The organism is Dokdonella aquatica (genome assembly GCF_051987395.1).
GTDB lineage: Bacteria > Pseudomonadota > Gammaproteobacteria > Xanthomonadales > Rhodanobacteraceae > Dokdonella.
On sequence record NZ_CP197094.1, the window covers coordinates 3,531,055 to 3,587,514 of the forward strand.

The 56,460-nt window shown below is 69.6% G+C and carries 49 protein-coding genes (1 of these 49 only partly in view); 29 read left to right on the forward strand and 20 right to left on the reverse strand.

All coding sequences use genetic code 11. From position 1 onward, the window contains the following. The 3 genes from aat to trxB all read right to left on the reverse strand — a co-directional run. Window positions 1-241, reverse strand: the beginning of a protein-coding gene (gene aat, locus ACQQ2N_RS15675) for a leucyl/phenylalanyl-tRNA--protein transferase (protein ID WP_440222510.1). Its footprint begins 506 nt before the window's first position; 241 of the gene's 747 nt are visible here — the first part of the coding sequence; the start codon lies at window positions 239-241; its stop codon lies off the left edge, out of view. After that, window positions 238-1,386 (reverse strand): GNAT family N-acetyltransferase, encoded by a 1,149-nt coding sequence (locus ACQQ2N_RS15680; protein ID WP_440222511.1) that lies wholly within the window; start codon window positions 1,384-1,386, stop codon window positions 238-240. The genes aat and ACQQ2N_RS15680 overlap by 4 nt, the downstream gene beginning before the upstream one ends. A gap of 93 nt (window positions 1,387-1,479) precedes the next feature. Beyond that, window positions 1,480-2,442 (reverse strand): thioredoxin-disulfide reductase, encoded by a 963-nt coding sequence (gene trxB / locus ACQQ2N_RS15685; protein ID WP_440222512.1) that lies wholly within the window; start codon window positions 2,440-2,442, stop codon window positions 1,480-1,482. Window positions 2,443-2,700: 258 nt separating this feature from the next. Here trxB and ald point away from each other — a divergent pair, with 258 nt between their 5' ends. From ald to ACQQ2N_RS15720, 7 genes are all read left to right on the forward strand, one after another. After that, on the forward strand, window positions 2,701-3,768 hold the full coding sequence (ald, locus tag ACQQ2N_RS15690) for an alanine dehydrogenase (protein WP_440222513.1): 1,068 nt from the start codon (window positions 2,701-2,703) through the stop codon (window positions 3,766-3,768). Between the two features lie 137 nt (window positions 3,769-3,905). Continuing rightward, the gene (locus tag ACQQ2N_RS15695; RefSeq protein ID WP_440222514.1) at window positions 3,906-6,227 is read left to right on the forward strand and encodes a DNA translocase FtsK; all 2,322 of its coding nucleotides are present in this window, start codon (window positions 3,906-3,908) and stop codon (window positions 6,225-6,227) included. 10 nt (window positions 6,228-6,237) lie between these two features. Continuing rightward, complete coding sequence (locus tag ACQQ2N_RS15700) at window positions 6,238-7,317, forward strand: hypothetical protein (RefSeq protein WP_440222515.1); 1,080 nt, start codon at window positions 6,238-6,240, stop codon at window positions 7,315-7,317. Window positions 7,318-7,396: 79 nt separating this feature from the next. Further along, complete coding sequence (gene lolA / locus ACQQ2N_RS15705) at window positions 7,397-8,047, forward strand: outer membrane lipoprotein chaperone LolA (protein ID WP_440222516.1); 651 nt, start codon at window positions 7,397-7,399, stop codon at window positions 8,045-8,047. Window positions 8,048-8,067: 20 nt separating this feature from the next. Beyond that, entirely contained in the window at window positions 8,068-8,469 is a 402-nt protein-coding gene (locus ACQQ2N_RS15710; protein ID WP_440222517.1) for a CopL family metal-binding regulatory protein, read from the forward strand. A 221-nt stretch (window positions 8,470-8,690) separates the two neighbouring features. Next, window positions 8,691-10,313 carry a TolC family protein gene (locus ACQQ2N_RS15715; protein ID WP_440222518.1) on the forward strand — a complete coding sequence of 541 codons (1,623 nt, stop codon included), beginning with the start codon at window positions 8,691-8,693 and terminating at the stop codon, window positions 10,311-10,313. After that, the gene (locus tag ACQQ2N_RS15720) at window positions 10,310-11,620 is read left to right on the forward strand and encodes a multicopper oxidase family protein (RefSeq protein ID WP_440222519.1); all 1,311 of its coding nucleotides are present in this window, start codon (window positions 10,310-10,312) and stop codon (window positions 11,618-11,620) included. Before ACQQ2N_RS15715 ends, ACQQ2N_RS15720 begins: the two co-directional genes overlap by 4 nt. 190 nt (window positions 11,621-11,810) lie before the next feature. Here ACQQ2N_RS15720 and ACQQ2N_RS15725 read toward each other — a convergent pair whose 3' ends face one another. The 4 genes from ACQQ2N_RS15725 to ACQQ2N_RS15740 all read right to left on the reverse strand — a co-directional run bounded on the left by ACQQ2N_RS15725 (window position 11,811) and on the right by ACQQ2N_RS15740 (window position 14,887). Then, window positions 11,811-12,392, reverse strand: coding sequence for an N-acetyltransferase family protein (locus tag ACQQ2N_RS15725; RefSeq protein WP_440222520.1), 582 nt, complete (start codon window positions 12,390-12,392; stop codon window positions 11,811-11,813). Window positions 12,393-12,933: 541 nt separating this feature from the next. After that, a complete protein-coding gene (locus ACQQ2N_RS15730) occupies window positions 12,934-13,287 on the reverse strand; it encodes a DUF1428 domain-containing protein (RefSeq protein ID WP_440222521.1) in 354 nt (117 codons plus the stop codon). 81 nt (window positions 13,288-13,368) lie between these two features. Next, entirely contained in the window at window positions 13,369-14,022 is a 654-nt protein-coding gene (locus tag ACQQ2N_RS15735) for a dihydrofolate reductase family protein (RefSeq protein WP_440222522.1), read from the reverse strand. 244 nt (window positions 14,023-14,266) lie between these two features. After that, window positions 14,267-14,887: a glutathione S-transferase family protein gene (locus tag ACQQ2N_RS15740; RefSeq protein WP_440222523.1), complete on the reverse strand. Its 621-nt coding sequence runs from the start codon at window positions 14,885-14,887 to the stop codon at window positions 14,267-14,269. Between the two features lie 144 nt (window positions 14,888-15,031). Here ACQQ2N_RS15740 and ACQQ2N_RS15745 point away from each other — a divergent pair, with 144 nt between their 5' ends. The 7 genes from ACQQ2N_RS15745 to ACQQ2N_RS15775 all read left to right on the forward strand — a co-directional run bounded on the left by ACQQ2N_RS15745 (window position 15,032) and on the right by ACQQ2N_RS15775 (window position 21,779). After that, on the forward strand, window positions 15,032-15,508 hold the full coding sequence (locus ACQQ2N_RS15745) for an Lrp/AsnC family transcriptional regulator (protein WP_440222524.1): 477 nt from the start codon (window positions 15,032-15,034) through the stop codon (window positions 15,506-15,508). Between the two features lie 72 nt (window positions 15,509-15,580). Next, the gene (locus ACQQ2N_RS15750; protein ID WP_440222525.1) at window positions 15,581-16,609 is read left to right on the forward strand and encodes a pyridoxal-phosphate dependent enzyme; all 1,029 of its coding nucleotides are present in this window, start codon (window positions 15,581-15,583) and stop codon (window positions 16,607-16,609) included. A 212-nt stretch (window positions 16,610-16,821) separates the two neighbouring features. Beyond that, window positions 16,822-18,078, forward strand: coding sequence for a cation:proton antiporter (locus ACQQ2N_RS15755; protein WP_440222526.1), 1,257 nt, complete (start codon window positions 16,822-16,824; stop codon window positions 18,076-18,078). Window positions 18,079-18,379: 301 nt separating this feature from the next. Continuing rightward, a complete protein-coding gene (locus ACQQ2N_RS15760) occupies window positions 18,380-18,736 on the forward strand; it encodes a hypothetical protein (protein WP_440222527.1) in 357 nt (118 codons plus the stop codon). 77 nt (window positions 18,737-18,813) lie between these two features. Continuing rightward, window positions 18,814-19,200 carry a hypothetical protein gene (locus tag ACQQ2N_RS15765; RefSeq protein ID WP_440222528.1) on the forward strand — a complete coding sequence of 129 codons (387 nt, stop codon included), beginning with the start codon at window positions 18,814-18,816 and terminating at the stop codon, window positions 19,198-19,200. A gap of 130 nt (window positions 19,201-19,330) precedes the next feature. Further along, entirely contained in the window at window positions 19,331-20,905 is a 1,575-nt protein-coding gene (locus ACQQ2N_RS15770; protein ID WP_440222529.1) for an SDR family oxidoreductase, read from the forward strand. An 85-nt stretch (window positions 20,906-20,990) separates the two neighbouring features. Beyond that, window positions 20,991-21,779 (forward strand): DUF4349 domain-containing protein, encoded by a 789-nt coding sequence (locus tag ACQQ2N_RS15775; protein ID WP_440222530.1) that lies wholly within the window; start codon window positions 20,991-20,993, stop codon window positions 21,777-21,779. 43 nt (window positions 21,780-21,822) lie between these two features. On the opposite strand, the gene ACQQ2N_RS15780 is transcribed toward ACQQ2N_RS15775, so the two are convergent. Continuing rightward, window positions 21,823-22,623 carry a cytochrome C assembly family protein gene (locus ACQQ2N_RS15780; RefSeq protein ID WP_440222531.1) on the reverse strand — a complete coding sequence of 267 codons (801 nt, stop codon included), beginning with the start codon at window positions 22,621-22,623 and terminating at the stop codon, window positions 21,823-21,825. A 230-nt stretch (window positions 22,624-22,853) separates the two neighbouring features. On the opposite strand from ACQQ2N_RS15780, the gene ffh reads away from it, so the two are divergent. The 6 genes from ffh to htpG all read left to right on the forward strand — a co-directional run bounded on the left by ffh (window position 22,854) and on the right by htpG (window position 28,406). Then, on the forward strand, window positions 22,854-24,239 hold the full coding sequence (ffh, locus tag ACQQ2N_RS15785) for a signal recognition particle protein (RefSeq protein WP_440222532.1): 1,386 nt from the start codon (window positions 22,854-22,856) through the stop codon (window positions 24,237-24,239). Window positions 24,240-24,402: 163 nt separating this feature from the next. Further along, window positions 24,403-24,663 (forward strand): 30S ribosomal protein S16, encoded by a 261-nt coding sequence (gene rpsP, locus ACQQ2N_RS15790; protein WP_440222533.1) that lies wholly within the window; start codon window positions 24,403-24,405, stop codon window positions 24,661-24,663. Between the two features lie 5 nt (window positions 24,664-24,668). Further along, a complete protein-coding gene (gene rimM / locus ACQQ2N_RS15795) occupies window positions 24,669-25,184 on the forward strand; it encodes a ribosome maturation factor RimM (protein WP_440222534.1) in 516 nt (171 codons plus the stop codon). A 19-nt stretch (window positions 25,185-25,203) separates the two neighbouring features. Beyond that, window positions 25,204-25,950 (forward strand): tRNA (guanosine(37)-N1)-methyltransferase TrmD, encoded by a 747-nt coding sequence (gene trmD / locus ACQQ2N_RS15800; RefSeq protein ID WP_440222535.1) that lies wholly within the window; start codon window positions 25,204-25,206, stop codon window positions 25,948-25,950. Between the two features lie 54 nt (window positions 25,951-26,004). Beyond that, the gene (rplS, locus tag ACQQ2N_RS15805; protein WP_440222536.1) at window positions 26,005-26,370 is read left to right on the forward strand and encodes a 50S ribosomal protein L19; all 366 of its coding nucleotides are present in this window, start codon (window positions 26,005-26,007) and stop codon (window positions 26,368-26,370) included. A 176-nt stretch (window positions 26,371-26,546) separates the two neighbouring features. After that, window positions 26,547-28,406, forward strand: coding sequence for a molecular chaperone HtpG (htpG, locus tag ACQQ2N_RS15810; RefSeq protein WP_440222537.1), 1,860 nt, complete (start codon window positions 26,547-26,549; stop codon window positions 28,404-28,406). A gap of 48 nt (window positions 28,407-28,454) precedes the next feature. On the opposite strand, the gene ACQQ2N_RS15815 is transcribed toward htpG, so the two are convergent. Genes ACQQ2N_RS15815 through ACQQ2N_RS15830 form a run of 4 tightly spaced genes read right to left on the reverse strand, consistent with a single transcriptional unit; the run spans window position 28,455 to window position 34,614 of the window. Next, complete coding sequence (locus ACQQ2N_RS15815; protein WP_440222538.1) at window positions 28,455-31,622, reverse strand: efflux RND transporter permease subunit; 3,168 nt, start codon at window positions 31,620-31,622, stop codon at window positions 28,455-28,457. Window positions 31,623-31,632: 10 nt separating this feature from the next. Then, complete coding sequence (locus ACQQ2N_RS15820) at window positions 31,633-32,898, reverse strand: efflux RND transporter periplasmic adaptor subunit (protein ID WP_440222539.1); 1,266 nt, start codon at window positions 32,896-32,898, stop codon at window positions 31,633-31,635. Continuing rightward, window positions 32,895-34,169: a TolC family protein gene (locus ACQQ2N_RS15825; RefSeq protein WP_440222540.1), complete on the reverse strand. Its 1,275-nt coding sequence runs from the start codon at window positions 34,167-34,169 to the stop codon at window positions 32,895-32,897. The genes ACQQ2N_RS15820 and ACQQ2N_RS15825 overlap by 4 nt, the downstream gene beginning before the upstream one ends. Window positions 34,170-34,227: 58 nt before the next feature. Next, window positions 34,228-34,614: a hypothetical protein gene (locus ACQQ2N_RS15830; protein WP_440222541.1), complete on the reverse strand. Its 387-nt coding sequence runs from the start codon at window positions 34,612-34,614 to the stop codon at window positions 34,228-34,230. A 117-nt stretch (window positions 34,615-34,731) separates the two neighbouring features. On the opposite strand from ACQQ2N_RS15830, the gene ACQQ2N_RS15835 reads away from it, so the two are divergent. Further along, entirely contained in the window at window positions 34,732-35,880 is a 1,149-nt protein-coding gene (locus ACQQ2N_RS15835; protein ID WP_440222542.1) for a pyridoxal phosphate-dependent aminotransferase, read from the forward strand. A 10-nt stretch (window positions 35,881-35,890) separates the two neighbouring features. Beyond that, window positions 35,891-36,703 (forward strand): nitrilase family protein, encoded by an 813-nt coding sequence (locus tag ACQQ2N_RS15840; RefSeq protein WP_440222543.1) that lies wholly within the window; start codon window positions 35,891-35,893, stop codon window positions 36,701-36,703. Here the strand turns inward: ACQQ2N_RS15840 and ACQQ2N_RS15845 are convergent. From ACQQ2N_RS15845 to ACQQ2N_RS15855, 3 genes are all read right to left on the reverse strand, one after another. Beyond that, complete coding sequence (locus ACQQ2N_RS15845) at window positions 36,687-37,646, reverse strand: LysR family transcriptional regulator (RefSeq protein ID WP_440222544.1); 960 nt, start codon at window positions 37,644-37,646, stop codon at window positions 36,687-36,689. The two genes, ACQQ2N_RS15840 and ACQQ2N_RS15845, sit on opposite strands and share 17 nt — an antisense overlap. Beyond that, window positions 37,646-37,996, reverse strand: a complete 351-nt coding sequence (gene arsC, locus ACQQ2N_RS15850) for an arsenate reductase (glutaredoxin) (protein ID WP_440222545.1) — start codon at window positions 37,994-37,996, stop codon at window positions 37,646-37,648. Before arsC ends, ACQQ2N_RS15845 begins: the two co-directional genes overlap by 1 nt. A 70-nt stretch (window positions 37,997-38,066) precedes the next feature. Continuing rightward, window positions 38,067-38,270 carry a hypothetical protein gene (locus ACQQ2N_RS15855; RefSeq protein WP_440222546.1) on the reverse strand — a complete coding sequence of 68 codons (204 nt, stop codon included), beginning with the start codon at window positions 38,268-38,270 and terminating at the stop codon, window positions 38,067-38,069. A 380-nt stretch (window positions 38,271-38,650) separates the two neighbouring features. On the opposite strand from ACQQ2N_RS15855, the gene ACQQ2N_RS15860 reads away from it, so the two are divergent. Further along, the gene (locus ACQQ2N_RS15860) at window positions 38,651-39,367 is read left to right on the forward strand and encodes a CsgG/HfaB family protein (RefSeq protein ID WP_440222547.1); all 717 of its coding nucleotides are present in this window, start codon (window positions 38,651-38,653) and stop codon (window positions 39,365-39,367) included. A 290-nt stretch (window positions 39,368-39,657) separates the two neighbouring features. On the opposite strand, the gene ACQQ2N_RS15865 is transcribed toward ACQQ2N_RS15860, so the two are convergent. Genes ACQQ2N_RS15865 through ACQQ2N_RS15875 form a run of 3 tightly spaced genes read right to left on the reverse strand, consistent with a single transcriptional unit; the run spans window position 39,658 to window position 43,261 of the window. After that, entirely contained in the window at window positions 39,658-41,412 is a 1,755-nt protein-coding gene (locus tag ACQQ2N_RS15865) for a pseudouridine synthase (protein WP_440222548.1), read from the reverse strand. After that, window positions 41,409-42,389 carry an SMC-Scp complex subunit ScpB gene (gene scpB, locus ACQQ2N_RS15870; RefSeq protein WP_440222549.1) on the reverse strand — a complete coding sequence of 327 codons (981 nt, stop codon included), beginning with the start codon at window positions 42,387-42,389 and terminating at the stop codon, window positions 41,409-41,411. The genes ACQQ2N_RS15865 and scpB overlap by 4 nt, the downstream gene beginning before the upstream one ends. After that, window positions 42,386-43,261 (reverse strand): segregation and condensation protein A, encoded by an 876-nt coding sequence (locus ACQQ2N_RS15875; protein ID WP_440222550.1) that lies wholly within the window; start codon window positions 43,259-43,261, stop codon window positions 42,386-42,388. Before ACQQ2N_RS15875 ends, scpB begins: the two co-directional genes overlap by 4 nt. 528 nt (window positions 43,262-43,789) lie before the next feature. Here ACQQ2N_RS15875 and ACQQ2N_RS15880 point away from each other — a divergent pair. From ACQQ2N_RS15880 to ACQQ2N_RS15905, 6 genes are all read left to right on the forward strand, one after another. Continuing rightward, a complete protein-coding gene (locus ACQQ2N_RS15880) occupies window positions 43,790-44,089 on the forward strand; it encodes a YciI family protein (RefSeq protein ID WP_440222551.1) in 300 nt (99 codons plus the stop codon). After that, window positions 44,089-44,358, forward strand: coding sequence for a BolA family protein (locus ACQQ2N_RS15885; RefSeq protein WP_440225782.1), 270 nt, complete (start codon window positions 44,089-44,091; stop codon window positions 44,356-44,358). The genes ACQQ2N_RS15880 and ACQQ2N_RS15885 overlap by 1 nt, the downstream gene beginning before the upstream one ends. Further along, window positions 44,355-45,206, forward strand: coding sequence for a peptidylprolyl isomerase (locus ACQQ2N_RS15890; protein ID WP_440222552.1), 852 nt, complete (start codon window positions 44,355-44,357; stop codon window positions 45,204-45,206). Before ACQQ2N_RS15885 ends, ACQQ2N_RS15890 begins: the two co-directional genes overlap by 4 nt. A 30-nt stretch (window positions 45,207-45,236) precedes the next feature. Beyond that, a complete protein-coding gene (gene smc / locus ACQQ2N_RS15895) occupies window positions 45,237-48,737 on the forward strand; it encodes a chromosome segregation protein SMC (protein WP_440222553.1) in 3,501 nt (1,166 codons plus the stop codon). Between the two features lie 22 nt (window positions 48,738-48,759). Next, window positions 48,760-49,521 (forward strand): cell division protein ZipA, encoded by a 762-nt coding sequence (zipA, locus tag ACQQ2N_RS15900; RefSeq protein WP_440222554.1) that lies wholly within the window; start codon window positions 48,760-48,762, stop codon window positions 49,519-49,521. Between the two features lie 166 nt (window positions 49,522-49,687). Continuing rightward, window positions 49,688-50,080: a phasin family protein gene (locus ACQQ2N_RS15905; protein WP_440222555.1), complete on the forward strand. Its 393-nt coding sequence runs from the start codon at window positions 49,688-49,690 to the stop codon at window positions 50,078-50,080. Window positions 50,081-50,200: 120 nt separating this feature from the next. Here ACQQ2N_RS15905 and ACQQ2N_RS15910 read toward each other — a convergent pair whose 3' ends face one another. Both ACQQ2N_RS15910 and ACQQ2N_RS15915 read right to left on the reverse strand, forming a co-directional pair. Next, a complete protein-coding gene (locus ACQQ2N_RS15910) occupies window positions 50,201-55,786 on the reverse strand; it encodes an alpha-2-macroglobulin family protein (RefSeq protein WP_440222556.1) in 5,586 nt (1,861 codons plus the stop codon). Window positions 55,787-55,816: 30 nt separating this feature from the next. Continuing rightward, window positions 55,817-56,449 carry a TetR/AcrR family transcriptional regulator gene (locus tag ACQQ2N_RS15915; protein ID WP_440222557.1) on the reverse strand — a complete coding sequence of 211 codons (633 nt, stop codon included), beginning with the start codon at window positions 56,447-56,449 and terminating at the stop codon, window positions 55,817-55,819. Window positions 56,450-56,460: the final 11 nt, after the last annotated feature.

Genomic DNA, 56,460 nt, shown 5'->3' on the forward strand with positions numbered 1-56,460 from the left:
GACGCAGGCGCCGCGGCACGTGCATTGCCGCGGTGTGGAACACGAGGCGTGGGTCGGGCGACCACCACAGGATCGGCTGTCCCGGCGAGAACCACGGGAAGATGCCGCGCGCGTAGGCGGCGAGCAGACGTTCGCGCGAAAGGTCGCCGCCGAACGCCAGCAGGCCGTCGGGTTCGCGCAGCGCGCTTTCGACGTCCGGGAATGCGAGCGGATCGACGCCGAGGCGTGGCAGCGTGATCACGCCGGTGTGTCGGTATAAGGCGAATGCGCGAGCAGCTCGTCGCGGTAGCGTTCGAGCGCATGCGACTCGCGCTGCAGCGCATCGGCGATCGCCTCGCGGAAGCGCGCGTCGGCGATCAGGTGGAACGAGCGCGTGCGGGTCGGCAGGAATCCGCGTGCGAGCTTGTGCTCGCCCTGCGCACCGGGTTCGAAGCGTGCGAGGCCGTGGCGGATGCAGTAGTCGATGCCTTGGTAGTAGCAGGCCTCGAAGTGCAGGCCCGGCACCTCCTCGCGGCTGCCCCAGTAGCGGCCGTACAGCGTGTCCGCGCTGCGCAGGCACAGCGCGGCGGCGACGATCGTGTCGCCACGCCGGCACAGCACCACGACGACCTGGCGCGGCATCGTCGTGCCGAGGTGGCGGAAGAAGGGCTCCGTCAGCGCGGCGTGGTTGCCGTGCGCATCGAAGGTGGCCTCGTAAAGCGCATGAACAGTGTGCCATTCGGCGTCGTCGAGTTCGTCGCCGTGGCGGATCTCGCAGGTGATGCCGGCACGGGCGACCTGCGCGCGCTCCTGGCGGATGTTCTTGCGCTTCTTCGACGACAGCGCACCGAGGAACGTATCGAAATCGGCCCAGCCGCGGTTGCGCCAGTGGAACTGCCAGTCGAAGCGCGTGAGCCAGTCGCTGCGCTCGAGGGCCTCCACGGCCTGCGCATCGGCAAAATTGAGGTGCGCCGACGACAGCCGCATCGCGAGCCGCTGCGCCTCGATCGCGGCAACCAGCGTACGCCGGCGCTCGCCCGCGCCGGGCGCATCGCCGACGAGCAGGCGCGGGCCCGTGACGGGCGAGTAGGGCACCGCGCACAGCAGCTTGGGGTAATAGTCCAGACCGTGGCGTTCGTAGGCGCCGGCCCACGACCAGTCGAACACGAACTCACCGTGCGAATTGCCCTTGAGGTAGAGCGGCGCGGCCGCGACGAGGCGCTCGCCGTCGTAGAGGCCGATCGGGCAGGACTGCCAGCCGTAGTCGGGCCGGATGCAGCCGTGCGCCTCGAGGCCGGAGAGGAACGCGTGCGACGTAAACGGGTGCTCGCTCGCGGCGAGCGCATCCCATGTCGCCGCGGGGATCGCGGCGACACCGTCGTGCAGGCGGACGTCGAGCGTGGTCATGCGGCCGTGGTCAGGCGCGGCCGGCGTGCCGTGGCGGGCGTGGTCGCGTCGCGCGGCATGCCGGCCACGCGACGCCCGCCGCCACGGCGCGGGTCAGCCGGCGAGGCCGATGAGGTCGAGGTACTTCTCGGCATCGAGCGCGGCCATGCAGCCGAAGCCGGCCGAAGTGACCGCCTGGCGATAGACCTGGTCGGCGACGTCGCCCGCGGCGAACACGCCCGGGATGCTCGTCGCGGTCGCGCCGCCCTCGAGGCCCGTGCGGATCGAGATGTAGCCGTTGCGCATCTCGAGCTGGCCTTCGAAGATGCCGGTATTCGGCGTGTGGCCGATCGCCACGAACATGCCGGTCACGGCGATCTCGCGCGTGGCGTCGTCGCGGGTGCCACGCAGGCGCAGGCCGGTCACGCCGCTGTCGTCGCCGAGCACCTCGTCGACCGTGTGGTCCCAGATCACCTCGATCTTGCCGGCGCGCTGCTTCTCGAACAGCTTGTCCTGCATGATCTTCTCGGCGCGCAGCTTGTCGCGGCGGTGCACGAGCGTGACCTTCTTGGCGATGTTGGACAGGTACAGCGCTTCCTCGACCGCGGTGTTGCCGCCGCCGATCACGGCGACCTCCTGATCGCGGAAGAAGAAGCCGTCGCAGGTGGCGCAGGCCGACACGCCCTGACCCTTGAACGTCTCCTCGGACGGCAGGCCGAGGTACATCGCGGTCGCGCCCGTGCTGATGATGAGCGCATCGCAGGTGTACTCGCCGCTGTCGCCCTTGAGGCGGAACGGGCGCGATTTCAGGTCGGCGGTGTGGATGTGGTCGAACACGACCTCGGTGTCGAAACGTTCCGCGTGCTTCTGCATGCGCTCCATCAGCGCAGGGCCCTGCAGGCCTTCCACGTCGCCGGGCCAGTTGTCGACGTCGGTCGTCGTCATGAGCTGGCCGCCCTGCGCGAGGCCGGTGATCAGCAGCGGCTTGAGGTTGGCGCGCGCGGCGTAGACCGCGGCGGTCCAGCCCGCGGGACCGGATCCGAGGATGAGCAGGCGGGTGTGCTTGGGGGTGGTCATGTATAATCCCGGCCGCTTTTTTCCGGCCTCGTTCGTGGACGAATCGGTCCATGCCGGCAAGGAGTGCGAGCCGACACGCCATGGTGTTCCGAGTGCCCCGCGCGCTGCGCCCCGATGGATGGGCGCCGGCTGGACAGACCCGGGAGGATGGGGCGAAGGCCAGGATGAATCAAGGTGCCCGCCGGCATGCCGCAGGCACCTACGCGTCACGCGCGCCGGCATCCGCAGGGCGCGTCCACCCTCATATCGGAGAGTCAGATGCGCATCGGTATTCCGTCCGAGACCAAGACGCTGGAAGGTCGTGTCGCCCTCGTTCCCGCAGCGTGCGCGGATCTCGTCCGCCGCGGCCACGAAGTCTTCATCCAGTCCGGCGCCGGCACCAAGAGCGGCTTCTCGGACGACGACTTCGCGAAGATCGGCGTCACCGTGGTGCCCGATGCCGACAAGCTCTACGAGGTCGGCCAGCTCATCGTGAAGGTCAAGGAGCCGATCGCGGGCGACCTCGCGCGCCTGCGCAAGGACCATCTGCTGTTCTGCTACCTGCACCTCGCCGCCGAGCCCGCGCTGACCCAGCGCCTGCTCGAGATCGGCCTGACCGGCGTCGCGTTCGAGTCGGTCGAGGAAGCCGACGGCTCGCTGCCGCTGCTCGCGCCGATGTCGATCATCGCCGGCCGCATCGCCGTGCAGATCGGCACGCACCTGCTGCACCAGCCGGCCGGCGGCAAGGGCAAGCTGCTCGGCGGCCTGCCGTCGACCGAGCGTGGCAAGGTCGTCGTGCTCGGCGCCGGTGCGGCCGGCGGCAACTCGGCCGCGCTCGCCGCGGCCGGTGGCGCCAACGTCGTCGTGTTCGACAAGCGCCCGGACCGCCTCGCCCAGATGATGGCGCTCGGCACCAACGTGACCGCGCTGTACCCGTACGAGGAGTACGTCGCGCGCGAAGTGCGCGATGCCGACCTCGTCATCGGCGCGGTGCTGATCCCGAGCGCGAAGGCGCCGCACGTCGTCACGGCCGAGATGGTCAAGTCGATGGAGGCGGGCAGCGTGCTGGCCGACATCTCGATCGACCAGGGCGGCTGCTTCGAGACCTCGCGTCCGACCACGTGGAAGGAGCCGACCTACGTCGTCGACGGCGTCACCCATTTCGCCGTCACGAACATGCCCGGCGCGGTGCCGCAGACCTCGTCGCAGGCGATCTCGGCGGCGATCCTGCCGTATGTGCAGCGCCTCGCGAAGGGCCCGGCGTGGCGCGACCATGCCGGCCTCAAGGCCGGCATCAACGTCGACGCCGGCAAGGTCGTGCACCCGGCGCTGCAGGGCGCGGTCTGACCGCAGCGCTCTTCCCGCGACACCTCGCGACGCCCGGCCGGACACGGCCGGTGCGTCGCGTGACCGGTACGCTGCGAAGCGTCATACTCCGTTTCCCGACAATCGCTTGCGTCGCTGATCCAAGGTAACGTCTTAACGTGGCGCGCGAATCCCGAGCGAAACCTTCGACCTCCCTCAACGACAAGCTGCAACGCCGCTTGCGCGAGGTCGGCTTCCTGCTGCTGCTGCCGGTCGCGATCTACCTGTTCGCCTGCCTGTGGACCTACCACCCGTCGGATCCGGGCTGGTCCCACGCCGGGCAGCCTGACGAGGTCGCCAACTTCGGCGGCACGATCGGCGCCTACCTCGCCGACCTGCTGTTCTACTTCTGCGGTGTGCTCGCCTACGCGTTCCCGCTGCTGCTCGTGCTGATCGGCACGACCATCCTGCGCGGGGCCGACGGTGCCGAGCGCACGCCGCTCGAGCCGGCGCTGCGCCTGGTCGGCGGCATCACGTTCTTCATTGCCGGCGCTGCACTCGCGCACCTGCGCCTGACCGGGCCGACCGACCTGCCGGCGCTCGCGGGCGGCGTGCTCGGTGCGCTGGTCGGCGGCGCGCTCATGAAGGGTTTCGGCCTGCTCGGCGCGACGCTGTTCCTGCTCACGCTGCTGCTCGTCTCGGTCACGCTCGCGACGGGCCTGTCGTGGCTGAAACTCATGGACACGATCGGCCGCGCGCTGCTCGCCGGCATCGCGTGGATCGGCGCGAAGTCGCGCCGCGCCGACGACTGGACCGCGGCGCGTCAGGCGCGGGTCGAGCGCGAGGTCGTGCGCAAGGTCGAGACGGTCAAGCAGTCCAAGCGCGAGCCGATCAAGATCGAGCCGGTCATCGCGCCGATCGAGAAGAGCGAGCGTGCCCAGCGCGAGACGCAGATCCCGCTGTTCACGGGCGCGACCTCGAACGGCGAGCTGCCGCCGCTGGCCTTGCTCGACGAGCCCAAGCAGCAGGCCAAGGGCTACTCCGAGGAGACCCTCGAGGCGCTGTCGCGCCAGGTCGAGCTCAAGCTCAAGGACTTCCGCATCGAGGCGCAGGTGGTCGGGGTGTTCCCGGGGCCGGTCGTCACGCGCTTCGAGATGCAGCCCGCGCCGGGCATCAAGGGCAGCCAGATCTCGAGCCTCGACAAGGACATCGCGCGCGGCCTGTCGGTGATCAGCGTGCGCGTGGTCGACGTGATCCCGGGCAAGTCGGTGATCGGCCTCGAGATCCCCAACGTCAATCGGGAGATCGTCTACCTGTCCGAGATCCTGCGCTCGGACAAGTACGACGCGATCAAGTCGCCGCTCGCGCTCGCGCTGGGCAAGGACATCGGCGGCCGCCCGCATGTGGTCGACCTCGCCAAGATGCCGCATCTGCTCGTCGCCGGTACGACCGGCTCGGGCAAGTCGGTCGCGCTCAACGCGATGGTGCTGAGCCTGCTCTACAAGGCCAGTGCCGCCGACGTGCGCATGATCATGATCGACCCGAAGATGCTCGAGCTGTCGGTGTACCAGGGCATCCCGCACCTGCTCGCGCCGGTCGTCACCGACATGAAGGAGGCGGCCAACGCGCTGCGCTGGTGCGTCGCCGAGATGGAGCGCCGCTACAAGCTCATGGCCGCGGTCGGCGTGCGCAACCTCGCCGGCTTCAACAAGAAGGTCAAGGACGAGGAAGCCAAGGGCCAGCCGCTGCTCGATCCGCTGTTCCGTCCGGACGGCACGAACCCGCTCATGAAGGCCGAGCCGCTCAAGCCGCTGCCGTACATCGTCGTGATCATCGACGAGTTCGCCGACATGATGATGATCGTCGGCAAGAAGGTCGAGGAGCTCATCGCGCGCCTCGCGCAGAAGGCGCGAGCCGCGGGCGTGCACCTGATCCTCGCCACGCAGCGCCCATCCGTCGACGTCATCACCGGCCTCATCAAGGCCAACATCCCGACCCGCATCGCGTTCCAGGTGTCGTCGAAGATCGACTCGCGCACGATCCTCGACCAGTCCGGCGCCGAGACGCTGCTCGGCCACGGCGACATGCTCTACCTGCCGCCCGGCACGGCGATGCCCGAGCGCGTGCACGGCGCGTTCGTCGACGACCACGAGGTGCACAAGGTGGTCGAGTGGCTGCGTTCGCAGGGCGAACCCGACTACATCGACGGCGTGCTCGAGGAAGTGCAGACGATGGCCGACGGCAAGGTCATCGGCGAGACCGGCCTGCCGCAGGAGGCTTCGGAAGGCGAGGGCGGCGAGGATGCCGCGCTCTACGACAAGGCCGTGCGCATCGTCACCGAGACGCGCCGCGCGTCGATCTCGGGCGTGCAGCGCCACCTGCGCATCGGCTACAACCGCGCCGCGCGCCTGATCGAGCAGATGGAGCGCGACGGCGTCGTGAGCGGCCCCGAGCACAATGGCAACCGCACGGTCATCGCACCGCCGCCGCCGCGCGACTGAGGATCACGTCATGACGCAGGATTCCGCTTCGATCGCCTCGCCGTCGCGCGGCAAGTACGTCTTCCTGGCCCTCGCGACACTCGTGATGCTCGCCAACGCGGTGATCATGCGCTGGCCGCCGGTCGCGTTCACCGATGCCGCCGGCCTCGCGCCCGAGTGGCCCGTTCTCGTCGATGCCCTCGTCACGCTGCCGCTGCTGTACCTGCTGCTGGTGGGATGGCGTGGCTGGCGCGCGTGGCGTGCGGCGGCCGCGATCGGCATGACGGCCCTCGCGCTCTCGGCGTGGATCGTGCCGGAGCCGAGCCGCCACGTGCTCGACATGCTCAAGCCGCTGCGCCACCTCGCCATCGCGATCGTGATCGCGGTGGAGTGCGTGGCCGTGGTGGCCGTCGTGCGGTTCATCGTGCGCATGCGGCGCGAAGGCCTCAACGCCGAGACCGCGATCGAGCGCGCGATGGTCGACCGCTTCGGCGAGGGCACCTTCACGCGCCTGCTCGTGCTCGATGCGCGCATCTGGTTCTACGCCTTGTTCGCGCGTGCGGCCAAGCCGCTGGCGTTCCCGGGCGACGCGCATTTCACCGTGCATGCGAAGGACGGCAACGCCTCCAACCAGCTCGTGTTCATCTTCCTGATCCTGTTCGAGCTTCCGATCCTGCACGGCCTGCTCATGGTGATGGCGAGCGCTCAGGTGGCGTGGATTGTCACGGTGCTCACGCTGTGGGGCCTCGCGTTCCTCGTCGCGGATTACCGCGCATCGCTGTTGCGACCGATCTCGCTCGACGATGACGCCTTGGTGATCCGTTACGGCGTGCTCGTCGACGTGCGTGTGCCGCTCGCGGCGATCGCATCGGTGCAGCGCTGGAACGAAGAGGTTCCCGGTCGCCAGCCCGGTACGCTGCGGTATTGCGAGTCGGGCGTGCCGAACGTGCGCATCGATCTCGCCGAGCCGCTCGACGTGCCGAACCTGTTCGGCGGCATGCGCCGCATCGAGCGCGTGTTCCTCGGCGTCGACACGCCGGCACCGTTCATCGCAGCGCTCGAACAGCGTCGCGTGTCCCGAGCATCCGATCACGAGGCGAGTGCCGTTTGAACTTCGCGTGTCGCGGCGAGTCCTTGCACCGCGTGTTCCATCCCCGTTCCGCACCGTCCCTCCGACCCCGGCCATCGCCATGATCCGCAGCCTGCTCATCGTCTCGCTCCTGATGCCTTCCTTCGCTGTTGCCGCCGACGGCGCGCGTGCGCGCATGGAAGCGTTCTCGAAGGACCTGAACGCCGTGAGCGCGACGTTCGAACAGACCGTCACGGGCGCGAAGGGCACGACCGGCGACGCGGCGAAAGGCACGCTCGCGCTGCAGGCGCCGCGCCAGTTCCGCTGGGAGACGACCTCGCCGTACCAGCAGCTCATCGTCGCCGACGGCGCGCGCGTGTGGGTGTACGACCCGGACCTCGAGCAGGTCACCGTGCGCAACCAGAGCTTCGAGGAGGCGCACAGCCCGCTGACCGTGCTCACCGACCTCTCGCAACTCGATCGCGAGTTCACCGCCAGCGAGGGCGGCGAGCGCGACGGCTTCACGTGGCTGCGCCTCGTCTCGAAGGCCGAGGAGCCCGATTTCGCGTTCGCCGAGCTCGGTTTCGCACGCGAAGGCCTCGCGCGCATGCGCTTCGAGGACCAGCTCGGCAACGTCACCGAGATCCGTTTCTCGGAATGGAAGCGCAACCCGAAGCTCGCCGCCGATGCGTTCCGCTTCGCGGCGCCTCCCGGCGTCGACGTGATCGGTGACGTCGGCGACGATGCCGAAGTGTTTCCCGTCAAGGACTGAGCGCGGCTAGACTGCACACCATGAACCGCCTCGTCGCCCTGCTGCTGCGTTGCCTCGTCGCCCTCGCGCTCGTCGCGAACGGCGTCGTCGCGACCGCGCATGCGCACGCGGGCATGCATGGCGGCATGAAGGAAGCCGCCCTTGATGCCGATGTCGCGGTGGCCGAGGCCTCGCCCTGTCACGGCCACGACGCCATGGACGTCACCGACGGCATGTCGGACGACGCGCCCGCGGCCGACCCGGGCGGCCCGCACGGCTGCTGCGGCAATGCCTGCGTCTGCGACTGCGTGCTCGCTCCGATGGCGGCCGTGCTGCCGCGTGTCGGCGCACAGGGCACGGCGCCCGCCAGTCTTCCCGCCACGCACGTTCCGGCGCCGCGCGCCGGTGTCGCGCAGCGCCTGCTGCGTCCCCCGATCGCCTGATCCCGCCGTCGATGGCCGTGGTGCCGTCACGCCTCGTGCGTGAGCAGTGCCGCATGGCCGGTCGCGTGCGCGCCCGTCGCGTCGTGTCCCGGTCCGGCCATCCTGCCCATGCGCCGGCGTCGCCGTGCATGGGCGTGGCGTGGTGCGCGGTTCGCGCGCCGCAGGTTATTCGCCTTCGTGGCCGCGTGCTCCTGCACGTCGCCGCGTGAAGGAGTGGATCGATGATCGGATGTCCACGTGGCGTCGCCGGGCTCGTGCTCGTGCTGACGCTCACCGCGTGCGCGAGTTATCCCGCGCGCCGCGGCGTCGAGGAAAGCCACGCGCTCGCGAGCGCGCGTGGTGTCGAGGTTCCCGTCGCGCAGCAGAACGACTGCATGCGTCTCCCGCAGACGGATTCGCGGCTGTCGGAAGACGACGCCGTGCGCCTCGCCCTGCAATGCAACGCGGCGATCGCCGCGGCCTACGCGCGCCTCGGCATCGCGCGCGCCGAGGCGTTCGAGGCTGGCCGCCTGGCCAACCCGTCGCTGAGTCTGGGCGTCGCCGACAGCAATGCGCCCGAGGGCGGCACGAAGATCAGCCTCGGCCTCGCGCAGAACTTCACGAACCTGATCCTGCGCGGTCCACGCACGCGTCTGGCCGAGGGCGAGTTCGAGCGTGCGCAGCAACTGCTCGCCGGCGACGTGCTCGTGCTCGCGGCCGATACGGCCGCGGCATACCACCGTGCCGTCGGCGCGGTGCTGGTCGTCGAGGGACGCGAGGCGATCGCCGAAGCGCGCGAGGCTTCGGCCGAGCTCGCCGCGCGCTTCCATGCCGCGGGCAACATGCCGGCACGCGAACGTGCGGTGATCGAGACCGAGGCCGTGCTCGCGCGCATCGCCGCGCGTGAGGCGCGTGATGCCGCGCTCGCGGCGCGGCTCGACCTGCAGCGCCAGCTCGGTATCGCCGAACTCGACGCCACCGTCTTGCCCGACGCGCTCGAGGCACCGGCAGGTGACGTGCCGCCGCTGGCCGCGTTGCGCGAACTCGCCGATGCCCAGCGCCTCGACCTCGCCGCGTCGCGCCGCCTCGTCGATCTGCTCGCCGACAGCACCGCGACCACGCGCAGGCTGCGCTGGCTCGGCGAGTTCGAGGTCGGTGTCGAGATCGAGCGCGAGCCCGATCGTTCACGCCTCGCGGGTCCGACCCTGTCGATCCAGCTGCCGCTGTTCCACCAGGGGCAGGGCGCGCTCGCGCGTGCGGAGGCTACGCAGGCCTGGAGCGATGCCGAGCGCAGGCGCCTCGCGCTCGAGGTGCGCACCGCGGTCGATCTCGCGCAGCGCGAGGTCGAGAGCGCGCGTGCGCGCATCGCCGACCACCGCGACGCGCTGCTGCCGCGTCGTGCCGCGGTCGTCGCGCGCACGCAGGAGGAGGTCAACTTCATGCTGCGCGGCGTGTTCGAGCTCGTCGATGCACGCGTCGACGAATACGAGGCCGCGATCGGCTACTTCGAGGCGCTGCGCGATTACCGCATCGCCCGCGCGTCGCTCGAAGCGGCCGTCGGCGCGCGCATCGCCTCCGATCGTGGCGAGCCCGTGCGTGCAGCCGTCGTGCTCGGTCTCGCCCGCGACGCTGATGCACCGTCCCACGACCACGGTGCACACGACCACGGCAGCATGGACCACAGCGGCATGGACCACAGCGGCATGGACCACAGCGGCATGGACCACAGCGGCATGGACCACAGCGGCATGGACCACAGCGTTGCGCCTCCCGCTGCCCCACCGAAACCCGCGGCCCAACCGGCCGCCACGACACCGAAGACGCGTCGTCCGACGCACGATCCCCAGCACGGAGACCAGCCATGAGCATGAGCCGACGCGAGCTCCTCAGGAACGTCGGCGCCGCGGCGCTGATCCCGGCCGCGGCGACCGCGGCCGCGCAGCCGCCGACGGATGCGTCGGTACGTCCGTCGACTGGCATGCGCCGTAGCGGCTACACGCCCGTGCGCACGCTCAACGGCCGCACGCTCGCCCATCGCATGGTCGACGGCGTCAAGGAATTCCACCTCGTCGCCGAGGAGATCGAACACACGTTCGCACCGGGTTGCGTGGCGAAGTGCTGGGGCTACAACGGGTCGACGCCGGGACCGACGATCGAGGCCGTCGAGGGCGATCGCGTGCGCATCCTCGTGACGAACCGGTTGCCCGAACCGACCACGATCCACTGGCACGGCATCCTGCTGCCGTGCGGCATGGACGGCATCGCCGGACTCACGCAGCCGCCGATCCTTCCGGGCGAGACCTGGGCCTACGAGTTCACGCTGCGCCAGCACGGCACGCACATGTACCACCCGCACGCCGACGAGATGACGCAGATGGCGTTCGGCATGATGGGCATGTTCATCATCCACCCGAAGGACGGCGAGGCCGTACCCGTCGATCGCGACTACGCGATCCTGCTGCACAACTGGGCGCTGCATCCGGGCACGTACCGGCCCGATCCGTCGATCATGACCGACTTCGACCTGTGGACCTTCAACAGCAAGGTCTATCCGGCGATCGATCCGCTGGTCGCGCGCAGCGGCGAGCGCGTGCGCATCCGCGTCGGCAACCTGTCGATGTGGAACCATCCGATGCACGTGCACGGCGTGCAGTTCGAGGTGACCGGCGGCGACGGCGGACGCTGGCCCGAGCGTCTGTGGCGTCCCGAGGTCACCGAGATCGTCGGTGTCGGCCAGACCCGCGACCTCGAGTTCGTCGCGGTGCCCGGTGACTGGGCCATGCACTGCCACATGGCGCATCACACGATGAACACGATGGGCCACGACGTGCCGAATCCGGTCGGCGTCGATCAGACCGGCGTCGAGGCGCGCCTGCAGAAGTTCCTGCCCGGTTACATGGCGATGGGCCGCGACGGCATGGCCGGCCACCAGGCGCATGCCGCGGCGATGCCGGGCCCGCCGAACACGTTGCCGATGATGATGGGCAAGGGACCGTTCGGCGACATCGAGATGGGCGGCATGTTCACGGTGATCAAGGTGCGCGACGACCTCGCCCCCGGCGACTACCGTGATCCGGGCTGGTACCGCCATCCTGAAGGCACGATCGCGCGCCGCGTGTCGGTCGCGGCGGCGCCGTCGAAGGACGACGACCACGCGCACCACGGGCATTGAGGGGCGCGGGCGATGCAAACACATCGCCCGCATCGCGACGATCGAGTGGTCGAGGTTCTCGAGGTCGGACGTGGCGAGTTTCCATGCAACGCCGGCGTTTCGGCGCGGCGGTTCTCGCACGGTCTGCAACGCATGACGCGATGCGTGTGCCGTTCCCCGTGATGGGTCCCTTGTCGCGTCGTCTTGTCGCTCAGGCCGCCGCGAGGATCGCCGCGACCTCGGCGGCGTCGAGCCGCGCGAAAGGAATCGGATCGGCCGGCTCGGTGGGCGGCGCGACCAGCGCGAGCTGGTACCAGCCCACATCGAGCCAGCGGCCGTTCTTGTAGCCCGCGTGCGCGAACACGGCTGCCTTCTTGAAACCGAGTGCTTCGTGGACGCCCGTGCTCGCCGCGTTGGGCAGCGTGATGATGCCGTAGGCGTTGACGAAGCCCTGCCGGCGCATCAGCGCGAACAGCGCGCCGTACAAGCGCCGGCCGAGGCCACGGCCTTGCGCCTCTCGGTCGAGGTAGATCGTGACCTCCGCGCCCCAGCGGTAGGCGAGCCGCGTGCGGTTCTCGCAGGCGTAGGCGTAGCCGATCACGCGGCCGTCCTGCTCGGCGACGATCCACGGATGCGTCGGCGCGATGCGCGCGAGCCGTGCGGCCATCTCGGTGGCGTCGGGTGGATCGAGTTCGAACGAGACGACCGAGTCGACGATGTACGGCGCGTAGATCTCGGCGAAGCGCGGCGCATCGGCCGGTGTCGCGGTACGCAGGAGGATGGTGGAGGTCATCGGAGGCGGGGCGGGTGCAAGAGGATGCGAGTGTCCCACGAGCGCCCGAATGTGCGCAGCAGAAGCTGCAGGAATGTCGCGTTTTGAAGCTTGCAGACTGACCGCGCATTCGGGTGTCGTGCCCTCGTTGCCCGAGCGGGTTCGCCGACGTGCGGCAGCACTGCGGCAGGACCGTCTCGCGTCGACGGAGGTCCTGGTCGGAAGGCCTGCATCGGCGTCCACGTGGTGATGTCGCGGAAGAAGAGAAAGCGTGCGCGTGAAGCTCGTCATCCTTCCGCCCCCTCTCCCCCGGCCCCTCTCCCGCGAGGGGAGAGGGGAGGCAAGCGCTCCAATCTCCTGGGGGCGAGGGAGGAGGCGAGGCGCGTCATCGACCAGGTCCTTTCCCTCGCAGAGACAGAGGACGGGCGTGTTGGAATCCGCAGGATTCGCTGCGGCGAGGTGAGAGAAGAAGCGAGTGTAGTGCCGCCCTCCAACCCCTCTCCCCTTGCGGGAGAGGGGCAGGGGAGAGGGGTATCTCCTGCATCCGCCCTGATGCGTCGACTCAGAGCACCACGACCGGCGTGAAGCCGCCGAAGATCATGCGCATGCCGTCGAACGGCATCGGATTGGCGTTCATGTCCATGCGCTCGTCTTCCATCATCTTCTTCATGCCGGCGTCGCGCGTGGCCTTGTCGGGCCACTCGACCCACGAGAACACGACGGTTTCGTCGTCCTTGGCCTTCACGGCGCCCTGGAAATCGGTGACCTTGCCCTTCGGCACATCGTCACCCCAGCACTCGAAGACGCGCGTCGCGCCGAACTCGACGAACATCGGGTCGAACTTCTTCGCGTGCTCGATGAACTTCTGCTTGTTCGCGGTCGGGACCGCGAGGACGAATCCGTCGACATACGACATGGTGGTTCTCCTTTCGTGGAAGGCGCCCGCGCGGCGCGCGGGCACGAGCGTGGAGCAGGGCGGTCGTGCCCTGCGCGGGAATCAGGCCAGCGTGCGGCGGCGCTCGAGTTCGGCCGGCGAGGGCTCCTCGTGCGCGAAGGAGCCGGTGCGGATGTCGCCGTCGCGGCGCACGTAGCGCGCGAGGATCACGCCGTTCGGCGCGACCAGCGAGCTTTCGAGCGTGAGTTCGGCGGGCTGTGCGTCGCCGCCGAACAGGCGCTTGCCGCGTCCGAGCAGGAGCGGGTACAGCAGCACCTGCAGGCGGTCGACGAGGCCCGCAGCGAACAGCTGGTGCAGCAGTTCGGTGCTGCCCTGCACGAGCAGGCGCGGACCGTCGGTGTTCCTGATTTCCTTGAGGCGCGCGATCACGTCGTCGCCGAGGCTTTCGCTGTTGGCCCAGGTCAGCGTCGAGGCATCGTGCGTGGCGACGTACTTGCGTGCCGCGTTGAACGCGGTGCCGATGTCGTCGTCGGACTGCGGCCAGTGCGCCGCGAAGATGTCGTAGGTGCGGCGTCCGAGCAGCAGGTCGAACGGTTCGGCGAAGGTCTCGCCCATTACGTGGCCGAGGCTGTCGTGCCAGTACGGCACGGTCCAGCCGCCGAAACGGAAGCCGCCGGTCGGGTCCTCGTCCGGACCTCCGGGGGCCTGCATGACGCCATCGAGGCTGGCGAAGACGGCGGCGTGGATCGGTCGCATGGGGATCTCCTGTCGTGGTCCTGATACGGGTACGACGAACGGGGGAACGCGGAATCGACAACGTGATCGACGACGGCATGCCGGCTCGTCACGGGGTCGGCCCTGGAACCTCGCCGATCATCGACCCGCGAGGCCGAACGCGAGCCGACCCGCGGGCCTGTTCAGGTCGGTCAGCGTAGCCCGCCCATCTTGCCGCCGTGCGACGTCGCGGGTCATGGCGTGGAGGTCACGCTGGTCGGGCTTGTCAGTCGACCGTGTCGCCGTGCAGCGTCGTCGCGCGCATCGACGCGCGTCCGCGGAACGCGTCGAACCAGTCGGTGAGGCGAACATGCCGGCGAAACGATGGCAGGTCGCGGAACGCGAGCCAGTCCAGCGTCGTCGCGAGGGCGATGTGGCCGATGTCCGGCGTGTCGCCGTCGCCCGGATCGAGCGTGTGCTCCAGCCACGCGTACGTCGCCTCGAGTTTGCGCGTGTAACCTTCCGCCAGCCCCGCATGGCGCAGCGCCTCGGGGCGTCGCACGGTCTCCCAGCGCAGGGCGATGCCTGCCTCGGCGAGGCCTTGCGCGACGGCCTGCAGGCGCAGTGCCCGCCAGCGCGCCTCGCCGTCGCGCGGGATGCGCGGTGGTCCGCCATGCCGCGTATCGAGCCAGGCGCAGATGACGTCCGAGTCGAACAGCGGGTCGGCGCCGTCGCGCAGCAGCACGGGTACCTTGCCGAGCGGGTTGGCGTCGAACACGTCCACGTTCGCGCGCGTCGGGCTCGTCTCGTGGTGTTCGACGAGGATCTGGCCGGCGAGGCCGACCTCGTGCGCGAACACGAGCACCTTGCGGGCGAACGGGGAATGGGTCTGGTACAGCAGCTTCATCGGCGGTGTCCTCGGGCATGGGCAACATCGCGCGCGGCACGGGATGCCGCGCCGGGCAGGGTATGGCGCCGCCCGAGTCGTGCCGCCGCGAAACGAAGCGTCGATGCGCCTCGAAACCGCGCGACGCCGTCCTATCATGCGGGCATGGATCTCGACGCCTTCGATCGCCAGTTGCTCAACCTCGTCCAGCAGGACGCGTCGCGCACCGCGGAGCAACTCGCCACGCATGTCGCGTTGTCGGTCTCGGCGATCCAGCGCCGGTTGAAGCGGCTGCGCGAGGAGGGCGTCGTCGAGCGGCACGTCGCGGTGCTCGATCCGCGGCAGGTCGGTCGGCCGACGCTGTTCGTCGTCGCGCTCGAGGTCGAACGCGAGCGCCCGGAACTGCTCGCGCAGCTGCGGCGCTGGCTCGATGCGGAGCCGCACGTGCAGCAGGCCTATTACGTGACCGGCGGCGCGGACTTCACACTCGTGGTCACCGCACCCGATACCGAGACCTACGATGCGCTGATGTCGCGCATGGTCGCGGACAATCCGAACGTGCGCCGCTTCACGACGAACGTCGTGCTCGGCATCGTCAAGCGTGGCCTCGCGATGCCGTTGCCCGAGCGCGGCATCTCCTGACGCGCGGCCCGGCTGCGGACCCGGCCTTCACTTCGCGGCGATGCCGCATGTCGTGCACGTAACGTTACGGGCATGACGACGACCGATCCGTTCCGGCACTTCGACGACGCGACCACGCAGACACCGTTGCTCGACATCGCGGCAATCGCCTCGCGTGCAGGCGTCGCACGCGTGCGCGTCAAGCTCGAGTGCATGCGTGCTTCCGGGCACTTCAAGATCCTCGGCGGACGTGTCGCAGGCCTGCGTGCACTCGCACGTGCGACCGGCCTCGAGGAGCGTGCACTGCTCGATCGGACGCATGGCGTGTCCGTGCTGCCTGCGTTGCTGTGCGCGAGCGAGGGCAACCACGGTCTCGCCGTGGCCACGGTTGCCGCGCGCGTCGGCACCACGGCGACCATATTCCTGCCGCACGACGTCGACGCGCGTCGCGTCGCGCGCATCCGTGCTCTCGGGGCGCGCATCGTCGGCGTCGACGGAGGCTACGACGATGCGGTCGCATGCGCAGCCGAGGCGGAACGGCGTGGCGAGGGGCTGCTCGTCGCCGACACGTCGCGCGATCCCGGCGACGTCGTGGTCCATGACGTCATGCTGGGCTACGCGCGCATCGCCGACGAGCTCGAGCGGCAGTTCGCGCAGGACCCGTGGCCGACGCACGTGTTCGTGCAGGCCGGCGTCGGCGGCCTCGCCGCGGCGATGGCGCAAGGTCTCGTGCCGCGCATGCGTGCGCCGGCGCGCTGCGTGGTTGTCGAGCCCGAGCGGGCCGCGTGTGTCGGGCTGGCCCTGGCGCTGGGATCCGCTTCGCGTCTCGCGCACGATCCCGTCGGCGTGGCGTCGATGCTCGCCTGCGGCGAGGCCTCGGCACCGGCCATCCGCATCCTGCTTCGCCACGCGGCGCAGGCGGTCGCCGTCGACGACGCCACGCTGCGCGAAGCCGAGAAGCTCATGGCGGATGCCGGCATCGCCACGACGACCTCCGGCGCGGCAGGCTTCGCGGGCCTGCTGCACGTGGCGCGGGGTCCCGTGCGGCGCGAGGCGCATGCGCTCGACGCGCGTGCCGACGTGATCCTGCTCGTGACCGAAGGGCCGCTGCCGGCGGCGTGACCGCGGTTGTCCACAGCCGGCGTGGAAGGCCTGTGGACAACCGCTGTATGAACGCCGTTGCATGGCGACCTGGCGCGGTCGCGGCTCGTTCTGGTCACGACGTGGCCAACATGCGACGCACGTCGCGTCGATCCGCGGTGATCCCGATGGTCCGGCGTCGCGAGGACGCCTATGATCGGCCCTCCTTCAGGCCCTCGAGTCCGGAACCGTCGATGCCCACACCCCAGTTGTCGGTGTACTTCTTCCTGCAGGCCGCCGTGATCCTGCTGGTCTGCCGGCTCGTCGGCAAACTCGCGCAGAGCGTCGGCCAGCCGCAGGTGGTCGGCGAGATGATCGCCGGCGTCACGCTCGGGCCTTCGCTGTTCGGCATGCTGCTGCCCGACATGCAGGCGGCGCTGTTCCCGAAGCAGACGCTCGACACGCTCTACGTGTTCGCCCAGCTCGGCGTCGGCCTGTACATGTTCATCGTCGGATCGGAGTTCCGCAGCGACCACTTCCGCGCGCGCTACCGCAGCGCGATGCTCGTGTCGGTCGCCGGCATCGCGGTGCCGTTCGCGCTGGCGTTCCTGCTCGCACCGTGGCTGGTCACGGTGCCGAACCTGTTCTCCGAGAAGGTCAAGCTGTTCGATGCCTCGCTGTTCCTCGGTGCGGCGATCGCGATCACGGCGTTCCCGATGCTCGCGCGCATCATCCACGAGCGCGGCCTCACGGGCAGTCCGCTCGGCACGCTCGCGCTGACCGCCGGTGCGGTCGATGATGTCGCCGCGTGGTGCATCCTCGCCGTCGTGCTCGCGAGCTTCGGCGGCAGCTGGGACAGCGCCTGGCTCGCGATCGGCGGCGGCATCGCCTACGCGGTGTTCATGCTCGTCGTCGGCCGGCGTCTGCTCAGGCACCTCGCCGACCACGTGAAGCCCGACGCACCGCTCGGCATGACCCTGCTCGCGATCGTCATCGCGCTGTTCTGCCTCAGCGCCTGGCTCATGGACGCGATCGGCATCCACGCCGTGTTCGGCGGCTTCCTGCTCGGCGTGTGCCTGCCGCGCGGCGCGCTGACCGAGAAGCTGCGCGACACGCTGCAGCCGTTCGTGGTCGTGTTCCTGCTGCCGATGTTCTTCACGTTCTCGGGACTCAAGACGCATCTGGGCATGGTGTTCGATCCGCAGCTCATGCTCGCCGCCGTGGCGATCCTCGTCGCCTCGTTCGCCGGCAAGGCACTCGCGTGCTGGGCCGCCGCGCGGGCATCGGGCGAGAGTCCGCAGGACGCGATGGCGATCGGTGCGCTCATGAACGCGCGCGGCCTCATGGAACTGATCCTGATCAACATCGGCCTGCAGGCCGGCGTGATCAAGGAAGGCCTGTTCTCGATCCTCGTGCTCATGGCGATCCTGACCACGCTCATGGCGACGCCGCTGTTCAACTGGATCATGCGCCGGCGTGCTCGCGGCGAAGCGCTCGCGACGGTGCCTTGACGATTCCGTCGGTGTCTGCCCGATCGCCGGGCCGCCATCGCGAGTTATCCACGCCGGACGTGGAAAGGCCTGTGGACAACCTCGTGATGAACACCGGCGGATGGCGTCGTGGCGCGGTGCACGCCCGGATTGATCGCGGCGTGACCAGCGGCGGCATCGCGCCAGCAACGGATGTGGTGTGACACCGCACTTCGCCTCGCAAGGCTTGCACTCGATGAAGCGTCGTGATCTCGCGTCGCGTGATCCGCATCGTGTGCTCGTTCGATACCTGCTCCAACCCGTCTGCCATCGGAGGCATCGCATGTCCTTGTCGCGCATCGGCCCGTTCGTCCTGCTCCTGCTTCTCGTGCTGGGTACCGCCCATGCCCATGCGGCTTCACCCGCGGCCGTGCGCTACGACGCCGACATGCTCGTGGTCGACGGCGTCGAGTATCCGCGCGAGCCGCCGCTGACCGAAGGTTTCGCGCCGGGGCGCGTGGTCGTGCAGCCGAAGACGGGCAGGGAGGCCGCGGTCGATTCGCTGTTGAAGCGGCTCGGACTGAAGGTCGTGGAGCGCGAAGGTGCCGGTCTCGTCGTCGAGGTGCCTGCCGGTTTCGAATGGCAGTGGAACAACGCGCTCGCCGACGTCCCGGACGTCGACCGGACCGCGCTGCAGTAAGCCGCTGCCGCGCGGCGTTTGACCTCGCGCGCGGCGGGTCGTACAAAGCGGGCGCGCATGTGAAGGGGAAGACGAACGTGGCGATCGAAGGCGCCGGCGGCACGCCGGGTGGCATCGGGCAGTTCCTGTGCGGGTTCGTCATGGCCGTGGCGGGCGGCTGGCTGCTGCTCAATCAGGTCATGGTGACCGGTGGCGCGTGGACGCTGTGGGGTTACGACGCGTTCGGCCTGTCGCTGGTGCCGTTCATCGCGGGCATCGCGATGCTGTTCTTCAACGGTCGCTCGATCGTGGGCTGGCTGCTGCTGACGGCCGGGCTCGTCATCATCGTCGCGGCCGTGATCATGAACCTGCGCATCCACTTCCGCCCGACCAGCCTGTTCAACACGCTCATGATCCTCGTGCTGCTGTTCGGCGGCATCGGGCTGCTGGCGCGCTCGCTGCGGTCGCAGTCGCCGAAAGCCTGAGGCACGCAGCACCCTCTTGGCGGGCCGCGATTCGCGTTGCGGCGCCGGCGTCCGTATCATGCGCGCCCGATTCCGCCCAAGGGCCGATGTCGCCTGCCGTCCCGGCATGCGGCGGGCGCCGCCGTGACCGATGAACGCAACGCCTTCCGATTCCATGCCCGTGCCCGACACCGACGTCTTCGGTGAGGATCCACACGCGAGCCTCGCGCTGCTCGAGGCGATCGCCGCCGACCGCACGCTGCTCGACCGCCTCGACGAGGCCGGCCGCGCGCGCTTCTACCAGGCCGTCGCGTCGATCTACGAGCCGGATCCCAAGCAGCGCCGCAAGCGCCTCAAGGCCGCCGAGCGCAAGCGCGTCGCCGACCGCGTCGCACGCGAGGAAGCCGTGCTGCATGCGACCGGCATCCGCGAGCTGCGCCGCAAGCCCGTGTTCACGACGCCGAACGTGTTCCCGCCCGAAGGTTTCGTCGCCGACGACCGCGAGGAGGACAGGCCCGAACTGCGCGAGTCGATCGAGCCGCAGCACTGCTACGTCTGCAAGCGCAAGTACGCGCTGATCCACCACTTCTACGACCAGCTCTGCCCGAAGTGCGCGGCGTTCAACTTCACCAAGCGCACCGAGACGGCGGACCTGCGCGGACGCGTCGCGCTGCTGACCGGCGGACGCGTCAAGATCGGCTACCAGGCCGGCCTCAAGCTGCTGCGCGCGGGCGCGAGCCTGATCGTCACGACGCGCTTCCCGCGCGATTCGGCCGAGCGCTACGCCGCGGAGCCCGATTTCGCCGAGTGGGCCGATCGCCTCGAGATCTTCGGCCTGGACCTGCGCCACACGCCGAGCGTCGAGGCGTTCTGCCGCGAACTGCTGGCGACGCGCGACCGCCTCGACTTCATCGTCAACAACGCCTGCCAGACGGTGCGTCGTCCGCCGGATTTCTACGCGCACATGATGGCCGGCGAGACCGCGGCCGCGCACGAGGTGCCCGAACACCTGCGCAAGCTGCTCGGCCGCTACGAGGGCCTGCGCCGCTACGACATGCTGCCCGACGCAGCCTCGACCGCGGCGGTCGCGACACCGCTGCTGCACGGCGAGGCGCCGGGCATCGCACGTGCGGCCGAACTGTCGCAGCTGCCGTTGCTCGCCGAGGAGTTCGCGAACCAGAAGCACCTGTTCCCCGAAGGCCGTCTCGACCAGGACCTGCAGCAGATCGACCTGCGCGACCGCAACTCGTGGCGCATGCTCATGGCCGAGGTGCCGACCGTCGAACTGCTCGAGGTGCAGCTGGTCAACGCGGTCGCGCCGTTCCTGATCAACGCGCGCCTCAAGCCGCTGATGCTGCGCACGCCCGAGCGCGACAAGCACATCGTCAACGTGTCGGCCGTCGAAGGGCAGTTCTACCGCAACTTCAAGACCACGCGGCACCCGCACACGAACATGGCCAAGGCATCGCTCAACATGATGACGCGCACCTCGGCGACCGACTACGTCAACGACGGCATCCACATGAACGCCGTCGACACGGGCTGGGTCACCGACGAGGATCCGGCCGCGATCGCCGCGCGCAAGGTCATCGAGGAGCGCTTCCATCCGCCGCTCGACATCGTCGACGGCGCGGCCCGCATCGTCGATCCGATCATCGACGGCATCAACACCGGCACGCACGTCTGGGGCAAGTTCCTCAAGGATTACCGTCCGACCGACTGGTGAGACCGTCGCGCGCCTCATGCGTGCGCTCTCGACGGCGTTTCGCCGACACGGCAGACTCGTCGCACGCGGACAGGGAGCAGGGCGCATGCGCGGGATCGTCGTGACGGGGCTGGCGTGCGCACTTCTCGTGCTGCTGCCGGGATGCAAGAAGAGCGCGACAGCGGTGGGCGGCGAGTCCGCCACGGTGGCCGGCGAGACGTCGCGAGAAGGCGGTTTCCTCGCCTACGCGCACGCGATCGACATCGACCTGCCCGGTACCGCGATCGACGCGCGCGCCGAGGCGACGCGCCAGGCTTGCGAGCAGCAGCATGACGGTGCGTGCAGCGTGCTCGAGCTCGTCACGCGTGGCGCGGACGGCGGCAGCAAGCTCGTCGTGCGCCTCGCGCCGGCGGGCGTCGAGGCCCTCGTCGCGGAAGCGGCCAGGGGCGGCTCGGTCACCTCGCGCACGACTCGTGCGGAAGATCTCGCCGAGGCCGTCGCCGACACCACGCGCCAGCAGGCCATGCTCGAGGCGCAGCATGCCAAGCTCATGGAGATCGGCGCGCGACGCGACCTCGGCGTATCGGACCTCATGACGTTGTCGGCCGAACTCGCTTCGGTCGAATCGAAGCTCGCCGACACCGGGCGCGAGGCCGCCACGCAGCGCAGGCGCATCGAGACGAACCTGCTCACGTTCGAATGGCGCGCGCCCTACCAGTCGCCGTCGCGGCTTTCGCGTCTCGGCGGCGCCTTCGGGGATTTCGGCGACACCTTCGTCGACGGTATCGAAGCGGCACTCGAATGGCTCGGCTTCGCGCTGCCGTCGCTGCTGCTCGCGTTCCCGCTCGCGCTGCTGTGGCGCTGGGGATGGCGACGCGCGACGCGGCGCGCCTGAGGTCGTCGAGGCCGGCGGCCGGTCGGCCGCGTCGAGCGGAGGCTCAGCCGACGCGCTTGAGCACGAGTTCGAGCACGAACTTGCTGCCGAAGAACGCGAGCAGCAGCACGATCATGCCGACCAGCGTGAGGCGCACGGCGCGGCGGCCGCGCCAGCCCCAGCGCCAGCGGCCGAACAGCAGCACGCCGAACACGAGCCACGAGGCGATCGACAGCACGGTCTTGTGCACGAGATGCTGGGCGAACAGGTTGTCGACGAACAGCACGCCGCTGACCAGCGTCAGCGTGAGGAACACGAAGCCCGCGGCGATGAGGCGGAACATCAGCGCCTCGGTCAGCGTCAGCGGCGGCAGCGCGCGGATCAGCCCCGAGTCGACGCGGCGCAGGCGCAGCGCGCGTTCCTGCAGCGACAGCAGGATCGCGAGCAGCGCGGCGATGCTGAGCAGGCTGTAGGCGAGCAGGGCGAACGCGACGTGCAGCTTGATCTGCCATTCCATCGGCTGAGGCAGCGTGGGCGGCGCGACGAACACGTCGATCGCGAGCAGCAGCGCGGCGAGCGGGAACACGATGACGCCGAGTCCCGCGACCGGTCGGAACAGGTTGACCAGCAGCGTCAGCGCGGCGATGCCGAACGCGCCGACCGACAAGGCCGCGAAGAAGTGCAGGTCGAGCCCGCCGCGGTGCATGCCGAAGATGAGGGTGCCGTGGACGATCGCGGCGAGCGTGGCGAGGCCGAGCCCGATGCCGCGCGCGGGCGCCGGCAGGCGCGCGATCGGCAGCGCGAGCAGCACGGCGGCGACGAGGTAATCGAGGATCGCGAACGCGCTGAGCACGGAGGTCGGCATGCGCGCGAGTGTCGCATACGTGCGTGGATGCGTGAATGCGAAGGGTTCGTATCCGCCAGCCGGTGTACGCGTTTCGCACGCGCCGTCGACGCCGCATCCTGTCCGGGGCACTCGCGGAGGTGCCCTTGTCGTCCGGACCTGGGGACGCCGCCACGCAGCGCTCCCGCCACGGCATCACCCGTCGCGCTGGTATACTCGGCGACCGTTTTCGTGCCCGTCGCCGAGCCGCCATGTTCGAGTCCCTGAGCCAACGCCTGTCCGCCACCGTCGAGCGCCTGCGCGGCCGCGGTCGCCTGACCGAATCCAACATCCGCGAGTCGATGCGCGAAGTGCGCATCGCGCTGCTCGAGGCCGATGTGGCCTTGCCGGTCGTGCAGGCGCTGATCCAGCGCGTGCAGGTGCGTGCGGTCGGCCAGGAGGTCATGAAGAGCCTGACCCCGGGCCAGGCCCTCATCAAGGTCGTGCGCGACGAGCTGACCGCGGTCATGGGCACCGTCAACACGGACCTCAACCTCGCTGCCGCGCCGCCTGCGATCGTGCTCATGGCCGGCCTGCAGGGTGCGGGCAAGACCACGACCGTGGCCAAGCTCGCGCGCTTCCTGCGCGAGCGAAAGAAGAAGAAGGTCATGGTCGTCAGCTGCGACGTCTACCGTCCGGCCGCGATCGAGCAGCTGCGCACGCTGGCCGACCAGGTCGAGGTGCTGTTCCATCCGTCGGAAGGCCACCAGGATCCGATCGCGATCGCGAAGTCGGCGCTCGACGCCGCGAAGAAGAACTTCGCCGAGGTCCTCATCGTCGACACCGCGGGCCGCCTGCACGTCGACGCCGCGATGATGGACGAGATCAAGGCGCTGCACGCCGCGCTCAATCCGGTCGAAACGCTGTTCGTCGTCGACGCGATGACCGGCCAGGACGCGGCCAACACGGCCAAGGCGTTCTCCGAGGCGCTGCCGCTGACCGGCGTCGTGCTGACCAAGACCGACGGCGACGCTCGCGGTGGCGCGGCACTGTCCGTGCGCTACGTGACCGGTCGCCCGATCAAGTTCATCGGCGCCGGCGAGAAGCCCGACGCGCTCGAGCCGTTCCATCCGGACCGCATCGCGCAGCGCATCCTCGGCATGGGCGACGTGCTGTCGCTGGTCGAGGAAGTCGAGCGCAAGGTCGACCAGGAGAAGGTCCAGAAGCTCGCCGAGAAGGTCATCAAGGGCAAGCGCTTCGACCTCAACGACATGAAGACCCAGCTCGAGCAGATGATCAACATGGGCGGCATGTCGTCGCTGCTCGACAAGCTGCCCGGCATGGGCGCGATGTCCGAGCAGGTCAAGGCCAAGGTGAACGACAAGGACGTGAACCGCATGATCGCGATCATCAACTCGATGACGAAGAAGGAACGCCGTCATCCCGACCTGCTGAACGGCTCGCGTCGTGCACGGGTCGCGCGCGGTGCCGGCCAGCAGCCGGCCGACGTCAACCGCCTGCTCAAGCAGTACCAGCAGATGGAGAAGATGATGTCCAAGCTCGGCAGCGGCGGCATGAAGGGCCTCATGCGCCAGATGAAGGGCGCGATGCGCGGCATGGGAGGCATGGGCGGTGGCGGCGGGATGATGCCGCACTGACGTTCCGGGGGGCGTTTCGCGCTCCTCGTGCCGGTCGTTTCCGCTAAGCGCTTGCGGGGCTTCCTTTTTTTTCGAAAAGCGCTAGAATGCGCGGCTCCCTCGGCCCGGCTTGGCATATGCCCTTCGTCCGCGCCGGAATGTCCAGGAATATCAGAGAGATAACATGGTCAAGATTCGCCTGTCCCGTGGTGGCGCCAAGAAGCGTCCGTTCTACCACATCGTCGTTGCCGACCAGCGCGACGCGCGTGACGGCCGCAACATCGAGCGCGTGGGCTTCTACAACCCGATCGCCTCGGGCAAGGACGTCCCGCTGCAGCTCGACACCGAGCGCGTCAAGCACTGGATCGAGAACGGCGCGCAGCTGACCGAGAAGGTGAAGTCGCTGTACAAGGCTGCGTCGAAGCAGGCGCAGGCCGCCGCCTGAGCGACGTGGACGCCACCGACGACCGGCTGATCGTGATCGGCCGCATCGTCGGGCTTCACGGTGTGGCGGGCGAGGTCAAGCTCGAGTCGTACACCGAGCCGCGCACGCAGATCTTCCGCTACGAGCCCTGGCTGCTGACATCGGCAGCGGGGCAGAGCGAGGTCCGCGGATGCCGCGGCAGGGCGCAAGGCAAGGGCATCGTCGCGACGCTGCCCGACGTGACCGACCGCGATCGCGCCGCGACGCTGGTCGGTTGCGAGATCCAGGTGAAACGCTCGGCGTTGCCCAGGCCGAAGCGTGGCGAGTTCTACTGGGCCGATCTCGAAGGACTCGAGGTCGTCACCACCGAGGGCGTGGCGCTCGGCCGGATCTCGCATCTCCTCGCGACCGGTTCGAACGATGTCATGGTGGTCAGGGATGGCGGGCGTGAGCGGCTCCTGCCGTTCATCCTCGACGATTACGTGAAGGCTGTGGATCTCGAGGCGCGCCGCGTGACGGTCGACTGGGATCCGGAGTTCTAGGACAACGGAAAGCCGCGCGATGCGCATCGACGTCATCACGCTGTTTCCCGACTTCATCGAAGGCTGCGCCGGGATCGGCGTGGTCGGCAGGGCCCGGGAACGGGGATTGCTGCAGGTTCGCACCTGGAACCCGCGCGACTTCGCCACCGACGTCCACCGCACGGTCGACAGCCGGCCTTTCGGCGGCGGTCCCGGCATGCTGATGGCGATCGAGCCGTTGCGCAGCACGCTCCACGCGGTGCGCGACGACGCGGGGCCGGCAAGGGTGGTGTACCTGAGTCCACAGGGTGCACGGCTCACGCAGGACAAGGTGGTGCAGTACGCACGCACGGATCGGCTGATCCTGCTGTGCGGGCGCTACGAAGGCGTGGATGAGCGGTTGCTCGCGAACATGGTCGACGAAGAGCTTTCTGTCGGCGACTACGTGCTCTCGGGCGGTGAACTGGCGGCGGCGATCGTGATCGATGCGGTCGGGCGGTTGCAGGATGGCGCGCTGAACGACGCGCAGTCCGCGGAGCAGGACTCCTTCACGGACGGCCTGCTCGATTGCCCGCACTACACGCGACCGGTAGCCGACGCATTCGGCGAAGTGCCTGCGGTGCTGCTCTCGGGCGACCACAAGGCGATCCGCCGTTGGCGACGCAAGCAGGCGCTCGGACGCACCTGGCTGCGCCGGCCGGATCTGCTGGCGCGCGTCGAACTCGATGCCGAGTCGCGCACGCTGCTCGAAGAATTCCGCCGCGAACACCGGGCGGAGATGACCTAAGCCGTCGGGCTCGACCCCGCACGGAACACACAACAACACGTATTGGTGAATGCCATGAGCAACCTCCTCCAGCAGTTCGAAGCCGCACAGATGACCCGCACGCTCCCGGCGTTCAGCCCGGGCGACACGGTCGTCGTCAACGTCAAGGTCAAGGAAGGCAACCGCGAACGCGTGCAGGCCTACGAAGGCGTGGTGATCGCCAAGAAGAACGCTGGCCTCAACTCGGCGTTCACGGTCCGCAAGATCTCGCACGGCACGGGCGTGGAGCGCGTGTTCCAGTCGCACAGCCCGGTGATCGACTCGGTCGTCGTCAAGCGCCGCGGCGCGGTGCGCGGCGCGAAGCTGTACTACCTGCGCGGCCTGCAGGGCAAGAAGGCGCGCATCAAGGAAGATCTCGGCACGCCGATCTCGCAGGACTGACATCCGGTTTCATCTTGGAGCATCGAGTCGCGTCTGTGCTCCTCGTCGGCAATACGGCCGCCGCAAGGCGGCCGTATTGCTTTTGCACGTCCGCGCCACGCGCACGCACGTGTTGAATTCGCCGTGCGCGATCCCCACTCGGCGGACAGCACCAGGACACCACGAGGCTTGACGCCATGAGCACCGCCACCGAAACCCGCCGATTCGAAGCCGAAGTCGCCCAGGTGCTGCACCTGGTCACGCACTCGCTGTACTCGCACAAGGAAATCTTCCTGCGCGAGCTCGTCTCCAACGCCTCCGACGCCTGCGACAAGCTGCGCTTCGAGTCGATCGCGCATCCCGAGTGGATCGCCGACGACGGCGAGCTGCGCATCGAGATCAGCGTCGACCGCGAGGCGCGCACGCTGAGCGTCAGCGACACCGGCATCGGCATGAGCCGTGACGAGATCGTCGCCAACCTCGGCACGATCGCGAGCTCGGGCACGCGCCGCTACCTCGAGGCGCTGTCGGCCGAGAAGAAGGCCGATGCCAACCTGATCGGCCAGTTCGGCGTCGGCTTCTACTCGACGTTCGTCGTCGCCGACCGCGTCAGCGTGACCAGCCGTCGCGCCGGCGAAACCACCGGCGTGCGCTGGGAGAGCGACGGGCAGGGCGAGTACACGCTCGCCGACGTCGAGGTCGCGCGCCGCGGCACGACCGTGACGCTGCACCTCAAGCCCGACGAGAACGAGTTCCTGCAGGCGTGGACGCTGCGCAGCCTCGTCGCGCGCTACTCCGACCACATCGCGTTCCCGATCCGCATGCCGAAGGAAGCCGACAGCGCGCCGACCGACGAATGGGAGACGGTCAACTCGGCCTCGGCGCTGTGGACGCGCCCGAAGGCGGATCTGTCCGACGAGGACTACCAGGGCTTCTACAAGACCCTGAGCCACGACTTCGGCGATGCGCTCGCGTGGACGCACAACCGCGTCGAGGGCAACCAGAACTTCACCTCGCTGCTCTACGTGCCGGCCAAGGCGCCGTTCGATTTCGGCAACGGCCGCGACGAGCGCAAGGGCCTCAAGCTCTACATCCGCCGCGTGTTCATCATGGACGCGAGCGAGCAGCTGCTGCCGGCCTACCTGCGCTTCGTGCGCGGCGTGGTCGATTCCGACGACCTGCCGCTCAACGTGAGCCGCGAGATCCTGCAGCAGAACCGTCAGGTCGAGCGCATCCGCGGCGCCTGCGTCAAGCGCGTGCTCGACCTGCTCGATCGCGTCGCGCGCGACGAGACCGACAAGTACGCGACGTTCTGGGGCGCGTTCGGCAACGTGCTCAAGGAAGGCATCGCCGAGGATGCCGGCAACCGCGAGCGCATCGCCAAGCTGCTGCGCTTCGCCTCGACCGCCTCGGAAGGCACTACGCCGAGCGTCTCGCTCGACGACTACGTCGGCCGCATGCAGGCCGGCCAGGACGTGATCTGGTACATCACCGCCGATTCGCATGCGGCCGCGAAGGGCAGCCCGCAGCTCGAGGCCCTGCGTTCGCGCGGCGTCGAGGTGCTGCTCATGTCGGACCGCATCGACGAATGGATGGCCGGCTACCTGACCGAGTACGCGGGCAAGAAGCTGCGCCACGTCGCCAAGGGCGACATCGAGCTCGACGCGGCCGATGCCGAGCGCCACAAGGCCAGCGAGGAAGCCGCCTCGGGCCTCGTCGAGCGTCTCAAGGACACGCTCGGCGAGCGCGTGCGCGACGTCAAGGTCAGCAAGCGCCTGACCGACTCGCCGTCGTGCCTCGTGCTCGACGAGTACGACATGGCGCTGCACCTGCGCCGCGTGCTCAAGCAGACCGGCCACGACATGCCGGACTCGGCACCGGTGCTCGAGATCAATCCCGCGCACGCCCTGCTCAAGCGCTTCGAGGGCGAGCACGATGCGGCGCGTGCCGAAGACCTCGCACTGCTGCTGCTCGAGCAGGCGCAGGTCGCCGAAGGTGCCCAGCTCGACGACCCCGCCGCGTTCGTGCAGCGCCTCAACCGCGTGCTGCTCGGCTGATCGACGCAGCATCCCCGGCGGCCCGTGCAGGGCCGCCGGGGCAGTCCGTCACCGTGCCGCGCGTCTCGCGTGCATGAGCCGGTACAGCGCCGGCAACACCAGCAGCGTGAGCAGCGTCGAGGAGACGATGCCGCCGATCACGACGGTCGCGAGCGGCCGCTGCACTTCCGATCCCGCGCCGACGTTGAACGCCATCGGCACGAAGCCGAGGCCTGCGACGAGTGCGGTCATGAGCACCGCGCGCAGGCGTCCCGTTGCACCCTCGACCACGGCTTCGGCCAGCGCGATGCCGCGCGTGCGCAGCTCGCGTATCGCGGCGAGCATGACCACGCCGTTGAGCACGGCGATGCCCGAAAGCGCGATGAAGCCGACGCCGGCCGATATCGACAGCGGGATGTCGCGCAGCCACAACGCGAGGATGCCGCCGGTCAGTGCCAGCGGCACGCCGCTGAACACCGCGAACGCGTCGCGCCACGAACCGAACGCCATGTAGAGCAGGCCGAGGATGCCGAGCAGCGTCGCGGGCACGACGACGCCGAGACGCTGGCTCGCCGCGATGAGCTGTTCGAACGTGCCGCCGTAGCGCACCCAGTAGCCGCTCGGCAGCGTCACGTCGGAGGCCACCTTTTCACGCAGCTCGGCGACGAAGCCGCCGAGGTCGCGGCCACGCACGTTGGCGGTCACGACCACACGACGTTTGCCATCCTCGCGGTTGATCTGGTTCGGGCCTTCCTCGTAGGCGATCGTCGCGACTTCGCGCAATGGCACCGTGGTCGGATTGCCGCTGGCCCAGTTCGCCGCGCGGCTCGACTCGTCGTGACCGGCATCGTTGGCGCCGAGCGGCACGGGCAGGTCGGCGAGGCGCGCGGGATCGGTGCGCACCGACTCGGGCAGCCGCACGACGAGGTCGAAGCGGCGATCGCCCTCGAACAGCTGGCCGGCGACGCTGCCGCCGACCGCGGTGCCGACCAGCGTCTGCACCGCGACCTGGTTGAGGCCGTAGCGGGCGAGGCCGGCGGGATCGGGCGTCACCGTGAGCATCGGCAGGCCGGTACCCTGTTCGAGACGCACGTCGGCCGCGCCTGGGATCGTGCGCGCGACCGCCTCGATGCGCCGGCCGACCTCGTCGAGCGTGTCGAGATCGTCGCCGTAGAGCTTGATCGCGACGTCGGCGCGCACGCCCGAGATGAGCTCGTTCATGCGCATCTGGATCGGCTGCGTGAACTCGTAGTTGTTGCCCGGCAGCGCGGTCGCGGCGGCCTCGATCTCGGCGACCAGCGTGGCCTTGGGCTTGCGCGGATCGGGCCACTGCGCGCGCGGCTTGAGGATCACGAACGTGTCGGCCACCGACGGCGGCATGGGATCGGTCGCGACCTCGGCCGTGCCGAGCTTGCCGAACACGCGCTCGACTTCGGGGAACGCGCGGATGCGCGTCTCGAGCATCGACTGCATCGTCACGGCCTGGGCGAGGCTCGTGCCCGGGATGCGCAGCGCGTGCAGCGCGATGTCGCCCTCGTCGAGGCCCGGGATGAACTCCGAACCGAGCCGCGTCGCGAGCACGCCCGCGCCGACCACGACCAGCGCGGCCGTCGCGACGACGACCACGCGTGCGCGTAGCGCGAACGCGAGCATCGGTGCGTAGACGCGTTGCAGCGCGTGCACGGCGCGGCCCTCGCCCTCGCGGACGCGCCCGCCGAGGAACAGCGCGATCGCTGCCGGCATCCACGTCAGCGACAGCAGCATCGCCGCGGTCAGCGCGAACACGACCGTGAACGCCATCGGGTGGAACATCTTTCCCTCGATGCCGCCGAGCGCGAAGATCGGCAGGTACACGGCGGTGATGATCGCGATGCCGAACAGGCTCGGCCGGATCACCTGCGCGGTCGCGCTCGCGGCGACGTCGAAGCGTTCCTCGCGCGTGAGCACGCGGCCGAGCGCCTGCTGGCGCAGGCCGAGCTGGCGCAGGCTGTTCTCGATGATGATCACGGCGCCGTCGACGATGAGGCCGAAGTCGAGCGCGCCGAGGCTCATGAGGTTGCCCGACACGCCCGCGCGCGCCATGCCCGTGAAGGTCATGAGCATCGCGAACGGGATCACCGCGGCGGTGATGAGCGCCGCACGCAGGTTGCCGAGCAGCAGGAACAGCACCGCGACGACGAGCAGCGCGCCTTCGAGCAGGTTGGTGCGCACGGTCGCGATCGTGCGGTCGACGAGTGCGGTACGGTCGTAGACGGCGTTGACCTCGAGGCCTGCCGGCAGGCTCGCGCCGATCTCGCGCAGGCGTGCCGCGGCCGCATGGGCGACCGTGCGGCTGTTCTCGCCGATCAGCATGAACACGGTGCCGAGCACGACTTCCTCGCCGTCCTGGGTCGCCGCGCCCGTACGCAGTTCGGGGCCTTCACCGACCTCGGCGACGTCGCGCACACGGATCGGCACGCCTTCGCGGCGGTCGAGCACGAGGTTGCGCAGTCCTTCGAGGTCGGCGATGCGCCCCGGCACGCGCACGAGGTACTGCTGGCCGTTGCGCTCGATGTAGCCGGCGCCGACGTTCTCGTTGTTCGCGGCGAGCGTCTCGACGACGTCCTGCAGCGTGAAGCCGAACGCGACGAGCCGCGCCGGGTCCGGCGTCACGTGGATCTGGCGCGCGTAGCCGCCGATCGTGTTGACCTCGGTGACACCGGGCGTGTTGCGCAGCTGCGGGCGCACGATCCAGTCCTGCACAGTGCGCAGGTCGGTCGGTGTCCACGCACTGCCGTCGGGCTTGCGTGCGCCTTCGCGCGCATCGACCGTGTACATGAAGATCTCGCCGAGGCCGGTCGCGACCGGGCCGAGTTCGGGTTCGATCCCCACGGGCAGGCTCGCGCGTGCCTGCTGCAGGCGTTCGGCGACCTGCTGGCGCGCGAAGTAGATGTCGGTGCCGTCCTCGAACACGACGGTGACCTGCGACAGGCCGTAGCGCGACAGCGAGCGCGTGTAGTCCAGGCGCGGCAGGCCGGCGAGCATGGTCTCCAGCGGGAACGTCACGCGCTGCTCGGTCTCGAGCGGCGAGTAGCCCGGCGCGATCGTGTTGACCTGCACCTGCACGTTGGTGATGTCGGGCGTCGCGTCGATCGGCAGGCGCTGGTAGCTCCAGATGCCGAGCACGGCACTGGCCAGGGTGAGGAGCAGCATGAGCCATCGCTGCGCGATGGCGAAGCGGATGATCTTCTCGAGCATGGTCGTCGCCTCAGTGGTCGTGGGAGGCGCCGGACTTCTCGATGTCCGCCTTGATGATGTAGCTCTGCTCGACGACGATCTCGTCGCCCTCGCGCAGGCCCGAGAGCACTTCGACCCAGCTGCCGTCGCGGCGTCCGAGTTCGAGCGGACGGATCTCGTACGCGTCGCCGACGCGCACGAACGCGACGTCCCAGTCGCGGAAGCGCTGCAGCGCCGCGAGCGGCACGCGCATCGCCACCTGCTCGACCGAGACCGTCACATGCGCGCGCACGGCCGCGCCGGTGCGCCAGCGGCGATCGGCGTTGTCGATCGTCGCGCGCGCGACCGTGCTCTGGCTCGCCGTCGCGGTGCCCGGCAGGACGCGGTCGAGTTTCGTCTCCGCGACCGCGCCGTCGCTGAGGCGCGTCACCACGACCGGCAGGCCCGGCGTGATGTGCTGGGCGTCGGCGCCGAACAGGTGCACGTCGACCCACACGGTCGACAGGTCGGCGATCTCGAACAGCGGCGTCTCGCCGGCAAGGTCGCCGACGCTGGCCGTGCGCGCGACCACGGTGCCCGCGAACGGCGCGGTCACGGTGTAGTCGGACAGGCTCACGTTGCTCTCGATCACGGCGAGTACCTGGCCCTTGCGCACGTCGTCGCCGATGCCGGCGCGCACGTCGCGCACGGGACCCGGGAAGCGTGCGGTGATGCGCGCGTGGCGGCCTTCGACCGGCGTCACGAGGCCTTGCATCTCGTGTTCGTCGCGGATCGTGCCCGCGGCGACACGTGCGGTGCGCACGCCGGCCTGGGTCGCGATCTCGAGCGGGATCGTCGTGCGGCCCTCGTAGCTGTCGTACGTCCAGCGCAGGGCTCGCCCCTCGACGGTCGCCTCGACGGTCACGTCGAACGAATGCGGCTCGTCGACGACGCCGCTGCCGACGAGGCGTTCGCCTTCGGCGGTGAACGTGTGCGTGTCGACCTGGCCGCCGAGGCGCGCGAGCGTGACGCGCAGCGTGCCGGCCGACGCCGGCAGCGGCGTGCTGCCGCGATAGAACCACGCGTTGTACTGCGGCGGCTGGCCGTCCTCGACGATGCGCAGCTCGACGGCGAGGCCGTCCTGTTCGAGCAGGCGCCCGCCGTGCGGACCGGTCTCGGCCTCGTCGTCGGCATGCTCGCCGCCGCCGTGGGCGTGGCCACCGCTGTCGTGGCCGTGGTCGGAGTTGCCGTCGCGATGGCCGCAGCCGGCGAGGGTGGCCGCGAGCAGCGCGGCGAGAAGGATGCGGAACGGGATCATGGCTGGTTCTCCGTGGCGCGCGCGTCGGCGGCGTCGAAGCCGCTCGCGGTCAGGCGCTGGATTTCGATGAGGGCACGCTGGGCGTCGACGGTCGCGACCAGCTGCTGGCGGCGTGCGAGCACGACCTGTGCCTGCAGCTGCGACCATTCGAGGTAGTCGAGCGCGCCAGCGCGGTAGGCGTTCGCGGCCGAGGCTTCGGCCTTGGCGAGGCGCGGCAGCACGTCGTCGCGCCACTGCCGTGCATCTTCGGCCTGCGCGGCGAGGCGGCCGTGCGCTTCCGAAAGCGTCGACACCAGCGCCATCTCGCCCGACGCGCGTTCGAGATCGAGCATCGCGAGCTCGGCCTCGGCCGCGCGGATGCCGCCGGCGGCACGCGAGGCGTTGCCGAGCGGAATCGAGACGCTGCCGGTCAGCGCCCAGTCCGCGCCTTCCTGCAGGCGGCGCACGCCGACCTGCCAGTCGACATCCGCGATGCGTGCACTGCGGGCGAGCTGCAGGCGTGCTTCGCGCAGCCGCGCCGTGTCGGCGAAGCGGCGCAGCTCGGGACTGCGCTCGAGATGCGCGGCGATCGCGTCGAACGTCGGCACGGCGGGGATCGCGAGCGCCTGCGCGGCGACCGTGCCGGCGCCGGCGTCGCGTGCATTCCACAGGATGGCGAGGTGCCGGAACGCCGCGTCGCGTTCGCGCGAGGCGCGATCGCGTTCGAGGCGCGCGCGGGCGTGCTCGGCGTCGGCGGCGAGGCGCACCGATTCGGGCGAGGCGCCGGCCTGCACGCGACGCGTGGCCGCGGCGACGGCGCGTTCGCGCTGGGCCACGTCAGCGTCGCCGATCGCGCGCGTCGCCTCGGCGGCGACCACATCGAGGTAGCGCCGCGCGACTTCGGCGAGCAGGTCGAGGCGCTTGGCTTCGCGCTCGTTGGCGAGCGCGTCGACACGGGCCTGGGCGACCGCGCCGCGCGCGCTGCGCTTGTCGCCGCGTTCGAACACGGAGGCGAGGCCGATCGTGACTTCGGCGGCGTCGAAACCCGAATTCGCGCCGCTTCCGGCCACGTTCTCGAGATCGGCGACGACGCGGCGCTGCGGCGCCAGCCGCGCGGTCTCGAGTTCGGCTTCCGCAGCCTCGCGCGCGGGACGGAACGCCTCGAGGTCGGGATGACGGGCGAGGACGCGTGCGTAGGCGTCCTCGAGGGTGAGAGGGGCGTCGGCGCGCGCGTGCAAGGGCACGCAGCACGCGACGACGAAGGCGGCGAGCGCCGCCGATCGGACACGCATGGGGAGACTCCGGAAAGAAAGACGGGACGTGGATCCGGCCGTCACGGCCGGTCGGGCGTCACGCCGCGATCGGAGGCCTGAAATGCCGCATGGCGGCGACGCCCGTGAACACGGGCATGCCGGTGGCCACGAGGGCCGGCGAGGGCACGTGCGCAAGCACGGGCATCGGATGCGCCGTCACCGCGAGCACGCCGCAGCAGAAATCGAGGTGCATCACCGCGTGCCAGCCCGTCGCCGGGCCGTGCTCGGCATCGTCCGGCCCGGTCGGAGGATGATCGTCCGCCGCGTCGGCTTCGTCGGCGTGCACAAGCGCATGCGCGAACGCGTGCAGGTCGTGGTGCAGCTCGGCCGCGAGCGCGAACATCGGCTTGGCGAGCATGCACAGCGCCAGCATCGCGAGGAGCGCGATGCGGGTGATCGACGACGGGCGTGCACGGCGGAACATCGCGACAGCTTAACGGCGCGACATGACGATACACAATGTCATCGTGACCGGCGGTGTAACGGGCGCTCCGGACCTGCGTGCTACCATCGGCGTTTGGCCATCCGAACCGCATCACCCATGCAGATTGAGACCAAGTTGCCGAAGGTCGGCACGACGATCTTCACCGTCATGAGCCAGCTCGCCGCGACGCACGGCGCGGTCAACCTGGGCCAGGGCTTTCCCGATTTCGACGGCCCGCAGGAACTGCGCGACGCACTCACGCGTGCGATGGCCGAGGGCCGCAACCAGTACGCGCCGATGACGGGCTGGCCGACGCTGCGCCAGCAGATCGCGCTCAAGACGCAGGCGCTGTACGGGCGCAAGGTCGATGCCGACACCGAGGTCACGGTCACGTCGGGCGCGACCGAGGCCCTGTTCGCCGCGGTCGCCGCCGTGGTGCGCACGGGCGACGAGGTCATCGTGCTCGACCCGTGCTACGACAGCTACGAGCCCGCGATCGAGCTCAACGGCGGCGTGGCCGTGCACGTGCCTCTCGATGCGCGCGATTTCTCGGTCGACTGGCAGCGCGTGCGCGACGCGGTGACGCCGCGCACGCGCATGATCATCGTCAACACGCCGCACAACCCGTGCGGTTCGGTGTTCTCGGCGGGCGATCTCGACGCGCTCGCGGCGCTGACCCGCGACACCGGCATCTTCGTGCTGTCCGACGAGGTCTACGAGCACATCGTGTTCGACGGCGCGCCGCACCAGAGCGTGCTGCGCCACGAGGAGCTCGCCGCGCGCAGCTTCGTGGTGAGCTCGTTCGGCAAGACCTTCCACTGCACGGGCTGGAAGATCGGCTACTGCGTCGCGCCGCGCGCGCTCAGCGACGAGTTCCGCAAGGTCCACCAGTACCTCACGTTCTGCACGTTCACGCCCGCACAGATCGCGCTCGCCGAAGTGCTCGAGAAGCTGCCGCAGCACTACCTCGAACTGCCCGCGTTCTACCAGGCGCGCCGCGAGTTCTTCCGCGGTCTGCTCGAAGGCTCGCGCTTCCGCCTGCTGCCGGTGGCCGGCGCGTATTTCCAGGTCGTCGACTACTCGGCGATCAGCGACAAGGACGATCTCGGCTTCTGCGAATGGCTGGTCAAGAGCGCCGGCGTCGCAGCTATCCCGCTGTCGTCGTTCTACGAGAGCCCGCCGGCCGACCAGCGCCTGATCCGCTTCTGTTTCGCGAAGTCCGACGACGTGCTGCGCGCGGGCGCCGAACGCCTGCGCGGCCTGTGAGCACGACACCATGACGACGCTGCCCTCGACGCCGCTGCGCGTCTCGCTCGTGCAGGGCGCCACGCGCTGGCACGACGCCGCCGCGAACCGCGACTACTACGCGGGCCTCACGCGTCCGCTCGCGGGCACGACCGATCTCGTCGTGCTGCCCGAGACGTTCCTGTCGGGCTTCACGAACGAGACCCTCGGCAATGCCGAGACGATGGACGGCGAAGGCCTGCGCTGGCTGGCCGCGCTCGCGGCCGATGTCGGAGCCGTCGTGACCGGCAGCCTCGTGATCCGCGAAGGCGACGCCTGCGTGAACCGCCTCGTGTGGATGCGCCCGGACGGGACGTTCGACGTCTACGACAAGCGCCACCTGTTCCGCATGGCCAGCGAGCACGAGCGCTACCGTGGCGGAGACGCGCGGCTCGTCGTGGAGTTGAACGGCTGGCGTGTCTGCCCGCAGGTCTGCTACGACCTGCGCTTCCCGGTGTGGCTGCGCAACCGCTACGACCGCGACGCCGAGCGCTTCGACTACGACCTGCTCGTGGTCGTCGCGAACTGGCCCGCGGCGCGTCGCTATCCGTGGTCGACGCTGCTGCGCGCGCGTGCGATGGAGAACCTCGCCTGCGTGGTCGGCGTCAATCGCGTCGGCGTCGATGGCAACGAGCTCTCCTACGCCGGAGACAGCGTCGCGCTCGACGCACTGGGCCAGCCGCTGGTCGAACTCGGTGCGGTCGAGCAGGTGGTCACGGTGACGTTCGATCCCGCCGCGCTCGTCGCCCACCGCACGCGGTTCCCCGCGTGGAGGGACGCCGACGAATTCACGATCGTCCCTTGACCGGCGGCTTGCGTACCGCGTCGGCGGTCAGCGGAATCCGCACGTTCTCCCACGGCGGTTCGGGACCGAAGCGTTCGACGAGGAAATCGATCAGCGCACGCGTCTTCGCGGGCAGGGCACGCGTCTGCGGATACACCGCGTAGATGCCGATCGGCGGCACGATCCAGTCCGGCAGCACCTGCACGAGGCGGCCGCTGCGCAGGGCCTCGTGGATGATGAAGTTCGGCAGCAGGCCGATGCCGCCGCCGTGGATCGCGGTCGCGGCGATGAAGTCGCCGTTGTTGACGTGCAGCTTGCCGTGGATCTTGACGGACACGCTCTCGGGTCCGCGCAGGAACGTCCATTCCTCGGGCTTCGCGGTCAGCGTGTAGATCAGGATCGCATGGCGGGCGAGGTCGTCCGGATGCACCGGCGTGCCGTGCTCGGCGAGGTAGGCCGGCGACGCGACGACGGCGAGGCTGGCCGGTGCGATGCGCCGCGCGACGAGGCTCGAATCGGCGAGCCGGCTGATGCGGATCGCGAGGTCGTAGCCTTCGTCGACGATGTCGACGAGACGATCGTTGAGACCGAGCTCGAGGTCGACGCGCGGGAAACGGCGCTGGAAGTCCGCGAACGCGGCGGCGAGGTGATCGACCGCGAACGAGATCGGCACGCTCACGCGCAGGCGCCCGCGCGGCTCGACCTGCAGTTCCGCGGCTTCGGCTTCCGCCTCGGCGAGCTGGGAGAGCAGGTCGGCGACGCGCTGGTAGTAGTTCTTGCCCGGATCGGTGAGGCTGATGCGGCGCGTGGTGCGGTTGAGCAGGCGCACGCCGAGCGCATCCTCGAGGTTCTGGATGAGCTTGCTCGCGAGTGCGCGCGAGATGCCCATCTGCTCGGCACCGGCCGTGAAGCTGCCGGCGTCGACAACGCGCGTGAACAGTTGCATCGCCTGCAGCTTGTCCATCAGAGGATGTCCAGGATCGCCTCGGGCGGACGGCCGATCGCGGCGCGTGAACCCGAAACGACGATCGGGCGCTGGATCAGGCGCGGTTCGCGGTGCATGGCCTCGACGAGCGCGCGGCGGTCGAGCGAGGGATCGTCGAGGCCGAGCTCACGGTAGGCCTCCTCGTCGCGGCGCATGAGCGCGCGGGGTTCGAGATCCAGCAGGTCGAGCAGGCGCTCGAGTTCGGCGACCGTGGGCGGTTCGTCGAGGTAGGCCACGATGCGCGGCTCGAGGCCTCGCCCGCGCAGCAGCTCGAGCGCGGCGCGCGACTTGGAACAGCGCGGATTGTGGTAGAGCTGGACGTCCTGCAAGCCGGCGGCTCCGCATGCGGTGCGCGCCACTTTGAACGCAAGCGGCGGTGCAGGCAAGCCGCTACGGGGCTCAGTAGGCAGGATGGCGCGGACGTGTCTCGATCGCGCGCAGCTCGCGCATGACGATGAACTGCTCGGCCGACGGGCGGTCGCGGAAACGCGCGAGCTCGCCGGTGTCGTCAGGGGCGAACACCTGGTACGGCGCGTCCTCGGTATCGGTGGTGCGCTCGATGCGGTAGCCGAGCAGGTGGGGTTCGAAGGCGAGCAGGGACATCGGGAATCTCCAGGGGGCACGCACAGTGTCGTCACGCGCCGTGTCGGCGCGGTTAATCGCATGTTTCCAGTGGGTTATGCGCAAAACCTGCGCGATCGATGCAGGATTCGTGGCGGCCGTGTCAGCTTCCGGCCCCATCCTGCGTACTGTGACGGGATCGACGCCTGCGGCGTGCGCCGTGCACGGCGTGGCCCGTGTCGTCGCCTCATTTCCGTTGTACTGCCCTGCTAGAATGCCGCGGATCGCCGGGATGCGTGACGAATGGGGCGGCGCGCGCGCCGGTCGCAACGACGACCACGCATGCGGTTCGAGTCGCGACGCAAGGGCGTGTTCCGCGAGATGCGATCCACGATACGAATCCATTTTTAGGAGTCCGAAGCATGAAGAAGTTCGTCGTCGTCGCGATGCTGGCCGTGGCCGGCCTCGGAATGGCCGGTTCGGCAGCCGCGCAGAGCGGCAAGCCGTCGGTCGGCATCGCCGAGTTCAAGAACGAGACGAGTGCCGGATGGTGGCGTGGCGGCGTGGGCTGGGAGCTCTCGGGCATGCTCTCCAACGAGCTGTCGAGCACGGGCAACTTCCGCGTCGTCGAGCGCGCCAAGCTCGAGAAGGTGCTCGAGGAGCAGAACCTCGCCGCGTCGGGCCGCGTGAAGTCGGGTACCGGCGCCAAGATGGGCCAGCTGACGGGTGCGCAGTACCTCGTCATGGGCACCGTGACCGCGTACGAAGAGAACACGGCCAGCACGGGCGGTGGCGTCAGCTTCAAGGGCATCTCGCTCGGCGGCAAGAAGAGCGAGGCCTACATCGCGGTCGACGTGCGCGTCGTTAACGCCGAGACCGGTGAAGTCGACTTCTCGCGCACGGTCGAAGGCCGTACCTCGGGTGGCGGCGTCAGCGTCGGCGTGTTCCGCGGCGGCTTCGGCGGCAACCTCGCCAGCGAGAAGAACACGCCGGCCGGCAAGGCGATCCGTGCCGTGCTCGTCGAGGTGACCGACTACCTGAGCTGCGTCATGGTCGAGAAGGGCGGTTGCGAGGGCGACTACGCCGCGAAGGAGCGCAAGCGCCGCGACAGCAACAAGAAGGGCCTCAAGCTCGACTGATCGCCACGATCTTCCGGCGATGCGAAGAAGGCGGAGCGCGAGCTCCGCCTTTTTTGTTGCCGGCGTGTGGCTGATGCCTTCGTCGCCATGATCGGTCGGCGGAGTGTCCGCCGAATCGGTGCAACCGCGTAGCGCTTCGGCGAGATCGAGGGCGATGGTCCTGGTGGGACGGTCGAACGTGAAACTCGACTCGGCGTGGTGCCGCGATCGATCTCCCCGATGACGGGCTGCGGAAACGAAAAAGGCGGAGCCTGAGCTCCGCCTTTTTTCGTCACGCGTGTGCCGTCGCGTTACTGCGGACGGCGCGGGCCATTGCCGCCACCACCGCCGCGGCGGTTGCCGCCACCGCTGCCGGAAGGACCACGATTGCCGCCGCCCGGGCGTCCGCCGCCGGCAGGACCTCGGTTGCCGCCACCCGGGCGGCCACCGCCGCCCGGTCCACGGCCGCCACCGCCCGCGGAAGGGCCACGATTGCCGTCGGGACGACCACCGCCGCCGCCCGGACCGCGACGCGGCGCATTGCCCGGCGCTGCGCTGCCGCGGTTGCCCCAGGTGTTGCCGCGATTGCCGTCCTCGCGCGGGGCGCGGTTGCCGATCGAGTCGTCGTTCGAACGCGGGCCACGCGGGCCGCGGTTGCCGCGCGCATCGTCGCCGAACGGTGCACGGTTGCCGTGTGCGTCGCCGTAGGTGCCGCGATTGCCATGGGCGTCGCCATAGTTGCCGCGGTTGCCGTTGCCGCCGCCGCCACCGCGCGGTCCGCGATTGCCCTGCGGGGCATCGCCGCCACGACCCTGGTAGCCGCGTGGCGCGACGTTGCCGTTGACGTCACCACCTTGCTGCGACGACGACGGTGCACGGTTGGGACCGCGGCCCGGCACATCCGGACGCGGACCGCGTGCCGGCTTGCCGCGGCGGTCGCCGGGCAGCTTGGCATCGGGGAACCAGCTGCGCAGCACGGCCGGGTTGAGGCCCGGATCGACGTACTTGGAACCCTCGCCCTGGCCAGCGGCCGGACGCGGACGGCTCGGACGCGGGCCACCGCCGCCGCGCGCACGCTTGCCCTTGTTGCCCGAGGGCGCACGCCAGCCGTCGTCGCGGATGCGGTCGAACGCGGCGAACTCGCGCGCTTCGTCGTTGCGTGCACCGCTCCAGCCGGCCTGGGCCTTCGGATCGGGACGGAATTCGGTCGTCGCGGCACGGCGCTGGCCGATCACCGGTGCGAGCGTGAGGCGCGGCTCGGGCTCGCCGGCACCGCAGATCTCGCGCAGCGCCTTGACCTGGTCGGCCTCGAGTTCGACGCTGTGTTCACGCTTGAGCAGGCGCGGCAGCTCGACGTTCGCGTAGCGCACGCGCTTGAGGCGGCTGACCATGAGGCCGACGGCCTCCCACATGCGGCGCACCTCGCGGTTGCGGCCTTCGCGGATCACGACGCGGAACCACGAATGGCTGCCGCCACGGCTGATCACGCCGATGTCGTCGAAATGCGCGGGACCGTCCTCGAGCTCGACGCCGCTGCGCAGGCGCTCGATCACCTCGTCGGGCACCTCGCCGTGCACGCGGCAGATGTACTCGCGCTCGAGCTCCGAACGCGGATGCATGAGCGCGTTGGCGAGATCGCCGTCGGTGGTCAGCAGGAGCAGGCCGGTCGTGTTGATGTCGAGGCGGCCGACGGCGATCCAGCGCGCGCCCTTGAGGCGCGGCAGCTGCTCGAACACGGTCGGGCGGCCTTCGGGATCCTCGCGCGTGGTGACCACGCCCTCGGGCTTGTTGTAGGCCAGCACCTGGGCGTGCTCGGCGTTGTCGCTGATCACGACGAAGCGCTTGCCGTCGAGCTCGACGCGGTCACCCGGGCGAACGCTCGAACCGACCGGAGCGGCCGTGCCGTTGACTTGGATCTCGCCGGCTTCGATGCGGTTCTCGAGCATGCGCCGCGAGCCGAGCCCCGCCGTCGCGAGCACCTTGTGCAGGCGTTCCTCGATCGTGCCGGCGGTCTCCTCGGACACCGAGCGCTTGAGGGAAAGGACATTGCGTACGGGGGAAGTCATGCGTCGTGCTCCGTGGTGCCGCCATCGCGCTTCGGCGAGGTCTTGGGGGTAGAAGTGTCGGCGTCGTCGCCGGAATCGGGGGTTTCGGAATCGTGGCCGTCGGCGTCGACATCGGTGTCGGGCGTCGCGGCGGTGTTGTCGTGCGTGGTGGCGTCCGTGCCGACGTCGTCGTCGGCCGGTGCGTCGCCTGGTTCGTCGTCGACGGGCTGATCGATCGTCGCGTCGGTCGCGTCGACCGTGCCGGCGACGGCGTCGGTTTCGGCGTCCGCGCCGTCAGCCGCGCCGTCCTGCACGTCGCCGAGTGACGCCGCCGCGTCGGCGAGCGCCTGCACGTCGGCTTCGGGAAGCTCGCCTTCGCCGGTGGCTTCATCGTCTGCGGTATCCGCAGACGGAGCGGCGATGCGTGCGATCGGCGCGCCGTCGAGGGCCAGTTGCGGATCGAATTCCTCGATGTCGCGGATGTCGCTCAACGCGGGCAGTTCATCGAGCGACTTGAGGTTGAAGTAGTCGAGGAAGCCGCGCGTCGTGCCGAGCAGCGCGGGCTTGCCGGGCATGTCGCGGTAACCGACCACGCGCACCCACTCGCGCTCCTCGAGTGTCTTGACGATGTTGGTCGACACCGCGACACCACGGATCTGCTCGATCTCGCCGCGCGTGATCGGCTGGCGGTAGGCGATCAGCGCGAGCGTCTCGAGCAGGGCGCGCGAGTAGCGGCTGGGTCGCTCGGTCCACAGGCGCGCGACCCAGCCGTGCACCTCGGCGCGGACCTGGTAACGGAAACCCGAGGCAACCTCGACGAGCTCGATGCCGCGCGTCTCGCAGTCGGCCTGCAGATCGGCGAGCGCGTGGGCGATGTCGTCGTGCGAGGGCATTTCCTCGTCGCCGAACAACGCGAGCAGTTGCGTGGGCGACAGCGGGTTGCTGGCCGCGAGCAGGGCGGCCTCGATGATGCGCTTGAGCGAGTCGGGTTCGATCATGGGCTCGATTCGGATTCGCCGGCGGTCGCCAGCGACTTGACGTAGATCGGAGCGAAGGCTTCGCCCTGGCTGATCTCGATGAGCTGCTCCTTGGCGAGCTCGAGGATCGCGAGGAACGTCACGACGACGCCGCGACGGCCTTCCTCGAGCACGAACAGCGTCTCGAAGCGGTGGAAACTGCCGTCGCCGAGGTCGCGCAGCACGTCGCTCATGCGGTTGCGTACCGACAGCGCCTCGCGCTGGATCTCGTGGTGGCCGGTGAGCTCGGCGCGCTTGATCACGTCCTTGAGGGCGAGCAGCAGTTCGCGCAGTTCGACCGGCGGCGGCAGGCGGATGATGTTGCGGTCCGGCACGAACGCCGCGACGACCACGGTGTCGCGCTCGAGGCGGGGCAGGGCGTCGATGTCCTCGGCGGCCTTCTTGAAGCGCTCGTACTCCTGCAGGCGACGCACGAGTTCGGCGCGCGGATCGTCCTCGATGCCTTCCGCGTCGGGCGGGCGCGGCAGCAGCAGGCGCGACTTGATCTCGGCGAGGATCGCGGCCATGACGAGGTATTCGGCCGCGAGCTCGAAGCGCATCTCCTGCATCAGGTCGATGTAGTCGACGTACTGGCGCGTGATCTCGGCGACCGGGATGTCGAGGATGTCGAGGTTCTGGCGGCGGATCAGGTACAGCAGCAGGTCGAGCGGACCTTCGAACGCATCGAGGATGACCTCGAGCGCATCGGGCGGGATGTAGAGGTCCTGCGGCATCTGCAGCACCGGCTCGCCGCGCACGATCGCGAGCGGCATCTCCTGCTGCTGCGGCACGCCGGCGAAGGCGTTGCCCGAGTCGCTGTCCTGGTTCTGGAGTTCGGCTTGGGGGTTGGTCATGGTCCGATCCGGCCTGCCGGCGCCTCACGGCGCAACGCGTACCTGGATCCCGTGGCATTCATGTCGTGGCATCGGCCCGCGCGACGCTGCGCGGCGGACCCGTGGGCGTGGCCGGCGACATCGCGCCGTCACCATGCGACTGTCCTGTGGCACGGGCTGCACGGGGCGCCCAACGCCATCGAGGGGTGTTACCGAATCGTGTGCCTTGCCGGAATCGCCGGCGCCGTTCGCGGCCCATCGTCGGGAGTTCCCGTTCCCGGCATCCGCCAGCGCGATGGGTGGTCGAGCGGTTCTGCAACGTCGCACCGACTGCCGTGGGGCGCCCGGGAAGAGTCCAGTCCGGGATGGTCGATACGCAGGATGAGCCGGGGAGGCGTGGTCCGGTACCCGCCGGACCCTCGCGGGAACGCTACATGCCGCGTTCCCACCGATTCGTGCGCTAGCGTAAGGCGTCGCGCCGGCCAAGTCCAGCACCTTCACCGCGCAGGCTTCGGCTAACATGACGATCCCCCCGCGGAAGCCCCTCGCATGTGGTACGTCATCACCGGCATCGACACGGCCGATTCCCTCGAGCGCCGCATGGCCGCGCGCCCGGCACACGTCGCTCGCCTCGAGCAGCTGCGCGACGCCGGCAGGCTGCTCCTTGCCGGGCCGTTCCCGGCGATCGACGCCGAGGATCCGGGTCCCGCGGGCTTCACCGGCAGCCTCATCGTCGCCGAGTTCGGCGACCTCGCCACGGCGCAGGCCTGGGCCGACGCCGATCCTTACCTCGCCGCGGGCGTGTACCGCGAGGTCAGCGTGCGGCCGTTCCGCAAGGTGCTGCCGTGATCGATCGCGTCGCGGTCATCCGCGAACGCCTCGAACAGACCTTCGCCCCGACGCATCTCGTCGTGCGCGACGACAGCCATCGTCATGCGGGCCACGCCGGCGCGCGTGACGGTCGTGGTCATTTCAGCGTCGAGCTCGCCAGCGAGGCATTCCGCGGCCAGGCGCCGCTCGCGCGTCATCGCGCGGTCTACGCGGCGATGGGCGACCTCATGCAGACCGACATCCACGCGCTCGCGATCGACGCGCGTCTTCCGGAGGACACACGATGACCCAGCGGTACCCAGCGGCACTGACGGCCATGCTCGCACTCGCCCTCGCGGCGTGTTCGGGCGGCAAGGCGCCCGATGGACTCCCTGCCGGCCTGCCGGTCGCCGAGACCGTCAACGGCCAGCCCGTGCCGCAGGTGCTGCTCGAGGCGCTGGCGCGCGGGCGCGAACTCGACCTCTCCGTGCCCGAGCAGCGCGAGCGTGCGCTCAAGGAGTTGACCGACTACGTGCTGCTCGCACAGGAGGCCGACAAGCAGGGCTTCGCCAGGGACGCGGTGTTCGCGGCCGAGGTCGAGATCAGCCGCCTGCAGGGCATCGCCAATGCGTCGATCGTGCGCATCCGCAACGAGGCGACGATCGACGACAGCGTGCTCAAGGGCGAGTACGACCAGCAGACCGCACGCGCCGGCAGCGCGCAGTACGACTTCACGCAGCTTCTTTTCGACAAGGAGGAGACCGCGCTCGCAGTCGCCGACGAGGCGATGTCCAAGCCGTTCGCCGAGGTGTTCGACGCATGGCGCGGCAAGGCGCTGCAGGCCGGCGCCTATCCCGGGGTGCACCTCAACCAGATTCCCGAGCCGCTCGCCAAGGTGCTCGCCACGCTCAAGGCCGGCGAGACCTCGAAAGTGCCCGTGCAGACGCCGTACGGCTGGCACGTCGTGCACGTGACCGCGACCACGCCGTTCACGCCGCCGAAGTTCGATGACGTCAAGGACGGCATCCGCGCGACCCTCGTCGCGCAGTTGTCCGATCGCCGCCTCGAGAAGCTGCGCAGCGATGCGAAGATCGAGGTCGCCACGCCGACGACGACCGAACCCGCCCCCCCTGCGCCCGCCGATGCGGCGCGCTGATTCCACGACTGCACGGACGACGCGACACGCATGCGACTGACCACGATCAAGCTGGCGGGCTTCAAGTCGTTCGTCGACCCGACGTCGCTGCACCTGCCGACCAACATGTCGGCGGTGGTCGGGCCGAACGGTTGCGGCAAATCGAACATCATCGACGCGATCCGCTGGGTCATGGGCGAGAGTGCGGCGAGCCGCCTGCGCGGCGATTCGCTGACCGACGTGATCTTCTCGGGCTCGAGCTCGCGCAAGCCGGTCGGCCAGGCGATGGTCGAGCTCGTGTTCGACAACGCCGACGGCACGATCGTCGGCGAGTACGCGCACTTCAACGAGATCTCGGTCAAGCGCACGGTCAGTCGCGACGGCCAGTCGCAGTACTTCCTCAACGGCACGCGCTGCCGTCGCCGCGACATCACCGACATCTTCCTCGGCACCGGCCTCGGTCCGCGCAGCTACTCGATCATCGAGCAGGGCATGATCAGCCAGATCGTCGAATCGGATCCCGAGCAGCTGCGCGGGCATCTCGAGGAGGCGGCCGGCATCTCCAAGTACAAGGAGCGCCGCAAGGAGACCGAGAGCCGCATCAAGGCCACGCGCGAGAACCTCGACCGCGTGCGCGACGTGCGCGAGGAAGTCGACAAGCAGCTCGGGCACCTCAACCGGCAGGCCAAGGCGGCCGAGCGCTGGCAGGAACTGCAGGCCCAGCACAAGCGCAAGGAGGCCGAGCTCAAGGCGGTCACGCTGCGCACGGCCAAGGCCGAGCTCGAGGACCAGGCCGGCGCGCTGCGCCAGGCCGAGCTCGCGATCGAGCAGCAGCTCGCCGAGCAGCGCCAGCGCGAAGCCCTCATCGAGACCAGCCGCGAGCGCCACGGCGCGGCGACCGAGCACCTCAACGCGGTGCAGGCCGAGGTCTACAAGGTCGGTGCCGAGATCGCACGCGTCGAGCAGCAGATCCAGCACAGCCGCGTGCTCGGCGAGCAGCTCGAGCGCGCGCGCGTCGAGACCGAGCGTGCATGGACCGAGCTGTCCGATCACATCGGTGGCGACACTGCGCAGGCCGAGACGCTGCGCCTCGCGCTCGCCGATTCGGCGCCGCAGCACGAAGCGATGAACGAAGCCGTCGAAGGTGCCGCCGAGGTGCTGCGCGAGGCCGAAGCCAGCATCGCCGAGTGGCAGGAGCAGTGGGACACCTACGCGCGTTCGAGCTCCGAGGCCTCGCAGGCCGCCGAGATCGAGCGCACGCGACTGGACTATCTCGACCGTCAGTGCGTCGAGGCCGATCGTCGTCGCGACGCGCTCGAGGCCGAGCGCAAGGCCGCCGACCTCGACGAACTCGGCCGCATCCTCGGCACGCTCGAAGACGACCACGCCAACCTGCGCGAGCAGGCCGAAACCCTCGGTGGCACCCTTGACGAACGCCGCGTCGATTTCGAGCGCATCGTCGAATCGGAACGCCAGCTGCAGGCGATGCTGAGCACCAAGCGCAGCGAGCTCGAGAAATCGCGCGGCCGCCTCGCCTCGCTCGAGGCGCTGCAGCACGCCGCGCTCGCCGAGGATGCCGGTGGTGCGTCGACATGGCTCGCGCGCCTCGGCCTGTCGAATGCGCGCCGTCTCGGCGAAGTGCTCGATGTCGATACCGGCTGGGAGCGCGCGGTCGAGACCGTGCTGCAGGGCTGGCTCGACGCGGTGCTCGTGGACGCGCCGACCGAACTCGCCGCCGAACTCGCTGCGCTGGCCGAAGCCGACCTCACGCTGCTCGCGCAGGACGCCTCATCGGGCGGCGCGCCCGGCACGCTCGCCGCGCATGTGCGCGGTCCGTCCTCCGTGCTCGCACTGCTCGAGCGCGTGCGCACCGCGGCCACGCTCGACGACGCGCGTCACGGTGCGGCCTCGCTCGCACGCGGCGAATCGCTTATCACGCCCGAAGGCGAATGGCTCGGTGCCGGCTTTGCGCGCGTCGCGCGTGCGCAGGGCTCGCAGGTCGGCGTGCTCGCGCGCGAACGCGAGATCGTCGCGCTCGGCGAGCGCATCGCCCAGCTCGAGTCCGAACTCGACGAGCACGCGACCCAGCTCGACGATTCCAAGCTCGCACGCGTCGAGGCCGAGCGCCAGCGCGACGACGCGCAGCGCGAGGTCTACATGACCCAGCGTCGCCTCGCCGAGATCGCGGGCCAGCTGCAGAGCCAGCGTGGACGCCTCGACGGCGCGCGCGAGCGCCTGCAGCGCGTCGACGGCGAACTCGGCGAACTGATCACCAAGCTCGATGCCGATCGCGAGCAGGCCCGCGAGGCGCGCGGTCGCCTCGACTCGGCCGTCGCGCGCATGGGCGACCTCGAGCAGCAGCGCCAGCAGCTCGATGCCGAACGCCGGCGCAAGCTCGAGGCGCGCGAGGAAGCGCGCATGAACGCGCGCGAGGCCCGCGAGGCCTATCACCAGGCTGCGCTGTCGGTCGAATCCAAGCGTGCCGCGCTGACCTCGCTCGAGCAGTCGCTGCAGCGCATGCAGGGTCAGCTCGTGCAGCTCGATTCGCGCCGCGCCGAGATCGCCGCGCAGATGGAATCCAGCGGCGACCCGCTCGCCGATCTCGAGGCCGAGCGCCAGGTCTGTCTCGACCAGCGCCTGCTCGTCGACCGCCAGCTCGTCGAGGCGCGTCGCGCACTCGAGGACTGCGACGGCGAACTGCGCCGACTCGACCACGAGCGCAACGCGATCGTCGACGGGCTCACCGAGCGTCGCCAGCGCCTTTCCGACCTGCGCCTCGGCGAACAGGAGCACCGCCTGCGCGCGCAGGCCCTCACCGCGGCGATCGCCGAGGCCGGCTTCGAGATCGAATCGCTGTTCTCCGAGCTGCCCGAGGACATCGATGCGAAGCGCTGGCAGGCCGACCTCGACGACATCGAGACCAAGATCCGCCGCCTCGAGCCCGTCAACCTCGCCGCGATCCAGGAGTACGAGGAGAAGTCGCAGCGTGCGGTCTATCTCGACGCGCAGCTGACCGATCTCGGCACCGCGCTCGAGACGCTCGAGAACGCGATACGCAAGATCGACCGCGAGACGCGCCAGCGCTTCAAGGAGACCTTCGATCAGGTCAACACGGGCTTCCAGGAACTGTTCCCGCGCCTGTTCGGCGGTGGCCAGGCCTACCTCGAACTGACCGGCGAAGACCTGCTTTCGACCGGCGTCGCGATCATGGCGCGGCCGCCCGGCAAGCGCGTCACCTCGATCTCGCTGCTCTCGGGCGGCGAGAAGGCGATGACCGCGGTCGCGCTCGTGTTCTCGATCTTCCGCCTCAATCCCGCGCCGTTCTGCCTGCTCGACGAGGTCGATGCGCCGCTCGACGAGGCCAACGTCGGCCGCTTCTCGTCGATGGTCAGGGAGATGAGCGAGCGCGTGCAGTTCATCTTCGTCACCCACAACAAGGTGACGATGGAAGCGGCCAGCCAGCTCTGCGGCGTGACCATGCGCGAACCGGGCGTGTCGCGCCTCGTGCAGGTCGATCTCGCCGAAGCCGCTAAACTCGCCGGCGCCGCGTGACCGCGGCCGGCAGGAGGACACGATGGAACAACAGGCCCTGGGCACCGGCGAGATGCGCTTCATCATCCTCGTCGTCGGCCTCGTCACGCTCGCCCTGATCTATTTCTTCGGGCGTCCGCGCAAGCCGGGGCAGGGCACGCGCAAGCCGCCGCCGTCGCGCGGCACCAGCGGCGAGCGCGTCGAGCCGACCTTCGACGGCGATGACGACACCGATCGCCTCGACGCGGTCACCGAGGGCGACGGCGAGCAGCTCGACCTGCTCGGCGATGCCGCCGATGCCGAGCCGCGCGCGCCGAAGCTGCCGCCGCGGCCGCTGGTCGGCGTGCGCCCGGAAGGCCCGATCGACCGCATCGTCACCGTGTTCGTGTGCGCGCGTCCCGGCGAGACGATCACCGGCAGCGACCTCGTCGTCGCGGCCGAAAAGGCCGGCCTCGTGTTCGGCGACCGCGGCATCTTCCACCGCATGCTTGCCGGCAAGCACGAGAAGGGTCCGATCTTCAGCATGGCCAACATGGTCAAGCCGGGCCATTTCGACATGGCCCGCGTCGACACGCTGGCCACGCCGGGCGTCACGTTCTTCCTCGCGCTGCCCGGCCCGCTGCCCGCGCTCGATGCCTGGGACGCGCTGCTGCCGACCGCTCAGCGCCTCGCCGAGTTGCTCGACGCGAGCGTGCTCGACGAGAAGCGCAACACGCTCGGCCGCCAGGGCATCGCGCATATCCGTGACGAGCTGCGCGCCTGGGATCGCAAGCAGGAAAGCACGCAGATCCGTCCGCATCGCTGAGCGGATACGCCGTGTCCGTCGCGATGGAGGACGGACCGCTGCGCGCGCATGGGGCCTGAGCCTCGTGTGATGGCAGGCCTGCGCGCGGTAGTGTGATTGCTCGATGTCCGCGGCCGATCATCGCGACCCTCGCCGCAGCGTGCGGTGTCCCTGGAGGAACGATGCGATGACCAAGCAGATCAAGGCCCGCCGTGCGGGCACCGTGGTGGCGAAGGACGACGTGGCTCGCAAGCTGTGGCTCGCCGGCCTCGGCGCGTTCTCGCTCGCGCGCAAGCAGGCGCTGGCGACGTTCGACGTGCTCGCCGCCGAAGGCGAGTCGCTGCGCGCGCGCGGCGGCACCTACGCGCGCAGCGTCGCGCGTGACGCGCAGACCGTCGCGAGCGTGCGCTTCAAGCCCGTGCGCGAGCGCCTCGTCGCGGTCCGCGCGCAGGCCGAAGCGGCCCTCGAGCGCGGCACCGGCCGCGTGCTCTCGTACGCCGGTGTGCCGTCGAAGGCCGATGTCGATGCGCTGATCGCGCGCGTCGATGCGCTTTCGAAGCGCGTACGCGCGCGCCGCTGAGCCCACCGACCGGCGTACGCGCGCCGGACGTGTTCCGACGAAAGCCGCTGCCCCGCAGCGGCTTTCGTGCTTTCGGGGCTGCCCTCCACGCCAGGGCGTGTGAGGGGACGGGGCGGCCCGTCAGTCGTGCGTCGACGTGGACGCGATGCGCAGTCGCACCGATGCCGTGCGCGCGTGCGTCGCGTTGCCGTACATGAGTTCGGCCACGGCCGGTGCAGCGAGATAGTCGCCGGCGTTGCCGACGCGCGCGAAGTAGTGGACTTCGTGCGTTCCGGCCGGCAGGTACTCGGCGTAGAAGCGTGGTGAGCGTGGATCGAGCTTGCGCGTCGCGAAGTACCCGCTGCCGGTGTCGGACACGCTCTCCAGGGTCACGCCAGCGACGCCGCCCAGGCTGAGGTCGGTCGGCTGCAGGCCGCCGGCGACCGAATCGGTCAGCGCGACGAAGTGGCGCGGGGCGGCGGTCGTGACGACGAGCGTCGTGCGTATCCAGTCGCTGTCGCGAAGCGCGACGTTCGCAACAGGCACCCAGGTTCCGTCGCGCAACACGCCGTGATGCCGCTCGATCGCCAGCCCCATCGCGGACGGGACCGCTTCGCGCATCTCCTCGTCGTACCCGGCGGTGGCGACGAAGCCCAGCGCGGCTTTGTCGGCCGTCTCGCTGCCGAGTCCGAAGACGGTTCCGGCGGGCGCGGTACCCCGCCAGAGCGCCGGTTCGCCGGTTGCGGGCACGACGAGCGTATCGCGGGTCTCGCCGTGCGTGATCGAGACCGTCGACGTCACGGCCGTCGCATGCGGCGGTTCGGCGGCACGGGCGGCGATCAGGCAGCGTGCGCCGGTCTGCGTGTCGACCGCGGGCTGGCCGCCGGCGTGGAGGTCGACGAGGCCGCGCATGAGTTGCGCATCGGTGCCGGGTGGTGCGAGGTCGGGATGCCGTGCGACGAGCTCGATCAGCGTGCACTGCACGGCCATGTCCGATCCCATCCAGCGGTCGCTTCTCGTCGCGGCACGGAAGCTGCGCGCGCCCGCCTTCAATGGCGCTTCGGCCAGGAGCGACGAGAGTGCGTCGCGTGCGACGGCGGGCAAACGTGTCGCGAGCTGGCGCACGACGGCCGTGCGTGCGGGCGCCGACAGCGTCGTCCACGCCGTGCTTCCGGGGGCTACCGGAGGCGTCTTCGCACCGATCGCGGCAGCGGCGATGACGGCGTCGTCGTGGCGTACGTCGCTTCGGTCGCTCCCATCCGGGGACTTGGCACGCTTGCCGAGGAACGTAAGTGCGCCGTCGATAACGTCCTCGCGCACCGCGTATCCGAGGCCACTCAGCAGGGTGAGGGCTTCGAGCGAGTAGGCCGTCAGCGCGACTTCGCCGCGCTCTTCGTCGTACACGGCACCCGGCAGGCGTGGGAAATAGCGGAAGCTGCCGTTGTGGTCCTGGAACACTGCGCTGTTGTCGAGCGCCTCCTGCACGACGGCGCGTGCATCGGGCCAGGCGGCGTGGCCGCGTTCTATCGCGATCGCCGCGGCCACGGCACGGCTCAGGATCTGCTCCCAGCAGCGATGCGGGTAATCACGCAGGTCGTCGATCCACTGGCGCGCCCACGCGCCCATGCCGCGTGTCGCCTCGATCGAGACGTCGGCAGCGACCGTGCCCTCGGGCAGCACCGGAAGCGCGAGTCGCACGCCCGCGTCGGTGATCCAGCCGGCCTGCGTCCTGCGCGTGCGTCGAACGGTCGTGGCGACTTCGGTGGTCGCGCCGACCGCGTCCCGATCGCCGCCACCTTGGATGCGGGCGGTGGTGGACAGCGATCCCGGAGAGTGTGCCTTCAGCGGTGTCCTGAGGCTGCGTTGGCCTTGCGGCGCCAGCACGAAGCGGTGCGAGATCGTGTCGGATACGCCGTCGCCCTCGGTGTCGATGCGGGCCACGACCTTCCGTGGCACCGTGCCGGACTGCCGTGCATGGACGGCCAGTACGGCCTCGTCACCCGAGAACACGCGTACCGGCGCCTGCACGCGCGCCTCGAGCGGCAGCCCGCTTTCGAGGGCCGAGTCGGCCATGTCGAAGTGGCCGTCGTCGTCACTGCTCCACGCGACCGCGCGCCAGCGTGTGAGGTTGTCGGGCAGGGTGATCGTCCATGCCCGCGACTCGCCCGGAGCGAGGCGCGTACCGGGCATCCAGAACGCGGTATCGGCGAAACGCGAGCGCAGCGCGTCGTCGACGAGGCCTGCCGCGGATGCGCGCTCTTTCACGCCGCGGACCGGTGCCTGGCCTTCCGTGAAGACATCGACCCTCCGGATGCGCGAGCCGGTCACGACGATGGTCTCGAGTCGGTCGGATCCGATGCTGAAGGGCGGCATGGCCGATTCGATGGCCGTGCGACGCCGCGCGTCGCGGGGGCGCTCCACCTGGAGTTTCCAGCTCGCCTGGTTCCAATAACTGAAATCGTGCTGATTCAAGTCGTTGTCGGTGTAATCGTTCGCGCCGAGCCAGTGCGGGCCGCCTGGGTCCGAATAATCGAGCCTGTTCCCGGCGAGGGCGCGCAAGGCATCGTCCATGACCGCGACGACGACGTCGCGTTCCGTCGGCGACGTATTCGTCGCCGTGAGGCGGACCTCATGGCCCGGGCGTGACGTGGCGTCCGCGAATGCGATCGCGATCGGTGACGTGGCCTCGGGATCGACCCGGACCACGACGTCGACGGAGGTCCATTCCACGCGTGGCGGCACGCGGTATCCCGCGGGAAGGTCGACGTCGTGGCGGGTCGTGCGTACGGCAGCCCACAGCTTGATCTCGCCTTGTGCCTCGGCCGGGATGTCGACTGCGAACACCTGATGATCGCCTTCTACCCGCGCGGTGCGATGACCGAGGATGCGGTCGCCGCGCGAGAACACGAACAGCACGTCACCTGCACCGTGGGCGTGCTCGAGCACGACGCGAAGCGTGGTCGCGGCGTGCCCGGGTTCTTCGAGAAGTTCGAGCGAGGCTTCCCGGTCGCGACTGTTCGTGCGGTTACCCATATTATCGCGGGGCACGTGGACGTAGCGCGCGATGCGGGTGGGCGCGGCGTCGCCCGACGTCGCCTCGAACACGTACCAGCCGCTGCGCGTGCGAGCGACGTCGCAGGCGGTCGGCGCCGTTCCGGCGAGCGTGCAGCTCGCCAGCGTCTGCGTGGATGCGGGGTCCGGCTCGTCGCCGTTGCCCTGGAAACTCGCCTCGACCTTTACTTGTGCATCCGGTGAGGTCTGGCCCTGCGGGTCAATGACGACTGCCGCGAACAGGATCGGCGTCGTCGCGTCGAACCAGGCCGGTTCGCTGCGCAGGCCGACGAACCGATCGTGGCGCGTGTAGTGCACCTGCGCCGCACGCGTGACGGTGTCCTCGCGATCCGACAGACCGACCGAAGCCGTCACTTTGAGCAACCCGAACGGGGGTAGCGTCAGTGCGCTCTCGGGCTCGCGCGACACGAAACGAACCGGAATCTCGATGCGCGCACGTCCCTTCGCGTCGGTCGTGTCGTGCAGGCCGGCTTCGTCCGCGACGGGCAGGCCGCCATCGGCGTCGTTGTCGTTCACGTCGATGAACGTGTAGGCCGCATGCGCGGGGAATGCGACCGATGGCGACAGCGGTGTGAGCATGGTCTGGAGCTTGTTGACCGTGACGCCGGCGGCGGCACCACCCGAGTAATAGCCGGCCTCGACGTCGAGCGCGAACGTGTCGCCATCGCGCAGCAATGTGGCCGGCGAGGTCGCATCGGTCCAGAGGTCCTGGGCACGATGCGTGCCGACGAAGAAGCACGCTCCGGTCTGGTCGTCGTTCCTGTAGGAATCGTTCTTTAGCACGAGTCCTATGCAGTAGTCGTCGTCGTCGAGATGGGCAGGCAGCGCGAGTTCGCCCGAAAGGTCGTCGCCGTAGCGTGAAGTCGCAGGCCACGTGAGCAGCGGCTTCTCGTTAAAGAGTTTCCTCAGCGCGAGCTGCGGTGCGGCCTTGCGCGACGTCGGCAGGTAACGTCCGCCGGAGGCCTCGCGATGCCAGAGGCGGTAGCGCACGGTGTCGCCCGCACGGTACAGCGGGCGGTCGGTGACGCCCCAGTACGCCTCGTCCGCGAGCTCGCCGATGTCGGCATGGTCCAAGGCGAGCACGGCAACCGCCAGGGATGATGTCTCGTTCGCGGGGTGTGCGCGTACGGCCCAGATCGCCGACGACTCGTCGATGTCGCCCTCGCTAGTCGCGTTAAGGTCGAATCGCGCGACGCCGTCCTCGCCCGTCACGGCTTCGGCCACGACGCGTCCGTCGCGCAGCAGCTCGAGCGGGATCGTGCCGAGCGCACGTCCGTCGTCCCACGCATGCGCCCAGGCGATGACGTCGCGGCGGCCGCTCATCGCGAGCAGGTCGATGGAGGGGGCTGCGATCTCCATGGACCTCGAATGTTCCGACGCGGGAAGAAGCGACGCCCAGCCGCCTTCGGCGATCGCGGTGGCGATGATCGCGGAATGGATCGGCTGAGGGCGGTTCCTGCGCCAGCCACGTGTTCGACCCTCGTCCTTCGCGTTCTCGTGGCCGATCGCGTCCACGGTGAACGGAATGTCGCGTGCGTTGACCGACCAGGCGAGCTGTTCGGGGAGCGTCCGCTCGGCGAGCAGGTGCCTCGAGTACGTCGAGGCGATCACGGGAGGTTGGTCGCCGGTCGTGATGCGGAGCTCGACGTCTTCGGCGAGCGTATCCCCGCCGCTGCGCATCGACGCCGGCAGCGTGATGCGCGCCCGCTTGCGTGGTTCGTCGAGGACGAGCAGCACGGCATGCGAAGGTGCCTTCACGCCGCGTGGCGAGTAGCTGCCGCCGCTGAAGGTGTCGCTGCGCTTCGTGTCCAGGCGCATCGGCGCGCGCAGCGTGCGTGCGAAGGCTTCGATCGCGTCGGCGTCGGGCGCGCGCGAGAACGCGAGCGTGATCATGCCGGGCTTGCAACGCAGGTGGCGTGCGTCGGCGGGGCGTTTCCTGCCGTCCCTGGGCGTGTCGCAGGTCGCCTCGCGCAGCCGGAAGCGCTCGTTGATCGTCGCGTCGGCGAGGACTTCGTCCTGGATGCCCTCGAGCGGGCCGGCCTTCGACTTCAGGCCCGGGCGGATGGCCAGCACGAGCTTGGCGTCACGCGGAATCGAGGCAGGCAGGACCACCTCGGTGTGGCCGCTGTCGTAGCGGCCTTCCGGCGGCACGTCGCGCAGCACGACCGGATGCTCGACATCGGCGATGGTCAGGCGCAGCACGCCGGTGATCGCCGTTGTCTCGATGTCATCGTCACGGTGCAGCTCGAGCGTCGGCAGGCCGTCGTTCCATTTCGCGATCGAAGCTCGCAGCTTCGGCCGGTCGGTCTCCGCCTCGAGATCGAAAGCGGGCAGTGCCTCGCCCGTGCGTGTGACGAGTCCTGCGGGAATCCGGATGCGATAGCGCGTGGCAGCGGATGCCTTCGTGTCATCGGCGAACGTGCAGGAGAGCCGCGTGTCCGACGACCAGTGGCAACGCGTCGGCAAGGCGGGGGCCAGCGTCAGCCAGTCATCTCTCGTCGCGTTGCTCCAGCTGTCCATCGGCTGAGGGAACGTGAGGGTGAGGCTCCAGCGTGAAATCTCCGCCTTCGGCGCTGCATCGGTGTCCACAGCGTGTGCCGTGCGGCAGGCTGCCGCCAGCAGCAGCGTGAGAGCGAGCACGCATCCCCTGTGCATGATCGAGGTCCGTTTCGTGGTGTGGAGGAGTCAGCGCAGGTAGGCGCCCGCCAGCGTGTTCAGATGCAGGCGCTCGGCGTCGCGCAGGAACGGGGCGACGAGCATCATGACCTGGTGGATGCCGCGGCCGATGTCGGGCGCTTCCTTGTCGGTGCGCGCGTGGCGGACGGCGTCGAAGTTGAGCCAGAACGTCGCCACGAGCACGATGTTCTCGGCGGTGGCGTGGATCTCGTCGGCGCTCGCGCGCAGGATCTGCGCCGCGGCGAGGCCGCGCATGACGCCGGCGGCGTTCTCGGAGGCGCGCTTGAGGATGCGCGCGAAGTGCACGCGCAGCTTGCGGTTGCGCGACAGGATGTCGACGAGGTCGCGGTAGACGAAGCGGTACTCCCACATGCACTCGAAGACGAGGTGCAGCTGCAGCCAGACGTCCTCGAGGTTCGGCAGGCGGTCCTCGGGCACGGCCAGCGCGCTGTCGATGCGCTGCTCGTAGCGCGCGAACAGCTGGCCGATGATGTCGTCCTTGTTGCGGTAGTGGTAGTACAGGTTGCCGGGGCTGATGCCCAGTTCGTCGGCGATGTGGTTGGTCGTGACGTTCGGCTCGCCCTGCGCGTTGAACATCGCCAGCGCGGTCTCGAGGATCCTTTCCCGTGTCTGGCGTGCCACGCCCGGCCTTC

Bases quoted from the DNA above. Each gene is read 5' to 3' on its own strand.
- ACQQ2N_RS15680 (WP_440222511.1), bottom strand. From the start codon at position 1,386: ATGACCACGCTCGACGTCCGCCTGCACGACGGTGTCGCCGCGATCCCC.
- trxB (WP_440222512.1), bottom strand. From the start codon at position 2,442: ATGACCACCCCCAAGCACACCCGCCTGCTCATCCTCGGATCCGGTCCC.
- ald (WP_440222513.1), top strand. From the start codon at position 2,701: ATGCGCATCGGTATTCCGTCCGAGACCAAGACGCTGGAAGGTCGTGTC.
- ACQQ2N_RS15700 (WP_440222515.1), top strand. From the start codon at position 6,238: ATGACGCAGGATTCCGCTTCGATCGCCTCGCCGTCGCGCGGCAAGTAC.
- lolA (WP_440222516.1), top strand. From the start codon at position 7,397: ATGATCCGCAGCCTGCTCATCGTCTCGCTCCTGATGCCTTCCTTCGCT.
- ACQQ2N_RS15710 (WP_440222517.1), top strand. From the start codon at position 8,068: ATGAACCGCCTCGTCGCCCTGCTGCTGCGTTGCCTCGTCGCCCTCGCG.
- ACQQ2N_RS15715 (WP_440222518.1), top strand. From the start codon at position 8,691: ATGATCGGATGTCCACGTGGCGTCGCCGGGCTCGTGCTCGTGCTGACG.
- ACQQ2N_RS15720 (WP_440222519.1), top strand. From the start codon at position 10,310: ATGAGCATGAGCCGACGCGAGCTCCTCAGGAACGTCGGCGCCGCGGCG.
- ACQQ2N_RS15725 (WP_440222520.1), bottom strand. From the start codon at position 12,392: ATGACCTCCACCATCCTCCTGCGTACCGCGACACCGGCCGATGCGCCG.
- ACQQ2N_RS15730 (WP_440222521.1), bottom strand. From the start codon at position 13,287: ATGTCGTATGTCGACGGATTCGTCCTCGCGGTCCCGACCGCGAACAAG.
- ACQQ2N_RS15735 (WP_440222522.1), bottom strand. From the start codon at position 14,022: ATGCGACCGATCCACGCCGCCGTCTTCGCCAGCCTCGATGGCGTCATG.
- ACQQ2N_RS15740 (WP_440222523.1), bottom strand. From the start codon at position 14,887: ATGAAGCTGCTGTACCAGACCCATTCCCCGTTCGCCCGCAAGGTGCTC.
- ACQQ2N_RS15745 (WP_440222524.1), top strand. From the start codon at position 15,032: ATGGATCTCGACGCCTTCGATCGCCAGTTGCTCAACCTCGTCCAGCAG.
- ACQQ2N_RS15750 (WP_440222525.1), top strand. From the start codon at position 15,581: ATGACGACGACCGATCCGTTCCGGCACTTCGACGACGCGACCACGCAG.
- ACQQ2N_RS15755 (WP_440222526.1), top strand. From the start codon at position 16,822: ATGCCCACACCCCAGTTGTCGGTGTACTTCTTCCTGCAGGCCGCCGTG.
- ACQQ2N_RS15760 (WP_440222527.1), top strand. From the start codon at position 18,380: ATGTCCTTGTCGCGCATCGGCCCGTTCGTCCTGCTCCTGCTTCTCGTG.
- ACQQ2N_RS15770 (WP_440222529.1), top strand. From the start codon at position 19,331: ATGAACGCAACGCCTTCCGATTCCATGCCCGTGCCCGACACCGACGTC.
- ACQQ2N_RS15775 (WP_440222530.1), top strand. From the start codon at position 20,991: ATGCGCGGGATCGTCGTGACGGGGCTGGCGTGCGCACTTCTCGTGCTG.
- ACQQ2N_RS15780 (WP_440222531.1), bottom strand. From the start codon at position 22,623: ATGCCGACCTCCGTGCTCAGCGCGTTCGCGATCCTCGATTACCTCGTC.
- ffh (WP_440222532.1), top strand. From the start codon at position 22,854: ATGTTCGAGTCCCTGAGCCAACGCCTGTCCGCCACCGTCGAGCGCCTG.
- rpsP (WP_440222533.1), top strand. From the start codon at position 24,403: ATGGTCAAGATTCGCCTGTCCCGTGGTGGCGCCAAGAAGCGTCCGTTC.
- trmD (WP_440222535.1), top strand. From the start codon at position 25,204: ATGCGCATCGACGTCATCACGCTGTTTCCCGACTTCATCGAAGGCTGC.
- rplS (WP_440222536.1), top strand. From the start codon at position 26,005: ATGAGCAACCTCCTCCAGCAGTTCGAAGCCGCACAGATGACCCGCACG.
- htpG (WP_440222537.1), top strand. From the start codon at position 26,547: ATGAGCACCGCCACCGAAACCCGCCGATTCGAAGCCGAAGTCGCCCAG.
- ACQQ2N_RS15815 (WP_440222538.1), bottom strand. From the start codon at position 31,622: ATGCTCGAGAAGATCATCCGCTTCGCCATCGCGCAGCGATGGCTCATG.
- ACQQ2N_RS15820 (WP_440222539.1), bottom strand. From the start codon at position 32,898: ATGATCCCGTTCCGCATCCTTCTCGCCGCGCTGCTCGCGGCCACCCTC.
- ACQQ2N_RS15825 (WP_440222540.1), bottom strand. From the start codon at position 34,169: ATGCGTGTCCGATCGGCGGCGCTCGCCGCCTTCGTCGTCGCGTGCTGC.
- ACQQ2N_RS15830 (WP_440222541.1), bottom strand. From the start codon at position 34,614: ATGTTCCGCCGTGCACGCCCGTCGTCGATCACCCGCATCGCGCTCCTC.
- ACQQ2N_RS15835 (WP_440222542.1), top strand. From the start codon at position 34,732: ATGCAGATTGAGACCAAGTTGCCGAAGGTCGGCACGACGATCTTCACC.
- ACQQ2N_RS15840 (WP_440222543.1), top strand. From the start codon at position 35,891: ATGACGACGCTGCCCTCGACGCCGCTGCGCGTCTCGCTCGTGCAGGGC.
- ACQQ2N_RS15845 (WP_440222544.1), bottom strand. From the start codon at position 37,646: ATGGACAAGCTGCAGGCGATGCAACTGTTCACGCGCGTTGTCGACGCC.
- ACQQ2N_RS15855 (WP_440222546.1), bottom strand. From the start codon at position 38,270: ATGTCCCTGCTCGCCTTCGAACCCCACCTGCTCGGCTACCGCATCGAG.
- ACQQ2N_RS15860 (WP_440222547.1), top strand. From the start codon at position 38,651: ATGAAGAAGTTCGTCGTCGTCGCGATGCTGGCCGTGGCCGGCCTCGGA.
- ACQQ2N_RS15865 (WP_440222548.1), bottom strand. From the start codon at position 41,412: ATGACTTCCCCCGTACGCAATGTCCTTTCCCTCAAGCGCTCGGTGTCC.
- scpB (WP_440222549.1), bottom strand. From the start codon at position 42,389: ATGATCGAACCCGACTCGCTCAAGCGCATCATCGAGGCCGCCCTGCTC.
- ACQQ2N_RS15875 (WP_440222550.1), bottom strand. From the start codon at position 43,261: ATGACCAACCCCCAAGCCGAACTCCAGAACCAGGACAGCGACTCGGGC.
- ACQQ2N_RS15880 (WP_440222551.1), top strand. From the start codon at position 43,790: ATGTGGTACGTCATCACCGGCATCGACACGGCCGATTCCCTCGAGCGC.
- ACQQ2N_RS15890 (WP_440222552.1), top strand. From the start codon at position 44,355: ATGACCCAGCGGTACCCAGCGGCACTGACGGCCATGCTCGCACTCGCC.
- smc (WP_440222553.1), top strand. From the start codon at position 45,237: ATGCGACTGACCACGATCAAGCTGGCGGGCTTCAAGTCGTTCGTCGAC.
- zipA (WP_440222554.1), top strand. From the start codon at position 48,760: ATGGAACAACAGGCCCTGGGCACCGGCGAGATGCGCTTCATCATCCTC.
- ACQQ2N_RS15905 (WP_440222555.1), top strand. From the start codon at position 49,688: ATGACCAAGCAGATCAAGGCCCGCCGTGCGGGCACCGTGGTGGCGAAG.
- ACQQ2N_RS15910 (WP_440222556.1), bottom strand. From the start codon at position 55,786: ATGCACAGGGGATGCGTGCTCGCTCTCACGCTGCTGCTGGCGGCAGCC.